This is a genomic window from Deltaproteobacteria bacterium (genome assembly GCA_009692615.1).
In the GTDB taxonomy this organism is placed as follows: domain Bacteria; phylum Desulfobacterota; class Binatia; order UBA9968; family UBA9968; genus DP-20.
This window is the reverse complement of record SHYW01000010.1, coordinates 1-56,601: the sequence shown is the minus strand read 5'-3', so window position 1 is coordinate 56,601 and position 56,601 is coordinate 1. Positions and strand designations below refer to the sequence as shown.

Genomic DNA, 56,601 nt, shown 5'->3' with positions numbered 1-56,601 from the left:
AATTTTTTCCGCGCTGGCGATTTCCGCGCTGGCGAGCGACGCCGCGATGGCTGCGATCAAGGCAAGGCGATGGACGAGTTTCATATTGTGGTTTCCGAAGGGAATTGCTGGTCAGTATAGCGACATGGAAAAATGACGCAACTGTTCGATCACGATGGCATGCGCGGCATGGCGAGTTTAAAATGATGGCGTCGATGGGGAGGCGAATATGATTCTTGGCCGAGTGTTGGTGGAAGAGTTTCAAGCCGAAGTGCTCCAGTGGCTGCGCGAGCGGGTCGAATTGATCGTCGTCAATCCGTGGGTCGAGCCCGAGCGTTGGGAATTGGAAGCGTCGCGGGTCGACGCGGTGATCAGCCGCAAAGGTAAAATCAGCCGCGAGCAGATGGAAAAAAGCGCTGGCCGGCTAAAGATCATCGCCCGCACCGGTGTCGGCGTCGATCCGTCGCGGGTCGATTTGGAAGCGGCGGCGGCATTAAAAATCTGGGTGACCAATCAGCCCGGCAGCAACGCCGTGTCGGTGTCCGAATTGGTCTTCGGTCAGATGATCGCCCTGGTGCGCCACACCCACGAAGCGAACCGCGCGGTCAAAGAGAATCGTTGGAGCGATTATCTGCAATTCATCGGCACGGAGCTCGCCGGCAAGACCCTCGGCATCGTCGGCATGGGCAACATCGGCGCGCGCATGGCGCTGCGCGCCCGGGCGTTTGAAATGGATTTCCTCGTCTACGATCCTTACATTCCGGAGTCTCATGTCACGTCATTGGCCGGCAAGTGGGTGGGCTTGAACGAGTTGCTCGCAGAATCCGACTTCGTCACCCTTCACTGTCCACTCAACCGCGAGACCCGCGCCATGATCGGCGCGAAAGATCTCGTGTTGATGAAGCCGTCGGCATTTCTGATCAACGCCGCGCGCGGCGGCATCGTCGACGAAGACGCACTCGGTCAGATATTGCAGCAGAAAAAAATCGCCGGCGCGGCGTTGGACGTCATCGCTGAGGAACCGCCGGCCAAAGATCCTCCGCTATTTAAACTCGACAACGTGCTGTGGACGCCGCATCTCGGTGCTGTGACATTGGAAGCGTCAGAGCGCGGCGAGTGGGGCGCGGCGCAGGAAGTCATCCGCGTACTAGAACATAAGCGGCCCAAGAATCCGGTGGTCGATGCTGATGAAGCGCGGCTGTTGTTGACGGCGTGAGACAAACCGTAAGGGGTGAAGGGTCAGGGGTGAGGCGTTGGGATTCCGCAGACGCTTTACCCTTCACCCCTTACGGCTTGTCATTTTCTGAGAGCTTTTTCCAATCGTGACTTGATCGCCGGCGGCATCGTGAGAAACTCGCTGACGATGCGCTGGATCGCCGCGCCGTAGATCGGGGTGATCTCAAGCTTGCCTTTTTCCGCGTCGGCTAAGAAAGATTTGTCGGCGAGCGTTTTCGCAAAGGCCGATTCCAAAACCGCGGCGCGCTCGGCGGGGACCGCCGCCGGTAACATATACACTTTGCCGAATTGATTGGGCGCGCTGGTGCCGTAGCGCAACAGCGCGCGCTGGTTTTCGTCCTTGGCGATGTCGTTGATCGTCGGAATATTAGTCGCAGGCAAGTCGCGCAGCGGTTGATCGGTGAGTTGCAGCAGCACGGACCATTCGCCGCTTTTGAATTTGTCCGTCGAACTCGGCTTGACCGTGCTCCAGGGATTGAAAAAGCCGCCGATCTCACCGGAGTCGACGGCGAGTCGAATGTCGGCGCTGCCTTTGTAGCCGGAGACGACTTTCAAGTTGGCGTCCAACGCTTCGCGCAGCAAGATCGGCGCATGCTCCAAGGTCGAGTTGGGAATCGCGCCAAGGATCGCCTGCTTGGCGTTGGCGCCGATCAGTTCGCTAAATTTGCCGATGGCCGACTGGCGGGCGACGATCATCACGTAGGTCTCGTTGACTGGCACGGCGAGATAGCGAAACTTGGCCATGTCGAAGTGGACGCCAGGATGGCCGAACAGCTGCTCCAAGATCACCGCGCCGTTGAGCATGCCGATCTCGCTGCCGTCTTTGGCGGCGCTATTGTAAATATAATTGCCGGCGATCATGCTGCCGGCGCCGGCCATGTTGGTGACCGCTAAGGTGGGATTTCCCGGAATGAAGCGGCCGAGGTGGCGCGCGATCAAGCGGGAGTAGACATCGGCGCCGCCGCCGGGCGGGAAGCCGACGACGATGCGCAGAACCTTGCCGCGATAGAAATTCGCGACCGAAAGTGCATCGAAGTTTTCGCGATTGGTTGCCGCGGCCGCGTGACACACCGAGGCATAGCCCAGCCACAGCGCGGCGAGAAAGAAATATCTCTTCACGATGATTTGAAATGGTTCGGCGCCGCCGGGAAACCGCCGGCGGGCAAAGCGGCTCGTCGGTTATCCGCCGAGTTATCGCAGCGCGGTTTTGCCGACTTCGACGCTACCGTCTTTTTTGAAGCGAATGACATTCACAGTACCGGTGTATTCCGGCGAGCCGGAGTAGTGGGCGGCGACTTCGCCGTTGCCTACCGGCGTGCGCTGGTTCCAATGGCCGAGCGCGACATAATCGGCGTCGATGGCCATCAGCTCTTCGCGGTGAATCAACCAGGAGCCGATCATGCGATTGGGATCGCGCGCTTCATCGACGTAGTGGCCGTGGGCCGCGGCGAGTTGCCACCGGGTTGTGCGTGGGCGCGGATTGGCCAGCGGTGACATGTCGGTGTAGTCGAGATGGGCGCGGCCCCAAATCTCCAACTCCAATTCAGGAAACAGCACGGCGTCACCGGCGTTCAAGCCGAGAATGCTGACGTTGGCGACTTCGCCTAAACCGCCGCGGCGGTACACCGAGTCGGGCGTGAGCGGGTCGTGATTGCCGGGCAGGATCACCACCGGCTTGTTGTAGTCGCGCAGGATTTGCGCGGCGCGCTCGAGCAGCTCCACCGGTTGGCGGTGGTTGTCGAAGGAATCGCCGGCGAGCAGGACGACATTGGCGTCGACGTCGTTGGCGGCGGCGAGCACTCTGGGTAAATTGGCCAAGCGATCGCGATCGCTAAAGCTATCGTCGGTGCCGAGATGGAGGTCGGAGCTATGGACGATGGTGACTTCCGGATGTGGGGTCATAATCACTTTTCCCGTTCGCAAAATTACCGAAACCCTAGCAAAAGCCCGGTGAAAAGAAAAGCCGGGCTAAAAATGCAACGGGCCGCATGAAGCGGCCCGTTGGTTGGTTTTTGGAGGGTGAGTTAAGCGAAAGTTACTTGGTTTTAGCTTTGGCGTCGCCCTTCATCTTGTCGTCGGCCTTGGTCTTGGTTTCGGCTTTGGCCTTGGGCGCTTCTTTACCTTCGATGCTGGTGGCGATCATTTTATATTTGATCGTAACTTTGTCGCCTTTTTTGAACTCGCCGGTGGCTTTGGTGTCCTTGTCGCGGGCGAGTTCCCAGTTGTCGGCGCCTTTTTTGACGACGATGACATCGTCTTTGACGTCAACCACGGGACCGGTGACTTGATAGTCTTTGGCTGCGACTAATCCAACCGAGCTGAAGAAGATGACGGCGATCAAGAGTGCGAGTTTGTTTTTCATGGCGAAGTTCTCCTTGTTTGGCTAATTGTTGATTTGTCGTGATCAACCAACCGCCCTCCGTTCGGTTGGCGTGATTCTAAATAATTAGACGGAGCGAATGAGTTTCGCTTCAAGTTAGGATGCACTGTTTATAGCTCAGTTGAATTTCCGGCTCAAGGAAAAGTTAGTGAACGGCGTCGGCGCGCTACTTGCGCGACGTGTATCGTGAATTGAAACTAGCGGGCAAAAAAAAGCGAGCAAAGTAGGGAGGGCTACCTTGCTCGCTAGATTCGAATCGGGAAGATTACTTGCTGGGCTTGTCGCTCTTCTCGGCTTTCTTTTCTTCCTTCATTGCCTTGGCATCGGCTTTGGCGTCGGCCTTTTTCTCTTCCTTGGTAGCCTTGGCATCAGACTTCTTCTCTTCCTTCATTGCCTTGGCATCGGCCTTCTTTTCTTCCTTCATTGCCGTGGCATCGGCTTTGGCGTCGGCCTTTTTCTCTTCCTTGGTGGCCTTCACATCAGCCTTCTTCTCTTCTTTGGTCGCTTTGGCATCGGCCTTCTTCTCTTCTTTCATTGCCTTGGCATCAGCTTTGGCATCGGCCTTCTTCTCTTCTTTCATGGCATCCGCCGCAAAAGCCGCCGAGGCGAGAAACATCGAAGCAACTAATACGCCTAGAAAACGTTTCATTAAGTAATCCCCTTTCATGGAATCAGTTTCTAAATTTTTTGGAACCCACTCGATGACCGTGCGGCCCTCCGTTCGTCACGGCTTCATTTTGTTGGTTCTGGTGACTTGGACGCGTGACTGAGAGTTTTCATTCACGCTAGGAGGTATTTATATCCGAATCGGCGCTGTTTCTCAAGCGTAATCATGCTAGAAAAGCTCTATAAATCGCTGAAATGAGAGGGTTCCACGGATGATTGTAGGTTTGCCGATCGGCAAAGGAAAAGCGCTTCATTTACTCCTGCCACGTCTGGCCAATCGCCATGGGCTGATCGCCGGCGCCACCGGCACGGGCAAGACGGTGACCCTGCGGGTGATCGCCGAACACTTCAGTGCCATCGGCGTGCCGGTGTTCATGGCGGATGTCAAAGGCGATTTGTCGGGCATCGCCCGGCCGGGCGTCGACAACCCTAAGATCGCCGAGCGCGCCGCTCAGATCGGTTTGAAAGATTTCAGCTTCGCCGGTTACCCGACGGTGTTTTGGGATCTCTACGGCGAGCAGGGCCATCCGGTGCGCACGACCATCTCTGACATGGGGCCGCTACTGTTGGCGCGCTTGCTCAACCTCAATGAAACCCAGAGCGGCGTGCTGACGCTGGTTTTCAAAATCGCCGACGACAACGGCATGCTGCTGCTCGATTTGAAGGACCTGCGCGCCATGCTCCAGTATGTCGGCGACAACGCGGCGCAGTTCAAAACCCAATATGGCAACGTTTCGGCGGCGAGCATCGGCGCGATCCAACGCGGCTTGCTCGGTTTGGAAGAGCAGGGCGCCGACAAATTTTTTGGCGAACCGGCCCTCGATCTCGACGACCTGATGCAAACTGATGGCGCCGGCCGTGGCGTGATCAATATTCTTAACGCCGACAAATTGATCGCCGCGCCGAAGCTTTACGCGACGTTTTTGCTCTGGCTGCTCTCGGAACTGTTCGAGCGCTTGCCCGAGGTCGGCGATCCGGAGAAACCCAAGCTGGTATTTTTTTTCGATGAAGCTCATTTACTATTCACCGACGCGCCCGACGCGCTCTTGGAAAAAATCGAACAGGTGATCCGCTTGATTCGCTCCAAGGGCGTCGGGGTTTACTTCGTCACGCAAAATCCCCTCGACGTTCCCGATGTCGTGCTCGGCCAGTTGGGCAACCGCGTGCAACATGCTTTGCGCGCCTTCACGCCGCGGGATCAGAAGGCGGTGAAAGCGGCGGCGCAAACTTTTCGCCAGAATCCCGATATCGACGTCGAAAGCGCGATCACCGAACTGGCCGTCGGCGAAGCGCTGGTGTCGTTTCTCAACGACAAAGGCCAACCCAACGTGGTCGACCGCGCGCAGATCTTTCCGCCGCAAAGCCAACTGCCGCCCTTGAGCGCCGGCGAGCGGGACACCTTGATCAAACAATCGTCGCTCTTCGGCCACTACGAAAAAGTTGTCGACCGCGAATCGGCCTACGAACTGCTCAAAGCCCGCGCGCCGCAAGCGGAAACCGGAACGGCCGCGGCGCCAAGTGAATGGCAATCCACCGCCGGCAAGTTGCTCGGCGCCATGGCGACCAGCGCGGTGCGTGCCATCGGCAGCCAGGTGGGACGGGAAATCATTCGCGGCGCCTTAGGCTCGATATTCGGATCGACGACGCGCCGGCGGCGCTGACTTAGGCCTGCTCTTGGCTGCCATCGATTGTTCTTCGCGCTTGATTGCCGCTGTCGCCGGCTGGCTCAATTCGCGCCGGATAAAAATTTATACTCGAGCGCTGCCGCTAGTTGCCCTGGCGATTGCGTTGAGCACGTTATTCCATCCGTCGGCGCGTTCGTTGTTTCACGACGGCGATTTTATTTAATTCTTCACCGGCGGGCGATTTTTTTTGGATGGACGGTTGAGTGAGTTATACGATTTCGCCGCCCAGCAAACCTTTCAGATGGCGACGCTCAAACTGAGCGCCGATCAGTTCACGCCCTTCAACCATCCGCCTCATACAGTTTTGCTCTACGCGCCGTTCGCGCTGGCGAGTTTCGAAATCGGCCTCATGCTGTGGACTGTCGCCGGCTTGGCGGCGTTGGCGTTCGCGTGGAACATGCTGCGTTGGGAATTGGCGCCGCTGGCTAGTTACTCGACGGCGGCGCTTATGCTGCTGAGTTTTTGTTTTTATCCGACGATCGCTTGGTTCCTCGCGAACCAGAACTCAGCGCTGTCGTTTCTTTTGTTGACGATTCTCTTTGTTCGCTTGCGCCGCGGCGCGGACTTGAGCGCCGGCGTTGCGCTCGGCTGTCTGCTCTACAAACCGCAGCTCATGATCGTGCCTGGGTTTCTACTTTTGCTCAACGGGCGTTGGCGCGCGCTTAGCGGTTGTCTGTTAACCTCGGCGCTGTGGATCGCTGTCGGTTGCTTGCTCAGTCTGACCGCCACATTGGATTACTTGCGCGTCATACCGCAGATCGCGCAGCTGCCGTTTCTGCCAAGCTATCCGATCGCCAAGCTGCATAATCTCTACGGCTTTTGCATTTTGCTGTTCAGCGGTTTCTTGCCGGTTGAAGTCGTCAAATTACTTTCCGTGTTGTTAACGCTCGCCGGCTTGGCGCTGGTTTATTGCTGCTGGCGTTCGTCGCCATGGCAGCCGGCAACGCGCTCTTGGGATTTCCGCATGGCGGCGACTTTGGCGTTGGCACTGGTGATCAGTCCGCACCTGATGTTTTACGATCTGATGATTTTGCTCTTGCCGCTGACCATCGTCTGGTCGCATTACGCGCAAGGTACCAACAGCCGCGCGCTGGATGGCGGTCGATTGCTGGTCTGGTCCGCTTTGGTCTACGTCGCGGTTTTCGTCGGCTCCTACTTAAGTTTGGGGATGTTGCAAATCGGTCCGGCGTTGGGCTGGCCGCGCTTTGCCGTGCAAATCAGCGTGCCGATCCTCATCGCTTGGGCGTTGCTGGTTCGCCGGCTGGCAACCGAGAGTGAATTAGCTTAGCGTAACGTGTCACGGTCGCTCGACCGGCAACGGCTCGTAGATCGCGTCGCCGCGGATGGCGTAGACGGGCGTGATAGTTTGGTGGGCGGGGATCGAGTCTTTTTGCGAGTCGAGCGCTTACCATAGTCAACTTAGCTGGGATTCATTCTGAACCCGACTCAAAAGAAAGCAGCCCACGATCCGAAGTCAGCGTGCCAACCATTGCGATTGACGGCGTACCGATATTGGTACAACATGAAGGTGTGCAAGGATCGATGCCGATTAAGCGTGTCGTGGCTCGTTTCTATCTCACGGCAGCTGGAGCCAATCCGGTTCGTGACTGGTTGATGCGCTTGCCGGTTACCGACCGTAAACATGTCGGGCATGACATCCGTGATGTTGAATTTGGTTGGCCGATTGGCATGCCGTTATGCAAATCGCTCGGCGACGGGCTTTGGGAAATACGCAGCGATTTACCAAGCCGGCGCATCGTCCGAGTGCTGTTTTGTGTGATCGACGGCGAGTTGCTATTGCTGCATGGCTTCATCAAGAAGACGCAAAAGACTCCAAAGGGCGATCTGGCGCTGGCCATAAAACGAATGGGAGAGGCAAAACGATGAAGAAGCGCAAAAACCGCCATATCGGTGGACGGTTCGAGGATTGGCTCAAAGAGGAAGGCATCTACGAAGAAGCCACCAACGCCTCCATCAAGAAAGTCGTGGCGTGGCAAATCGAACAAGCCATGCAAAAACAAAATCTCACTCGCACCGAAATGGCGCGGCGTATGGCTACCAGCCGCGTACAGCTTAACCGCTTGCTCGATCCAAACAATGACGGCGTCACTTTGGCTACCTTGAGCCGAGCGGCGTCAGCAATCGGCCGCCGACTGCGCCTTGAGTTGGTGTGACCATCAATGACAGCTATGCGATGCGTAGCGCGTAAAACAGAATGACTACTATTGTTCCAAACCCGTCGATTGCGAGGCTTTGTTTGTGCTGGTTCTACGAGATAGGGAACTGAAAAGTGCCGATTTTGAGAATCCTTGCAGGCCGGATCTCCCGATGACTTCATCTCTCCAACAATAATCTTGTTTCTCGTACTTACGATTCCACTCACATTCGCTTTTTCTTCAAACGCCGCGCAGCCAGTGGACCCCGGTCCCTCCATGCCCCGAAAAAATATTGTGACACCAAAGCTAATTCAGGTCAGTTCCATTTACGGCCGCTCGACCGGCAGTGGCTCGTAAATCGACGCGCCGCGGATGGCGTAGACCGGAGTGATGGTTTGATGCGCGGGAATCGTGCCTTTTTGCGAGTCCAGCGCTTTCCACTCTCTGTCTTCGATCTTCAGCACTGATATTTCCGCCGGTGCGCCAACTTTCAGTGTGCCGAGGTCGCCGCTTCTGCCAAGCAGTCTCGCCGCGTTGGCAGTCGCCATCTCGATCACTTGATTCAGGGAAAATCCCAGCGCCATTAACTTCCCCATGGTCGTCGGCAGATCGTATACGGGCCCGGCGCGGTTGCCGCGGTGGCCGTCGGTGGAAACGCCGTCGGGATGGAGGCCTTGGTCGAGGACTTTGCGGGCGACGTCGAAGTTCAAATTATGCAAACCGTGGCCGACGTCCATCAATACACCGGATGCCTTTGCATCTCGAACTTGCGGCCAGAGTTTGCCATTGCCGTCGAGCAAGCCGCCGGGATGGACGGTGAACATATGCGTGACAATATCGCCGGCACGCAAATATTTGAGCACGTCGCCGACGGCGACCGGCTCGGTACCCTGGGTCCAGCTCTCACCGATGTGAACCAGCAGCGGAATTTTTAGTTCGTCGCCGAGTTTGCGCGCGCGCTCCAACGGCTTCAGCCCCTGCGCGCCCAGCGCGCCGCCGGTGGCCATGATCTTGATGCCGACGATCATGTCGCGGTTGGCCTCGACCGCCTGCTCGATCTTCGCTTCATCAATCAAGCGCGGATCGGCGAGAATGCTGAATCCCGGTCCGGCGACGCCGCCGAGCGTGGACAGGTTGATGTAATTCAGCACTCGCGTCTTGGCGTTGTCGGTGACGTAGTTGCGAAAGACGTTGAGCATGGTGTGGCCGGCGCTGCCGGCGTCGACGACGGTGGTGACGCCGGAACCGACGCCGAAAATATCCGGATCGACGCCGAAGGCGCCGAGACCTTTCATTAAATGGAGATGGACATCGATCAATCCCGGCGTGACGATCTGGCCTTTAACGTCGACGACCGTCGCGCCGTCGGCATTGAGATTGGCGCCGATGGCGTCAACCTTGCCGTCGCGCACACGGATGTCGAGCACGCCGTCGGTGCCAATTGCCGGATCGATGAGGCGTCCGCCTTTGAGTAGAAAGTTCGATAAATTTCGTGCGGTCATAAAATCAAACCACGAAACACACGACAATCACGAAAAAAAGAAATCGATCTTCTCAATCATTTCGTGTGTTTCGTGCTTTTCGTGGTGAATCTCTTCTCCGAATCTTGCGTGAGGAATTCCGATCACGTTGTGTAGTACGCGTTCTCTTTCACATAACCTTCGGTCAAGTCGCAGCCCCAGACGCGCGCCTTGGCTTTGCCGATGCCGAGATCGACGCCGATGCTGACTTCGCCCTGGCTCAAATATTTACGCAGCGCTTCGAGGTCGCAGTCGACGGGTGAACCCTTCTTGAATACCGCGGTGGCGCCGAAGCGGATGGTGACTTTCGCCGGTTCGATGCTTGGATCGAAACTTTTGCCGACCGCCATGATGACTCGGCCCCAATTGGGATCGGCGCCATAGACGGCGGTTTTGACCAGCGGCGAATTTACCACCAACTTGCCGACGCGTTTCGCCTGCGCTGAAGTCTTTGCGCCGCTGACGTCGACCGTGATGAGTTTAGTCACGCCTTCGCCGTTGCGGGCGATCTCGCGGGTGAGATATTCGCAGACTTGCAGCAAGCCTTTTTCAAACTGCGGCAACTTCACTTTGCCGGCGAAGCCGTTGGCCATCAGCACCACCGTGTCGCTGGTGCTGGTGTCGGTATCGATGCTCATGGCGTTAAACGTACGGTCAACAATGCGCTTGAGCATCGGCTTGAGCGCCGTCTTTGGCAATTCGGCGTCGGTCATGAGATAGACAAGCATCGTCGCCATGTTCGGTTCGATCATGCCGGCGCCTTTGGCGATGCCGGCGATGATCGCCTTGCCGACGCGCACGGAAATATATTTGGGATACATGTCGGTGGTCATGATCGCTTCGGCGGCGAGCTTCAGGTTATCCGGCTTCAGCTCACTGCGAATGCCTTTGAGTCCAGCGCGGATTTTATCCATCGGCAACGGCCGGCCGATGACGCCGGTGGAAAACGGCAGGACATCGTAGGGATCGATGCCGAGCTCGGTTCCGACGATGCGGCAAGTTTCCACCGCGTTGTCGATGCCGAGTTTTCCCATCGCCACGTTGGCATTCTTGCTGTTGATGACAAGCGCTTGTGCGAAACCGTTGGCGATATGCTTGCGTCCAACGATCACCGGCGCGCCAGGAAAGCGGTTGCGCGTAAACATCGCCGCCGCGCGGGCGCGTACGGTCAAGTAAATGACCGTGAGATCGAGCGTGGCGTCTTTGATGCCGACGTTCTTGGCCAGCGATAGAAATCCCTGAGGCTGTTCGAAGTGAGTCGGGGGCTGATGTGACATATTCAACTTTCTAAATGGAATTTCCGGTCGGTGAACAATAGCACAATGTGTCGATCATGCGGAACAAAATGGCCGACCCTTTTGCCACCGATGCGCCGCAATTAATCATGCTTGCGCATTGGAAACCACGCCATGGCGATGTCGTCGATATAGTTTCCATCCGGCAAACGTAAGCGGTTTTTAAAGCGCCCTTCTTCGACAAAGCCGAGCTTGGAATATAAATGAATCGCACGCGCATTTGTAGCGCGAACCAGCAATTCAATTTTCCGCGCCTTGGTTGTTCGCTCCGCCCAATCCATGAGGTCGCGCATGAGGGCTTCGCCGATGCCGCGGCCGAGAAAACCTGGGTGCACGACGATCGTCAGACGAAGGACATGAGCGGTCGCCGTCAGTGGCATTGGATCTAACAGCGCATGGCCGACGATCTCGCCGTTGCTCTCCGCAACTATATAACGACCCGTGGTGGCGAGTTCGGCGATCTTGTGCTCGAACGCAGCGCGCTTCAGTTCATCGGGGCGGGAGACGAGCAAGCCCGCGGTGCGCGCGGTTTCTTGCTCCGCTGCGACCAAGTCGGCTGCGTCTGCGATTGTCGCTTGGCGGATTATCATGCGAATTTAGATCTGCGTCATTTCGCTTTTGCTTTGCAGACGAAGTACAGCCGCTCCGAGCGATCCGATGGCCGCCCGCCTTCGGGATCGAACACTTTGACTGCCGTAAATTTACTTCGTAAGCAAGTCAAAATGCGGGTCATTGGAACGGCAATCTCTTCAATGGTCTCGTGAATGAGTTTATAGCTATCGCCTTTCCGATGCGCAAAGATTTTTACATCCCAGGTGAAAATTGCTCTGCGTCCTTGGTTAACTTTGATCACCACGAGATCGCGGCCGAACGGTTTGATCCACGCCGACCCTTCGACAAGACGCTGAAGTTTGCCGTTGGTATTGACGTCAAAAACGAAAACGCCGCCGCTGTTGAGATGGCGAGCAACGCAACGAAAGGTTTTCCGCCAGTCAGCGAATCGATGCAAATGATTGATCGAGTCGAAGGCGCAGACGATAGCGTCGAAGCGCCGGTTGACGCGAAAGCTGGTGATGTCTTGGCGGTGAAAATGGATGTGCGGCAACCGTTGGCGCGCGATAGCCAACATTTTCCGCGAGCGGTCGAGGCCGGTGACATCGTAGGATTCGGACAGCCGGCCCGTTATGCCGCCGGTGCCGCAGGCGATTTCCAAAACTGTCTTCGCCTCTGGGTGGTAGCGCTCGATGAGATCGCCAATGTAATCCGCCGCCGCCGAGCGATCGCCCATGACCCGGTCGTAGTATTTTGCAAATCGGTCGTAGGCGGTCATCGAATCGGTCATCCTTCAGTGCTGAATCTGACTGACCATGCTTTTGCCGGGGCAGTAAACATAGGTCTGGCGATCGTAATAGCGTTTCTCGTCGCGATCGGTGGCGGTCCAATAGAATTCTACGCAGTGGGAGCTTTGGAAAAATTTAAAATCGATTTGCTTGATCGTGATCGTCTCGGCGCGGTCGCTGACCCGCGCGCCTTCAAAATGTTTGTAGACAAACTTGCGCGTCTCGCCCTCTTTCCAAACTCCCAAGGGAAACTTGAGGCCGTCGGAAAACATTCGCGTGCCCAGCTCCGATCGGTCGTCGTAGACGCGGCCCAGGCCGTTTCTTTCTTGGTTGATCGTGAATCTCTGAGTTTTCATTCCGCCGCGGCCTGGGTTCAATCGTTCGTAAACCGTAAACGTTTGGCGCATCACCGGATGTTCCCACTCCACCGGGCCTTTGATGCGGTATTCGGATCGATGACGGAAGGTGAAATCGGACTTCGGCATCTTCAACTCGCGATTGCCATCCCATTCGACGCCAGCCCAGAGTTCGACCGGGAAATAGCGCTCTTTGGTTTGGGCGTTGAACGAATCTTCCCAAACATTCGGTTCAGCGGCGGCAGAACTGCCAACCAGCAAAAGCAATAATGTAAAGTACAATCTGCGGGGGAGTCGACTCATGGTTTCCTTCAGAGACCGGTCCTGTATTCAGTTCACGCCAAGCGTCGCCCAACAATTACCAGATCGCGCTCCACGCCGTCGAGCTCGGCAACCCTCGGCAAAACTCCCCAGCGTTGAAAGCCGAACGTTTCGAACAGCCGCAGGCTCGGTTCATTGTGCGCGAATATGAAGCCGACGAGAGTTTTTAGTGTCAAGCGCGGCGCCCGTGCGATCGCTTCGGTGAGAAGCGCGCTGCCTATTCCTTTGCGCCGATGTTGGGAGGCTACGTAAACGCTCAACTCAGCCGTCGCATGATAAGCAGGGCGGCCGTAGAACGATTGAAAGCTTAGCCAGCCGACGATGACATCATTCTCTAGAGCGATCCAAAGTGGCCGCGTGTTTGGATCATGTTCATGGAACCAGTTGCGCCGGCTTTCGACTGTTACCGTTTGCGTATCCGCGGTAGCCATGCGGCCGGGGATTGCCGCGTTGTATATTTCTAAGATGGCTGGCAGATCGGTTTCAGTGGCGTCGCGAATCGTCATACTGCTTAGTTTTCACAATCTGCGCTCGTTGCCGACGATGACCAATACTTCAGACAACGTCGAAATATTTGTCCCTTGCCACTCTCTTGCTTCCTGGCGCAATTCGCCGCGAGGCTCATGCGAAGTGGGTCGGATCAACACTGGGCTCATGCCAAAATCGGCGGCAGCTTTCAGCTCGTGATTTTCTCCGTCGGCGATGTAGAGACAATCTTTCGGCGCGACGCCCAGGCGCTCGCAGGCGATTCGGTAGATGCGCGGGTCGGGTTTCTTCAGCCGCTCGCGAGAAGAGAAGATAGGGCTTTCGATTAAGTCGGCGAATTCGGTTTCCGGCCACAAGATCGGAATCTCGATGGAGCAGTTGCTCAGCAGGCTGACTTGGAAACCTGTTTGTTTCAATTGCGTTAATGTTGAGACGGCATCCAATTTGGGCACGAGCGCACGCCGGGTGTACGCCAAGCGAAACTCGACGGCTTGGACCATTTGATCGGCATTCACCATCACACCGAGCGCAGCGCAGACGTGGTCGATGCTGGCTTCGACAGTCTGAAACTCTCCCATCGTGCGTCGTCCGGTTATCTCGCGCCACTGTTTCATGAACGGTTCATAAGGCACGCGGAGAATCGCCGCGAGTTCATCGTGGGTTTGGCCAGTGACCGACATAAAGTCGTTCACCAAGGTGCCGAAGAGATCGAAAATGATTGCGCGGTAGGTCATGGCTATTTATTGTTTAAGCTGTGCGTTATTTCAGCAAGTTTGCACACGCCGTGAGAGCGGAAAGTGTCAGGATACTTGCTCTCGTTCTGCGCGGGTCCAAAAACGGTGTGAGTTTGGGTCCGATGGCCCAACCGAGGAGAACTCCAGGAGTAAGAATAACCGACAATGCAAGATCCGTCGAACCGAAAACGCCTATCCAAACCAGAGCTAGTACAGTGATCAAATACCCCACCGTAAAAAATGCTCCCAGGGTCGCGCGTGCGCGCGCTGGCGCGACGTTCTGATATACCAAAGCTATCGCCGGTCCGTGAATTCCGATCATGGTTCCCATAATGCCGGACGCGGTGCCACCTAAAACCAGCGCGAGCAAAGTGGGCTGAAGCGAAAATCCAGAAACGCTGATTGCCACTGCAATGAGAACGAACACGCCGAAAACTTTCGGGAGAATGTCGGGAGTAATGATAGTGAGTGCGCTCGCTCCAATCCCAGTGCCAATCACCAGCCCCAGCAACGATGTGTTAAGTTGATCCTGCGCTATGGCTGTTCTCTCGCGCCATGCGGTTGCCAGCGCTAGGACTATTGAAGCACAGAGCATCGGTCCCGGTACGAATCGTGGCTCAAGAAGCGTCAGTAGCGGAGCCGCAGCGAGCGCTAATCCGATTCCAACCGCTGATTGAATGGCGGCGCCAAGCATCATGATGGCCGTTGCCATGATGAGCGTCGTCGGAGATAGTGAATCTATACCAGGCATAACTTTGTCGGTTTAAAGATTTTCGATCTGCACCGTTTCCACTTCCGACGCGTTCGAGGATGGTCGTCATTGTGACACAATGGCAAGGACAATCTCGCGAACCTGTTCGGCGAGAGCCAGAGCGTCAGCAGCCGTGTCCCGATCCGGCCAAAACTCCAAGTCGTACCGGGCGGGGACAGCGTAATCTGAAAGCACCGTCAGATCCATTTCAGCTAGCTTTTGGTTTTTCGCAAGGGGGAGGCAGAGTCGCTGGAGCTCCTCGATGTCATGGGTCTTGGGGATCGGCTCGTCGAAGTGCGCTAGCAGACCCTTCAAATATTTTTCCGCCGCCTGCTGGGCGTGAAAACACGCGGTGTCGAAAGGGCCTTCACTGATCACCGTGCGCCGCACATCCGCGAAGTCGCTGTCCCCTTTCAGGAACCAGCCGCGGGCGTGGGCGACCTTATCCTTCATAAAGAACTTTGCCTTCTCTTAGCGCCATACTGATGAAAGCATGGGGCACTTCGCTCCACTCGTGAATTTCTGCCGGCGTCCAAACCACAATGTCCTTGGCTGGAAACAAACCCAAGAGCGCGCGGCGATAACGTGTAGCTCGCTGGTACCGAGGTAGGTTTGAGTCTTCAATAATGAGCACATCGAGATCGCTGTCAGGACGGGCATCGCCACGAGCCCGGGAACCGAAGAGAACGATCTTGTGAGGGCTTCCTGCTTCACAAATACGGCGAACTACTCCCTTGAGAAGTTCTTCGTCAACTTCCGGATAGATGCTTTTCCGATCCGCGGCTGTATCCATAAATATTAACGTTTAAAGGGCGTCAGTAACGTAATTCTACCAGCGCACCCGGCAAAAAACCACCGATCATCGGCGCGAGAAAAAGCGCCAGCGAGTTTCTATAGATTTTCGATTTCCACCGGCTCAACCGGGTCAGCCAGTACGAATCCAAACACTTTCGAGTAGAAATATAGCTCCACTTCAAGCACGCGCTTGATGTTCTCCGCTTCGCGGAAACCGTGTTGTTCGCCTTCGAACGTCAGATAGGCCACCGGGAGTTTTTTCGCGCGCACGGCTTGGATCATTTTCTCGGCCTGGCAACGGATCTCGGTGTTGAGCCACAACCTGCTACGAAACTTTCAGCTCCAGACGCTGGCGACAACAAAGCCCAGATCGCGCAAACGGACTTGCGGTTACTTGCTACACAGGTTGAAAACGATCCGATTCAAGCGGATTCACCATTCGGCATGTCTTATCTGGCCTCAAGGCTACTCAGTGCGGCGCTTCTCGGTGACTCCTGCGGCGCAAGAACGGATCGAACCCATCGAGGACAAACTCAAATTGGCTGCCTGACGCCAATTTTATTGTCGGTTTAAGGCTAACCGATCGGCGCCTCAAGATTGAAGAACTCTTTGCCCCGATCGACTAAATGGATTGGGCGAGCGACCCCGATGCCAAACGGTTAGCGCCGCGTCGGTCGATGGCGCGTTCAATCACAAGCCCACTTGCTTTGTGCGCTGAACCAGGAAAATGCCGTTTAGTTTATGTGCTGGGGTTGGCGCTACGGATGGAGTTGCCGAACGTATAGAATCAGAAAATACTATCTGCCCCAGTGGGCGAGACCAGCTAGCGATCCTGCTGGACCTGACGTATGAAACTATTATCTACCATCCGAGCGACATCGAAATCTCGAAGCTTGGCATTTTCTTGGGCGAGATCTTCGATGTTTGTCCTTAGGTCATTGATGTCGGTATACGGTAAAGGTATTAGCGGTTCTATGTAGAGGCGATAATTAAGACTCAATACCGCCGGGTCCGAGGTTCTGAGCCTCTGGCTCACTATCTTGAGCGCACTCTCTCGGTTCTTTGGATCCTTGAGCCAGTAACTCGCGTCGACCAAGGCTCTGATAAATCGCGTGAGAATATCTCGATTCTGATCGCGAAAGACACGCGGCGTGATAAACGAATTGCCGAACACCCGAATACCCATGCTGACAGCATCTGCCAAAACATGATACGGAATCTTCGCGCGCTCGAACCGTTCAACAGTGGAGACAACCGCTTCGAGATTGCCCGAGCTGAAAGCCGCTGCTCTTTGATTCCCACCGCCGGGGACCGGCAAGAATTTCATGTCTTGCGCTTTTAGCCCAAGCTTCTCTAGCATCCTTTTGGTCGCGTAATAGCTCGAGCTGCCGATACGATCGACGCCGATTCTTTGTCCCCTCAATTCATTCACGCTCCTAATATGGGGCTGGACGATAAGCTTATATTGAGTCGGTTCATTGCTCGCAAATATGACCAGTTCAAAGCCCCGCGCCGCCGCTAGGGCTGCGGTGTCCGCCGATCCTAAGTATATCGGCACCTCCCCAGCCAGAAGAGCCGGCATTCCCTGTGCAGACGTAGGAAAAAAAATAAGCTCGCTTTGAATGCCATGACGGGAAAAAAAACCGGCATCTTGCGTCGCCCATAGCGAGATCCGGTTGCCGCTGATCGAAGCATAGCCGATCTTCAGGCGATCGAGTTTTTGCGGCTCGGCGCTAAACCCCTGCCCAAACGTTAATATCAAGGCGAGACATGTACCCAAAAGTTGGAGAAGGAAGAGGATCGACATATTCAGGGTTTGTTCTTCTCGGTTAAAATCGTCGCGGAGCCTATTGTTTAGATTTAATTATTATTGATGTCAAGTAAGTTTTTCTCCTTGTAGATTAAGAACGGCGCGGACACGCGCAGGGCTGGAAATCTTTGTTTTGGGGCGGTTGACGAGCAGTGTGGCGTATCGCCCACAAGGCTCCGACAAATCCAAACCAGGATTGAGTGCCTAAAGACGAATGCAAATATGACGCAGGTGTTGAGGCGATAATGATCACGCTCCGCAGGGTTATTCTCAATCGCCGCGGCGAATAACTAGACACGCTGCCGGCGCGATACTGAGATAGACGACGGCGCCGACGGGGAAATGGGTGGTACTATCTGTTTTGGCCTGGATTCTCTGTTCTCCAACCGTTATCCTAAATTCGCTTGAGTCCCCAAGGTAGGTCGATCCCTGGACAATTCCTTGGAAAACATTATGCTGACCCTCGGCGCAAGTCGCTTGGCTCACTAGTGACACATCCTCGGGTCTGAAAGCGATCAGCACATCCTTCGACGCCTTATTCAGCTCTCCCTTTTGCGTCGCCATCAGCACCCCAAAGGATGTCGTGATGCGCGCAAAGCTACGATGGTCTATCTCCTCGCTCAGCTCCCCACTGATGATATTCGCGGCGCCGATAAAGTCAGCGGCAAACTCGTTCACCGGGTTGGCATAGATCTCCCGCGGAGTCCCGATCTGCGCGATTTGACCTTTATTCATCAGCGCGATGCGATCCGAAATCGCCAGCGCTTCGACTTGATCGTGGGTCACGTAAATCGTCGTGGTTCCGAGCCGCCGCTGCAGGTCCTTGAGTTCCCAGCGCATCTGGTTACGCAGCTTGGCGTCGAGGTTGCTGAGTGGCTCATCCAAGAGAAGGACGCTCGGCTCCGCAACCAACGCGCGCGCGAGCGCGACGCGTTGCTGCTGCCCACCGGAAAGCCGCGGCGCCAGCCGGTCGTGGAAATCCTCTAATCCCACCAGCTTGAGCGCGGCATGAACTTTTTCTTCAATCTCGGCTCGCGGCCGCCCCCTGGCCCGCAAAGGATAGGCAACGTTCCCGTATACGGTCATGTGCGGCCAGATCGCATAGGACTGGAAAACCATTCCGATATCGCGCTTATTTCCGGGAATAAAAATGCGCTGCGAAGAGGAGAAGACGGTCCTGTCGCCGATCGCGATCTCTCCTTCATCGGGCCTCTCCAGTCCCGCGATACAGCGAAGGGTGGTGGTCTTGCCGCATCCCGAAGGCCCCAAGAGAGTAAAGAAGCTGCCGGACTCGACGTCAAAGCCGATCCCATTTAAAGCGGAAACTTTTTCCTCCTGGGTGGCAAACGCTTTCTTCAAATTGTGAGCGCGGATCATCATCTCTATCGGATCTCCGCCACGCTGAACCGCTGGCTTACGCGCCGTGCTAGCAAAGTCAGAGCGGTAACCAGAGCCACTACGGCGACGCCAAGCGCGTTGAGCTGGGTGTACTGCCCGCCTTCGTAAAGGTCGAAGATAAGAACCGGGATGACCTCCGTGCCCGCGTGCCCGAGAAGGACGGGCAGAGACAGGACTTTAAAACTCATGGTCAGCACGTAGACCCAGCCGACAAACATTCCCGGAAGGATCAACGGCACGAGTACGCGGGAAAAAGTATACCACCAGGAGGCGCCGCTCATCAGCGAAGCGTCTTCGAGCTCTTTATGCACCTGCGTGAGAGCGGTGCTGCAGGCGCGCATGCAGATCGGCATATACTTGCTCACGTAGGCAATCACCAGAATCCATAGCGTGCCATAGACTGGGATCGGAACGGTCAGATACAGCCAAAGGAGTGAAAGGCCGAAGACCATGCCCGGAAAGGCGATGGGTGAGAAGGCGAGCGCATCGAGGAGCTTGCGTCCGGGGATGTTCGTGCGGATGACGATCCAAGCGACGATCGAGGTGAGAAATACGCAGATGCTGGCGCTGCCGAGACCGACGATCAAATTATTGCCCAGCGCGTTTAGAATCGCGTTGTAGGTGATCAGCCAACGGTAGTTGTCCAGGGAGAATAGCCGAAACATGCTCGCGGACGGGGACCCGTACCAAGGAAGAAAAGACGCATAGAGAATCACCAGGACAGGGAGGCCGAGAACCAAGCTCAAGATAGACAGAGCGAGAGAACCGCACAGATAGCGCGCTCGGCCGAGATTCATGACGTAAGGGCGGAAGCCTTTGCCGGTAATGACCGCGTATTTCTCGGCGTGGCGCGTCGCGCGAAAGTAGAGCAACAGTCCCGCTCCGGCGATGACTAGATAAATCATCGCGAACGTGGCACCGAGGTTGTAATTGGTCGGCACCTCGCGGACGCTCAAGTATACTTCGGTCGCGAGCAGGGTGATTCCCGCGGGAAGCCCCAGGATCACCGCCTCTTCGAAGGTCTCTACCGCACGAATAAACAGCAACAACCAAGTCGCCAGGAGGGCGGGAGAAATCAGTCGCAAGGTGACCTGATGAAGCGTTTGGAGGATGCCGCTACCGGACATGATTGCCGCTTCTTCCAGCGATGGGTCCATGGAACGGAAAGCCGCCGCGATGAGGAGAAATGCCGTAGTAAAGCTTCCCGTGCCGAACGCCCAGATCATTCCTCCCATGCTGTATACGTTGAACGGCGGATCTGGTAGCGCGAACAGGTTCATGAGAGCGAGGTTCACGAGGCCGATCTTGGGGCTGAAAAGCAGCACGAGTGAAATGCTCTCGATAATGCCGGGGATCATGATCTCCGTGAAAACGGCGCCATAGATCAACCCGCGGAAAGGGATGTTGGTTCGCTCCGTCAGCCACGCGAGCAAGCAGCCGATGAAAAACGCCAGGCTGCCGCCGCCGAGCGCAAAGATCAGAGAGTTCCAGGTGGCCCGGCCGAGATTTGAATTGGCAAAGGCCTGGGCATAATTCTGCAGGGTGAAATGGGTCTTGGTTCCGGGCGGGCCGTCCTGGAAACTTCCGTAAATGACCATGATGACGGGGATCAAGGTGAGATAGACCACGATCCCGGCGGTCCCGAGAAGAATGAGCGACCTCCAGTCCAGTCGGCTTGTCTCCGCTTGCATTATGGCTTGAGGCGAATCATCGCGCGTGTGCGCGCTGATGGAATCCGGTCAGGCGGTCATTGCGGCCGTCAGATCGAATCGGCCACGGTTACAAAATCACTTGCGAACAAGAAGGATTTCTTTGATCCAGCGTTTCGCTTCGTTGCTCTTTTTGCCGGCCATCAACGGGTCCAAAGGGAGGAACGCGTCGGATTCCTGCACTTTGACGAATTCGGGATTGCGCGCGGGAATACCCTTGCGCACCGGGGTTCTGCCGATGTCCGTTCCAATTATAGTCTGGCCCTCTTCCGAGAGGAGGAAATCATAAAAGAGCGCCGCGGCATGCGGGTGAGGCGGCAACGCGGCCGTCATGATCGGTGACAGACTAAAAATGGCCGGGTTAGGATATGACATCCGCAAGGGCGCCTTTTTTGCAATCAGCTCGGCCACCCGGTAGCCGTACAACTCCGCTCCAACTGGAAGCTCGCCGGCAGCCACCAGCTGGGCGAGGAGCGTGTGGCCGCTGCGGATCTGCGGTTGGTTTCGCGCCAGCGCGCGGATAAATTCCAGAGTCTTTTCATCGCCCCAAGCCTGAACCATCCCCAAAATCATGATGTCAGGCTCCGTATCGAGTCCTATTTTCCCTTTCCACTTAGGGTCGAGCAGGTCGCGCCACTCTTTGGGAGTTTCCTGAGGAGCAACGAGATTGGTGTTCGCCCCGATCACCGTCGGACTCATGGCCAAGCTCACCCACCAACCGTCTCTATCGTAAAGTTTGGGCTGCAGAGCGCGCACTTGGGGCGACAGATAGCGACCGATGATTCCACCTTCGCGAAAAAGCGCCATCTTCGACGTGCCGGCGAGAACTACATCGGCAAGGTGCTTCCCCGCCCGGTACTCGGTGGTAATTTTGTCTTCAACTTTACCGCTGACACCGCGAAAGACGAGAACGTTGATGAGTGGATATTTTTTCTTGAATCCCTGCGAGATCTTCTCGACCTCGTCGCCCGCCCAGTTCGCGTACCACATGACCGCGCCTTCTTTTTTTGCCCCCTCCACCAACAAGTTTTCTCGCTCCGGTGCGGCGAGATTGTTTATTCGCTCGGGAAGCCGACTGGCCATTTCCGCCCCCTGAACGCTGAGCCAAAACGAGGAGAGCAGGAAAACCGCGCAAACCGGTACGAAGTACCACCAGCGAGGGCGCGTTCTTCGTAGCATGGTATCTTTCTTTGTCGAATTATTTGACTAGTAAGATAGGAGTTGGCCGGACGACGTTCTTGCCATCTGCGATAGCGAATTCGTTTTCGCAAAACGGACACTTGGCTGCGATCCTTAGCTTTTCGAACTGGGGAGAAACCAAGAACTCCTGATTACAACCGGGACATGTAATTCTGATTGAGCTGGCCATAATGCGACTTTCTCCCATTAAGCGTCAGATGGGATTCGTGCCAAATTAGCGCTGCCGACGCATTTCTCCAAATCAACCTTGCGCATGGTTTCCTCTGGCACCTGAATCTTGATTTCGAAGGGCTCCGGCGCCGCCGGTTTGGTTGCGTCGATGCCGCCCTTGGCGACAGTATAGGCCTGGTAACTAAGATCTTCAGGGCCAACCGCGTAGGCCGTCGGGTCGCGAGTGGTTGAAACCATATTGGGAATAACCACCAGATCTCGATCCCAGCGGCTGCGCGTCGCTACCGCCCAAAGCACATCCGCGTCATCGAAAACATCGATGTCTTCGTCTACCACCACGATATGTTTTAAGCGCCGATCAACGGCAAGGGCGGCGACGATCGCCTCTCTTCCTTGGCCCGGAGCGGTTTTCATGATTTGCACGTAGGCGTGAAAGCGGCTGCAGCCCGATGAGGGAAGATGAACGTTTCTTACCGTGGGCACGGCCTGTTTGACGGCACGATACACCGCCCCTTCGAGGGGAATTCCTCCCAAGTGGTCTTGGTCCCGTCCGCCCAGGTGGATGTCGTGATATATGGCGCCGCGGCGGTGGGTGATCGCGTGGATCTCCACAATGGGCCGAAGCGTTTCCGGCGAATAATAGCGCGCGAAATCGGCGCGGAGCCCGTGGCGGCCTTTCTCGTTTGGCAGGATCACTCCCTCGATGACAATTTCCGCGTCGGCCGGCACAAGAAAATCCTCGCCCCAGGTTTCCGATGCAACCAGCCGAAGCGGTTGATCGAGGATGCCGCCGATGACCGAATACTCGTCGACATCGATGGAGGCGCGTGTTAGGGAGCCTAGACACGCGGCGGGATGGTGGCCGATCCAAGCTGCAAAGGGTGTAGGCTCGCCGTGGATTCGCCGTTCGCGGAAACGTTCCCAATTATGACTACCCTCTCCTAAACCCATCGTCGCTCGTCTCGGTCCCAAAACCCTCAGGGTCTGGTACGCGCAGTTGTAAATTTTCCGGGTGTCCTTATCCACCGTCGTGATGATAGAACCCAGGATCGTGCGGCCTCCCTCCATGTGATAGGGCAGCGGGACAGGAAAGTCATAAAGGTTGGCCTGATCGCCGACGAGAATGCACTGCTTGACCGGCGCTTGCTCTTTGGCGATCACCAGTGGCGGTCTTGTGTTCTGGCTTTTCAAGTCGAAGTCTAGGCCCACTCTCTCGACGGTGGAGTCCAGCGCCAGCGCGCAGAGCCGGCGACTGGCAAAGAGATTGGAAAGGAGCGGAAAGCGGGACGGATTTCCCTGAACATCTTTCGCCCGGCGAAACATCACAATGGGGAATTTGCGCGCGTGGTCCAACTTTACCAGTAAGGCGGAAATTTCGAACCGGGGATCCAGCTCTTCTTCCACGTTCAGCAAGTATCCCGGGTCCAAAGCACGGACATCGTCGAGAAAACTGTGGAGGCTCTTTACGGTATGCTCGGATTCCATAGGCAGGTCATCTTCGTTTCATTGTTCTCAGCCGCCGCTTTGCTCGACCGGGTTGAGTCGGTGCGGGATGTTATTTTTTTCCAGCTCTTTGTAATAGTCCTCTCGGATCGCGGGATCTTCCCGCTCATAGGAGATCTTGAAGCCGTACTTGGAGTACGGATCTTTATCCTGCGCGGTGAGCGCCGGGTTGTAGCTTCTGCCACTCCCGTAACGCAAACCGCTACCCCGAAAGGCCAACATTTTATAGTCACCCTTCCCGGTGTTGTGGTGTTGATGGAACTCGTTGGTCCGAGGGGCCACCACCCCGTAAGGACGAGTCCGCACCTTGCGGCGGTTCTTTTCTTCCCCGGGCATGAAGAGCAGCTCATAGCCTTGGCCCTCGATGACAATCACGTGCGCGCGCGCATCATGCCGGTGCGCGGTGACGTAGGTTCCTTCGGAAGCGCTCATTACGTGCATGCCGATGGAGGTGTTGGACATCGCAAGGCGCATGATCGATGTTCGGTTGCCCCGTTCAGGATAAGGGTCGAGATTCAACTTGCGGATGTCTGCAATGAAATTGGTTTCGTGGAGTCGTAAATTCCAGTGTTTGCCGTTCCCTGAAAAGTAATCCTGCATCGCAAACGAGTACCGATCGCGGAAACAAAAGTCGTTGTTAAAGACAAATTCCAGATTGTGGTACAGGTTAATAACCTGAGCCATGTTGGTGCCGAAAAGTATTCTGCAGGGTTCAGTGCCCGAGCTATTGAATTCCTGATGCCACGCGTTCAGAGGGATCGCTAGCAGCGCTCCCTCTTCCCATTCGATGGTGTGTTTGGGCTCACCCGGCTGCCAAACCGCCGTGGCTCCTCTCCCTTGCATGACGTACATGACCGAGTCGTACATGTGGCGCTCGGGTTTCAATTCGCCTTTGGCCGGGATCTCCACGATTTGAAGGTTGTAGATTTCCTGGTCGCCCAGGCGGGTATACGCGGCCTTTCCCCCTCTTCTCTCCCAATCGCTCAGGGGCAGCGCGGCGAGATCCTCGATCGCGCTGCCTTCGTATAGAGGGACTCCTTCTTGCTTAACAAAATCCTGATAAGAGCTTTTTACGTACCAATCGTCGAAAGTCTGTGATGGGTTGATCATCGGGGGACACTTCCAGTGTCAGGAGGTAGTTATAAACTATCTAAATCTGAACAGTCAATGGATAAGGAAATTTAGTTGCGCGTTGACGGGCAATTTGACAAGCCTTCACTCGTGCGTGCCTTACAGATTCTCGATCTCAACCGGCTCCACCGGCACGGCCAGCTCGAATCCGAACACCTTCGAGTAGAAATACAGCTCCGCTTCGAGCACGCGCTTGATGTTTTCGGCTTTGCGAAAGCCGTGTTGCTCGCCTTCAAAAGTCAGATAGGCTACCTGAAGTTTTTTCGTCCGCACGGCCTCGACCATTTTCTCAGCTTGATTGGGTGGGACAACTTTGTCTTCTAGGCCTTGGAAGATGATCATCGGGCAATTTAATTGGTCGGTGAAATGGATCGGCGAACGTTCGACGTAGAGATCGCGGCGTTCGGGATACGGACCGATCAGACGGTCGAGATAGCGCGACTCGAACTTGTGGGTGTCTTTGGCGAGCGCTTCGAGATCGCTGATGCCGTAGTGGCTGGCGCCGGCTTTGAATATATCGCGAAATGTCAGCGCGCACAGCGTCGTGTAGCCGCCGGCGCTACCGCCGCGTATCGCCAAGCGATTAGCGTCGACTTCGCCTCGCTCCGCGAGATAGCGCGCGCCGTTGGCGCAGTCGTCGACGTCGACGATACCCCACTGGCCGTTCAATCTTTCGCGATAGGCGCGGCCGTAGCCGGAGCTGCCGCCGTAGTTGACATCCAGCACTGCGACGCCTCTGCTGGTCCAATATTGAATCGAGTATTTCAATGAGCCGGAACTCGACGAGGTCGGTCCACCGTGGCTCAGCACCAATAGCGGCGGCTTTTCGTTTGCCGGCGCGGCGTAGTCGCGATTCCGCGGCGGATAAAAATATCCGTGCGCGGTTAAACCTTGTTCGGTTGGGAATTCGATCGCCCGCGCTTCGGAGAGATAACCGTCTTCGACGGCGGTGTCGCGCGACCTGCGCAACACTTCGAATCGTTTCGTCGAAAGATCCAAGGCGACAACCGCGCTTGTCTCGGTTGCGGACGCGCCGATGAAGACGACGCGGTTTCCAGTGACGCGGACTTGTGAAATGGCTGAATAGGGAAGTTCGATGTCGCGCAAGTTTTTCGTTTCTATGTCGAGCGTGGCGAGATAATCGTTGCCGTTCTTCGTGTAGCTACAAATAATTTGTTTGTCGGATGCGAAGCCGTAAAGCGAGCCGCCGAATGTCCATTGCGGTTGGCCGAACTCGGCGGCCATCGGGCACAGCGCTTCAATTTGATTTTCACGCCACCGATAGAGATTCCACCAGCCGGTACGATCGGAAGCGAAGTGGAGCACGCCGTCAGGCGACCATGCGGGCTGGTAGATCGATTCATCAACGCCGCCGGCGATCTTTATTTGCTCAATCACTGCGCCGTTGTCGCCTAGTTTGCCGAGCCAAAGCTCGGTGCCGTCCCACGGCATATTAGGATGATTCCAAGTCAGCCAAGCGAGTTGTGAGCCGTCGGGGTTCAGACGCGGCGAAGAATAGAAATGATTTCCCGAAACGACGATCTCGCCAGAGTTGTCGCCGTTAAGGTCGACGCGTGCGATCGCGTTGACGGCTTCGCCCGGAGCGGAATGATCTTCGCGCACGCAGTAAAATAAATTTCTGGGCCGGTCGATCTGGCCGTCGGCGTAACGATAGTTGCCTTGCTTCGTTAACGGCTGCGGTTCTCCAGCCAGGGTTTGCCGATACAGCCGCTGATCGGCGAAGTTTGAGAAGACGATGGCGTCATTCGAAATTGCATAGTCGGCGCCGCCGTACTCGTGCACGCGGTTACGGGCGTTGAATCCGGTTGGCGTCACATCCGTTATGTTGCCGTCTGCAGAACGGCGGACGATGACTTTTCTGCCGCCTTCTTGAGAGCGGCGTTCGATCCAATAGATGTCGTCGCCCCTGTTGAGATTGATGCGGATTTGCTCCAGACCGATTTCGCCGCCGGCGACGATGTCGGCGCTGATCGGCGACTTCCAGGAGCCATAGGGGGAAATGATTCGATTCATATGGACGCAGTGATTATTTCCACATCCTCGGGTCGAAACGAAACGGGATCGGTGTACCGATTCGAATGCGTCTAAAGTCTTTCTGTTTTGGGTTCAGCAGATAATTGCACTCCGTTGGGATTAGCGCGGACGGGACGGACATGATCGCAGTGGTGTTCCTGACTAACCAGGATGAGCCAATATCCTTGAGCGCTTCGGGAGCGGGGAAGTCCCGCCAGTTTCTCGGCAACATCGCAGTCTCGAGATGTTCGATCTTCACGTTGTCTGGAATTTCAGCGGGTATGGCGACCAAATCTTCGGGGGCAAGATCGGTGTCGAAGTGAACAAATAGTTCCAATGCGGCGAGCGACAATGACTCAGAGGTGTAGACGGCTGACCCGCCCGAGTGATTCCATCGGCCGCCATATTGCCGTGCGCCTTCGCCGTCGAAGCGGCGAAATTTTCTCAACGCAATGCGCCAGACTCGCACTAGCTTACGATGCCGTGCTCGATGCGACCTAGAACTTCTTCGATCTGCCGAATGCCGATGTCGGTGTCGAGCAGTTCTAGCGGCGGTACATTGCCCAAGGCGCGATTCGGGCGGCGCAACCACTCGGCGGCTTTGGCTTCGCTACCTAAAGTTTCCGCGGCCTGGGCGCCAACGCGCGCCATTCTCAGCACGCGATCGGACTCGTCGGCAAGCAATCTCCGCTGCTTTTTCCTTCTTGCATTGGTTCGATGAGGTAAATGTAGGGCGTTTGCTGCTTCTTCCCGTCCCAAGCCGAGTCGTGCCGACAATGCCTCGAAGGATGCATACGGGAGGCCTCCCTTAACCGTTTCTCTCAAGTCGGCCAAGTTCGCGATTCGCCGCTTCAAAACTTTGCGGCCACCAAGTGCGTCTACGAGTGATTCCATTGATTGCATTTGATTGCTCCTAAAATTTCTACTGGCAGCTAGTGTAGTGCCATCTGGCAGTAGTTGCAACGTTGTAAAGCGGACATCTGACTATCTTACGCGGCGGTCATCCTCAACAGCCTCCGGGCATTACCGTGCAGCATCGCTTCCCGTTCCGCGCTGGTGCATTCCATCGTCTGAAGTTTGTCCGCCGCCATCCAGTCGCCCAAGTCGAAGGGATAATCGGTGCCGACCATGATGTGATCGGCGCCGACCATGCGTTTCAAATATTCGAGAGTTTCAACGCGGTAGACCAAATTATCGAAGTAGAGGTTCTTCAGATATTTACTCGGCGGATATTTTGACGGGATCGCGGATGCTCCAGAGCCGCCGGTTTTGTCCTGGTCCAAGCGGCCCAGGTGGTAGGGGAAATATCCGCCGCCGTGCAGCAGGCAGAGTTTCAGACTGGGGAAGCGGTCGAAGATGCCGGTGTAAATCATGTAGGTGACCGAGAGCGTGGTGTCCGCCGGATTGCCGCAAATGCTGCGTAGGCTGAAAGGATCCATCTTGTCGGCGCCGGCGACCCATTCCGGATGCATGATCATCATCACGTCGAGATCTTCGGCTTTTTTCCAGAATGGATCGAAGCTCTTGTCGTTGAAATATTTGCCGACGACATTCGACGCGATGGTGACGCCGGACATTTTTAAACTGACGACGGCGTGTTCCAACACTTTGGCGGCGCGGGTGGGATCTTGCAACGGCACGGTGGCGATGCCGGCGAAGCGGTTGGGGTGGCGCTTGACCAAGTTCATGATCGCTTCGTTGTAGAGTTTCGACCAGGTTTCGCCGCGCTCGCCGTCGAGTTCGTAGCCGACGCAGGCGGTGTGGGCTTCCACCGTGGCGATGCCGATATTGCCCTTGGTCATCGCTTCGAGACGATTGGGCACTTCGGCCATGCGCGGATCGGGATTGAGCCGATTGCCTTTGGGAAATTGAATGCGTAGGGGATTGTCTTTAGCGTCCTTGGGCGGAAAATATTCGACGCCGAGCGCTTTGCCGTTCTTTTTGACCTCATCGATCAGCTCCATCGGAATATAGTGATGATGAACGTCGATGGCGCTCGCCGTAGTTCGAGTCGGTGTTGCCGTGGTCGCGCAACTGGCTAACAAGCCGGACGATATGATTGCGCTCTTGCCGGCGATCTTGAGAAAGTCGCGGCGGCTTAAATCGTTTGCTGGGTGTTTCACCATATCGCGTCTCCTATTTAATAAATTCTCGTATTGCGTTGTGCGCCGCTGCCGGATTCGTCGCCAAGTAGTGATGACCTTCGCCGGCGAGGACGACCAGCTTAGCGTTGGCAATCGCCTTTGCCAGTTGGTGCGCCGCGGCCCAGTGGGTGGTGTCGGTGGCGCCGTGGTTTTCGTCGTCGCCGACCAAGACCAGCGTCGGTACTTTGATTTCTTTCAAGCGCGCCGTGTGATCGTGTTCTTGGCGCGCTAAAACGAAATATAGATAGTTGTCGATCCCGGCGATGCCGGACATTCTCACTTGTAAAAACTTTTCGATCAGCGCGGGATTCTTGGCGACGAACTCTTTGGTCCAGCCGGTTTCGATGGTGTGCGCGCGGATATAACCTTCGAAGCCTTGCTTGACCATGTCGCGGCACATCGCCAATGGGATGCCGTGCGCTCCAGGATGCGCCGCGCCGCTGGAGGCGAGAATCAACTTTTTCACTTTGCTCGGATAGTCGAGGGCGAACAGTTGCGCGACCACACCGCCCATGGAGTGGCCGCAGACGACGGCTTGCTCGACATTCAAATGATTTAGAATCGCCGCGGCGTCGTCGGTGAACATCTTGATCGAATATTTCTGTATCGCCTTGGTCGATTTGCCGGTGCCGCGGTAGTCGAACAGGATGACTTTGTGATCGCGGGAAAACTCCGCCACCTGATGAAACTTCCAGGCTTGATGGTCGAGACCGGTGACGCTGCAGAAAAGAAACGGCGCGCCTTCGCCGTGCACTTCGTAGTAGACTTCGGCGTCGTTGATGTTGAGAAAGGGCATCTGACCTCCGTGGGATTTTGATAGCGTCGAACTTGAGCGGACTATAGCTGCGATCCGTCCGCTTCGGCAACCGAATTTTCGCGCCCCTGTGTTTTCATTCGTTGCGCGCCGGATGGGTTGGTGGCATATCTCTGTTTGAGCTGAGACTCGATGGGATCCACTAGATAGCTGTCGTGGTAGGCAGTTTCTGGCAGCGCCGCCGCCGCAGGTATGCGATTTGAATCACGAAGGGATGGGCCAATGAAAAATAATTTATTAGTCGCGCTGGCGCTATCTTGGTTGTTCAGTTCCAGTGCCCAGGCGCAGCCGCTCAACATTGATGCCGCTAAGAAAGAGGGCAAGGTGATTGCCTACGGCACCATTCTGCCCCAAGTCATGGACCCGATTCACCGCGGCTTTGAAAAAAAGTACGGTATCAAAGTCGACTACTGGCGTGCTTCGGCGACCCAAGTGATGGAGCGCGCCGTCGCCGAGTGGCAAACCGGCAAGCCGGGCTTCGACGTGATCTTCGCGGCGCAGAGCGCCCAGGATCTGGTCAAGCAGGCCGGCGCGTTGGCCAAATACACGCCGCCGTCGGCGGAAAAGTTCCCCGCCAAGTTCAAAGACAAAGACGGTATCCTCACCTCGTGGCGGCACACGCCCATCGGCGTTCTGTACAACACCGATATGATCAAAAGCACCGACGCGCCCAAGAGTCTCGACGATTTGCTGCAAGCGAAGTGGAAAGGCAAGATCGCGATTCCCGATCCGACGCGCCACACCACCACGGCACAGTTTCTTTATAGTTTGAAAAAAATCAAAGGCGACGGTTGGCTCGACTACGTCAAGGCGCTGGCCAAACAAGAGCCGCTGCTACGAGAGTCCTTCGCGCCGGTACCCAACGATATTTTGCGCGGCGAGGTGACGCTGGGCTTTACTTACATTCAATATGTCCAGCAATTTGCCAAGGCGCCGTTCGCCTTTGTCTTAATGGATAAAATACTCACGGACACTAACGATCTCGGTCTGGGCGCCAAGGCGGCCAATGCCAACGCGGGCAAGTTATACATCGAATATCTCTGCTCCCAGGAAGGTCAAAAGATCGCCGCCGAGCACGGCGAGTTCGTGCTCTATCCCGGTGTCTACCCAGCGATCAAGGACGCCGACAAAGTGAGCGCCAATAGCATCTTCATGGATAGCCCGACGGCGGAGGAGTATAAGAAACTCAGCGCGGAGTTTCGGCAGATTTTTTTCGCTAAGTAGTTTTGAATTTAACTTCCGAAATCCGTTTTCCCGAGTCGCGCGCAGCGCGTATCGAGGGACCCCTCGCTACGCCACGCGACGTGGCTACTCGGGGAATCGGTTGTGAGTGTTCGTGCTCACGAGCTTGGTGTTCTTCGCGCCTTCGTGGTGAATTAGAATTCGACCTTGTTGTCGCTGCCGAATTGAGACCGGGCGCAGCATCAGCCAAGGCTGATCCGTCCTCTGGCGGATGCTGCGCCCCGGCAACCTATTTCAGGCTGACGCCGTAGCTTGCGTAGAGCTTGTCGATGAAACCGCTGTCGTCGAGTTTTTTCATCAAGCGGTTGTCGATAACGTCTTCGGCTTTGACTTCGCCGACTTTTGGGTTTCGCGTTCTCAACAGGCGTTGGGCGTTGCGTAATCCTTCGAGGACGGCGAAGGGTTTTCGATCGACGCCGTGGATGAGATCCAGGTAGGCGTCCTCGGCGCCGGCGGCGTCGACCTTGAGCCACTTCGACAAAGTCTTGAGCACCACCGGTTTGTTTCTCGGCGCCAAGGAAAAGACCAGAGCTTCAATCTCACCCTTCAAATACGCTTCGGCGGCGTCCGGGCGCTGTTGCAGCATCGCACTCGGCACCACCATGGATTGACCGATCAATAGAGATTTGAGTTGGGTGTATTCGCCCAGCACATTCATGCCGCGGGCTTTGGCTTGCTTGGTGTAGACGCCGTCGACAGCGATGGCGTCGCACAGACCGCTTTCCATGCACTGCACCTGGACGCTCTGGTCGCCGATCACTTGGAGACGAATGTTGTCGCGCTTTTCATCCAAACCCAGATGCTCCAACCAGAGGATGACGCCCATCCAGCTGGTGCCGCCGATACTGGTGATGCCAAAGGTCTTGCCGCGCAAATCTTCGGCGCGCTTGATGTTGGGACGGACGACTAGATCGTAGGTGTTGCGTGTGTTGAAAGCGGCGACGACTTTGAAATCGTGGCCGGCGGCCACCGCGGCCAACATGGCGCTGCCGCCGGTGCGGCCGATGTGCATGCTGCCGGCGGCTAATCCGGCCACCAATGTCGGCGCGCCGCGGATAAACACCGGTTCGACCTCGATACCGTACTTGGTGAAGAAGCCTTGTTCCTGGGCGAGCCAGAGCGGCACGATGCGCGCCGTGAAGGTGGCGTAGCCGACGACATATTTGGCCGGCGCCGCGGCGGCGCGCGCGTCATAAACGCCGGACGTGAGCAAGAAAATAGAAGTGACAACGACTAGAGCGAGTTGTTTTGAACGCTTCATGGACATCGACCTCCGTGAGCCGTCAGTATTCAGTTATCGGTTACCAGCGCAAGCCCAAAATTAATAAATGACCGTTGATCGCTAATAGTTATTTAAAACTCGCTCCGTGCAGCGCGAAGACTTTATCGATAAAGCCGGACTCATCCAGTTTGCGCATGATCCGGTTGTCGACCACGTCTTCGACTTTCACCTCGCTGATCTTGGGATTTCGCGGTCTCAACAATCGATGGAGATTGCGCATGCCTTCCATCGACGCGAACGGTTTTCTGTCGACGCCGCGCAGCATATCATTATAGCCTTCTTCGGCGGTGACGGCGTCGACCCGCAGCCGGCGCATGAGCATTTTGATGACCGCCGGTTTGTTCTTGGGCGCGGTGGCAAACGCGATGCCTTCGATCTCGCCTTTGATATAGTTTTCGGCGACATCGGGATATTGACGAAGAAAGTTATTCGGCATGATCGTCGATTGACTGACCAACGGCTGTTTCAGCTCGTTGGATTCGGCGATGATGTTCATGCCTTTCTGTTTCAGCAGCTTACTGTAAACGCTGTCGACGAAGACGCAGTCGACGGTGCCGGACTCCAAAGCCTGAGATTGCGTGCCCTGATCGCCGATGGATTGGAGCAGGATCTGATCGCGCTGCACGTCGAGGCCAAAGTGTTCGATCCACAACATGGCGCCGATCCAGGTGCCGCCGCCGACGCTGTTGATGGCGAGCTTTTTGCCGCGCAGCTCTTCGGCTCGTTTAATGTTCGGCCGGGTGACGACGTCGTAGGAATTGCGGCTGGAAAAAGTCGCCAACATCTTGATGTCATGGCCGGCAGCCACGGCGGACAAGACCGCAGCGCCGGCGGTGCGGCCAATCTGGATGTCGCCCGACGCCATGCCGGTCACCAGCGTCGCGCCGCTGCGCAACAGCACCGGCTCGGACTCAATGCCATACTTGGCGAAGAAGCCTTGATCGCGCGCCATCCACAGCGGCATTAAGCGCGGCGTCGTCGAGGCATAACCGATGACCAGCCGCGTTGGGGCGGTTGCGGCATGAAGGATCGTTGAAACAAGCAGGAGTATAAATCCAAATATTGCAGTTCCGAGAATATTGGCTGTGATTCGTAGATTATGCTCAATAGGCATCAACCCGGCTCTCCTTAAAATACTGAAGACTTCTCAATGTGTCCGACTTAGAACTTTTGAACCTTGAACGAATGATTATGGTTTCAACCCCTGTGCCGCGTAAACCCGGTCGATGAAGCCGCTGTCGTCGAGTTTTTGCATGATACGGCCGTCGATGACATCTTCGGCGCGCAGTTCGCCGACCTTTGGGCTGCGGAGTTTCATCAAGCGCTGAATATTGCGCATGCCTTCGACGGAAGGAAACGGTCGCCGGTCGATGCCGCGGATCAAATCCGCGTAGCCTTCCTCCGCGCCAGCCGCATCGGTTTTTAGGCGCCGCATGAGCAGCTTGATCATCGCGGATTTATTTCTCGGCGCGAAACAAAACGCCAGGGCTTCGATCTCGCCTTTCAAGTAATTTTCCACCAGGTCGCCACGTTGTTGCAGATACTGCCGCGGCACGGCGACGGCTTGGCCGAGCACGGGCTTGGTCAGATTGGCGTATTCGCCAAGAATCGTGAAGCCCTTTTGCTTGAGCCGCCGGCTATAGGCGCCGTCGAGCACGGCGGCGTCGACGATGCCGCTTTCCACCGATTGGGTTTGGGTGTTTTGATCGCCGATCGCCTGCAAATGAATTTGATCGCGCTGTGGATCGAGGCCCAACTGTTCCAGCCACAGTAGCGCGCCCATCCAAGTGGTGCCGCCGATGCTGGTGACGGCCATTTTTTTGCCGCGCAAGTCCTCCGGCCGTTTGATGTTGGGGCGGGCGACCAAGTCGTAGGGGTTGCGTGAAGAAAAGTTGGCGATGATTTTGAAATCATGGCCGGCCGCGATGGCCGATAAGGTCGCGCTGCCGCCGCTGCGGCCGATCTGGATCTCGCCCGAGGTCATGCCAGCGACCAGGATCGGAGCACCGCGCACGTACACTTGCTCGGTGTCGATGTCATACTTGTTGAAGAAGCCTTGTTCCTGGGCGACCCAGACCGGCGCGATGCGGGCGTTGTGGGTGGCGTAGCCGACGATCAGCTTGGTGGCCGCGAAAACGTTGGACGCGAGCGGGTGCTGCAGTGCAATTAGAATAATAAGGCTGATGACGAAATTTGTCGGATGCCGCCTGATGGTTATGCTCGCGCCGTGTAACATGGGGTTCTCCGAAGTAATCCTTCCAGAGCCTTGCTCGATTATTTCAGACTGATCCCCTGTGCCGCGTAGGCCTTGTCGATGAAGCCGCTGTCGTCGAGCTTTTTGACCAAACGCGCGTCGTTCAGCTCTTCGAGATTGACCGCGCCGATCTTGGGGTTCTGGGCTTTCATCAAACGCTGCACATGGACCAGGCTCTCGACGGTGGGGAAGGGTTTGCGGTCCATGCCGCGCAGCAGATCGAGGTAGCCTTCCTCGGCGGGGCCGGCGGCGGTTTTCATTCGGCGCATGAGAGTTTTGATGACCGCGGCTTTATTCTTCGGCGCCAATACGTAAGCCAGCCCTTCGATCTCCGCTTTCAACAGATTCTCCAACATGTCGCCGCGCTGTTGCAGCAGGCTCTTCTGCACCACTAGCGCCTGGCTGATGAACTGGTATTTTAGATCGGAATATTCGCCCAAGACGGTGAAGCCCTTGGGCTTGACGCGGCTCGAATAGATGCCGTCGAGGATCGCCGCGTTGACCACGCCGGCGTCGAGGGCTTGGACGGTCAGCGCCTGCTCGCCGGTGGGCTGCAATTGCATTTTATCGCGCTGGACATCGAGGCCGAAGTGTTCGAGCCAGAGCAGGAGCGCCATCCAGGTGGTGCCGCCGATGCTGGTGAGGCCGATGCGCTTGCCGCGCAAGTCTTCGGGCCGCTTGATGTTAGGCTGGGAGATCAGATCGAAAGTGTTGCGGCTGCCGAAGGTGGCGATGATTTTCAAATCCTGGCCGGCGGCGACCGCCGCCAAGGTGGCGCTGCCGCCGGTGCTGCCGATATGGATGTCGCCCGAGGCCAGGCCCGAGACTAACAGCGGCGCGCCGCGAATGAATACCGGCTCGACATCGAGGCCGTATTTGTTGAATAGGCCGAGTTCCTGGGCGATCCAAAAGGGCAGTGCCCGAGCGCCGGGCGCGGCGTATCCGAGGATGATTTTCCCCGGCGCGGCGGCGAAGGAATACACCGCAAGACTAAACGAAGCCGATATGATTAACGCAACGGCGAATAATTTGGCGCACAACCGATCGAGTTTCACCTTGCCTCCAACATTTTCTAATTCCAGCGCGGGTTCCGTTCTAACCGCCGGCGGTTACGGTTTGGTCCCCTGGGCTGCATAGGCTTTATCAATAAATCCGCTGTCGTCCAACCGCTTGACGATGCGGTTGTCGATCACGTTGTCGATTTTGACCTCGCCGATCTTGGGATTACGCAGCGCCATGAGCCGCTGCACGTTGCGCATGCCTTCGGCGGAGGCGTAGGGCTTGCGGTCGACGGCGCGGTGCAGGTCGAGGTAGCCTTCCTCGGCGGTGGCGGCGTCGATGCGCAGCCGGCGCATGAATGTTTTAATCACCGTCGGTTTATTTTTCGGCGCCAGCGAGAAGGCGATGGCTTCGACTTGGGCCTTCAAGAGATTCTCCAGCATATCGGGCCGTTGCTGCACGTACTTGCCCTGCACGACGATGGCCTGGCTGGTGTATTGCTGCTTAAGATCGGCAAATTCGCCGGTGATGTTGAAGCCTTGTTGCTTTAAGCGCCGGCTGAAGACGCCGTCGAGCACCGCGGCGTCGATGATGCCGTTTTGCAAAGCTTGCATTTGCACGGTCTGGTCGCCGATGACTTGGATCTGGATTTTGTCGCGCTGGTCGTCGAGGCCGAAGTGCTCGAGCCAGAGCATGATCCCCATCCACACGGTGCCGCCGATGCTGGTGACGCCAAAGTGTTTGCCGCGCAGGTCTTCGGCTCGCTTGATCGACGGCCGGGTGACCAGATCGTAGGTGTTACGACTGGAAAAGGCCGCGAGCATTTTCAAATCATGGCCGGCGGCGATGGCGGCGAGCGTTGCGCTCCCGCCGGTGCTGGCAATTTGAATATCGCCCGACGCCAGTCCGGCGACCAGAGTTGGCGCGCCGCGGATGAAAATCTGCTGCGAGTCGATGCCGTACTTGGCGAAGATACCTTGCTCCTCGGCGATCCACAGCGGCATCACCCGCGCGCTCATGGCGGCGTAGCCGATGACGAGTTTCGACGGCGCGGCGGCGAAGGCACTAGGGAATTGGCAGAGAGATAGGATGAGGAAGATCACGGCGCAATGTTGGTGTCGATAATTCATGGCCTGTCCTCCGTCGAAAAGAAGTTCGGATTTAACCACGAAAAACACGAAACACACGAAAGGTTCGGAGGATTCGGAGGGCGGGTCGTGACCCGCCCGACTTGTGAATCTTTTGCTCTGTGATCTCTGTGTGCTCTGTGGTGAATAGTCTTCATTTCAAGCTCGCGCCCTGGGCGGCGTAGGCGCGGTCGATGAAGCCGGACTCGTCGAGCTTGCGCATGATTCTATCGTCGACGACGTTTTCGACTTTGATATCGGCGAGTTTGGGATTGCGCGGTCTTAAAATTCTCTGAATGTTGCGCATGCCTTCAAGGGACGGAAACGGTTTGCGGTCGACGCCGCGCAGAAGATCCTGGTAGCCTTCCTCGGCGCCGGCGGCTTCGGTCTTGAGCCGTTTCATCAGCAGCTTCAACACCGCCGGTTTGTTTTTCGGCGCCACGGCGAACGCCAATGCTTCGACCTCGGACTTCAAGTAGTTCTCGGCGATGTCGGCATGGCGGTTGAGAAACGCTTGGGGCACCACCATCGCTTGGCCGACGATGGCGGCTTTCAAATCGGAATATTCGCCGAGCATGTTGAAGCCCTTGGCGCGCAGCTGCTTGCTGAACACGCCGTCCAAGCCGGCGGCATCGGCGATGCCGGTCTCCACCGCTTGCATCTGCACCAACTGATCGCCGACGACTAACAGCTGAATGTTGTCGCGCTGGGCATCGAGGCCGAAATGTTCGAGCCACAACATCACGCCCATCCAGGAGCTGCCGCCGATGCTGGTGACGGCGATTTTTTTGCCGCGCAGCTCTTCGGCGCGTTTGATATTGGGCCGTGCCATCAGGTCGTAGCTGTTGCGGCTCGAGAAGCTGGCGATGACTTTAAAATCATGACCGGCGCCCACCGCGGCAAGCGTCGCGCTGCCGCCGCTGCGGCCGAAATGAATATCGCCCGACGCCATGCCGGCTACCAAAGTCGGCGCGCCGCGCAGATAAACTTGCTGAGATTGAAGCCCATATTTCGCCAAGATGCCTTGTTCCTCGGTGATCCACAGGGGCGCCACGCGCGCGTTCATCGCAGCGAAGCCGATGACTACCTTGGTCAGAGCCGCGGCTGCCATGGCGGGTGGACGCGAGTGTATGAATAGCAATGCAATGATGACGAAGGTTCTGAGCACGAGCATGGGAATTCATCTCCAGTCGGAAATTATTTTACGCCGTAGTCGCCGAGCACGCGGTCGTTGAAGCCGCTCTTTTCCAGTTCTCTGACCAAGGAGTCGTCGATGACCTCTTGGAGTTTGATCTGGCCGATCTTCGAATTGCGCGTTTGCAGGAGGCGTTGAATGTTGCGCAGGCCGTCGAGGGAGGGAAACAGTTTCTTGTCGATACGTTTGAGCAGATCCTGTAGGCCGTCTTCGGCGGCCGTGGGGTCGGTGATGTTGAGCCGTTTGCTGATCACGCGCAGCACGGCGCCATGTTTGCTCGGGCTTAATACAAAGGCATGGGCTTCGGTTAGGGCGCGGATGACATTGCGCAGCAGCTCGGTTTGCGTCGTCATCATGCTCTGCTTCACGACCACTGCCGAGCCTAACATTTGCACCTTTTCGAGTTCGCTCAAGACGTTGTAGCCGGCGCGTTTGAATTGCGAGATTAGATTGCCGGTGACCAGCGCGCCGTCGAGATTGCCGGCTTCGAACGCCTTGGCGATGATGCGCATATCGCCGAAGGCGGAGACGATTAACTTATCTTTGTCGGGATTGATCCCCAACTGTTCGAAGGCCAACATCGCCGCCATCCAGCCGGAACCGCCGATGCTGGTGACGCCGACGCGCTTGCCGCGTAGGTCTTCGGCTTTCTTGATGTCGTGGCGCACCACCAGATCGTGCAGCACGCGCCCCTGGCTGGCGGCGATGATTTTCAAGTCCGTGCCGCCGGCCACCGCGCCGAGGATCGCCGTGCCGCCGGTGTAACCGATTGCCAACGCGCCGGAATTGATCGCCGCGATCAGCGTCGGTGCTCCCGGCATGAAAACTAAATCGGCATCGATGCCGTACTTGGTGAAAAACTTTTCGTCCTGAGCAACCCAAAGCGTCGTCGACGCGCTGCTGATGGTGGCGTAGCCGACGGCGATTTTGGTCGGCGCCGCCGCGGCTAGGACGGAGAGAGACGGCAAAGAATTTAGGATTCCGAAGAGAAACGCGGCGAATCGGATGCGGTGATACCGTTTCATTGTCGTGAAAGTTCCTTTCGGATCGATCTAACCACAAAGAGCGCAAAGTTCACATAGGAAAAAAGCGGAAGAGGGCGCGATGAATCGCGACCCTACGTGATTAAATTTTCTAATCCTGAAATTGTTTTAGCCACTGGGCGATGACTTCGACCATCTGCGGCGTGTGGCGGTTGTAGAAGTGGTTGGCGCCGTCGACCCTTTGATACTTCGAGCGGCCGCCGGCGGCGGCGACGATTTCTTGGGCGTACTCGTGAAAGAACGGCGGCTCGGCGCCGCCGGCGATGGCAAGCACTGGGCAACCGACGTTTTTCGCGTGGGGCCGGCAGTCGTTGCGATCGTCTTTGGCATACTTGTTCAAGTGCGTGCGCGCGGTGAAGATCCCTGGATTGACGCCCACCGGCACCATCATCAGTTCCTCGCTCTTTCCTTCCGCTACCATCTGCTCGGCGTTGGCGATTAACTCGCGAAACTCAGGATAGCGTTCGACGCGCTCCGAGTAGAACTGCTTCGGCGCCGAGCAGGCAACGATGCTCGCGATGTCAGCGCGCTGTTGCGTGCCCTGATAAATAATCGACTTGATGGCACCCAGGCTGTGGCCGATGAGAATGAAGCGCCGGTAGCCGCGCGCTTTGAGAAAGTCGATGGCCGCGTCGAGATCCGCAACGCAGTCTTCGAGATTCTCATAGGCCGAGCCGCCGAACTTCTGCAAATTCCCCGCCCGCGCGATCCAATCATGGCCGCGCGTGTTGATGACGAAACTGTGATGGCCGCGCGCTGCAAGTTCTTGACCGAAACTAAACAGCGGCGGCAAATAAAAATTCATCGCCACGCCGTGGACTAAGATTAGCGCCAGATCGGATTGCTGATCCGGCGGCGTCAACAGCGCGCCGTGGAGCCGCTCATTGTCGGCGGTTTTGAAACTGTGGATATGGGTTTGGTAGTTCATAAATAATTTTAACGTTTATGATATGATGCTTGGCTGCTGTCAAGGTGATCAAAATTGACAACGACAATGAAAATGCGTCAATGACTAGCGTTCGAATCTTGCATAAACATCGATGAATTACTGTAAATACCGCAAAGCTAACGAAGCGTGTGTCGGTGAGCTTGAGTCGTAAACAGGACTACGATGCGTTATCTCCGATTCGTAATTCCTAACCGAAGCGAGGAGTCTGGGTATCGCTACGGATTTCTGCGCGGTGCCGAGGTCATTCAGAAGCGCGGGGTATTGCCGGATTATGAGGACGAGCGACTCGAAGAGATTTTCAAATGGTTCAATAAAAATCTACCCGTGCCAGCCCGCGTCTCCCGGAAAAGAAATAACTCTCACAAGAACCATCGTGGACTAGCGTGGTTCAAAGACACAGCGGTAGATCACATTCGTCTGGCTAGAGAAGTTGTTGAACTCATGCGCCTTCATGGTGTCGTCGTGGAAACGGTAACAACCGATCGGCCGGGGTTCATTGTCTACGAAGATGATTTTCAAGTTGTCGCCGAGCCGTTTTCGGATTCGGGCGCGTGACGTAATGTCGGGGGACTAAGGACCTCGAACAAGATTTCCGATACCGCTTGCCGGACGCGCGGAGTTGGCTTCTAGGCGAGAAATTCAAAGCTACTTCCCTCCGTATTCCGCAGTCATCCTCTCAAAAAACCCGCTGTCCTCAATTTTCTTGACGATGCTGGAGTCGATCAGGGTTTCTATTTTTAAGCTGCCGATTTTCGGATTCCCCGGCGCCAGCAATCGTTGCAGGATGCGCATGCCTTCTAACGAGACATCGGGTTTGCGCGCTTCTTCTAAACGCACGAGCGTGGACACGTCTTGGTAGGCGCCTTCGGCGATGGCGGGATCGGTCATGCGGAATTGTTTGGTCAGGGTTTCCATGACGACGGCTTTGTTTCTCGGGTGGCCGGTGTAGAGCATGCCTTCGATGAGCGCCATCATGACGTTTTGCAAGGTCTCGGCGTTTTGCTGCAAATAGGGGCGCTCGACTAAGACCGTCATGCCGACCGATGAAAGCCGGGTTTCTTCGCAGCGGCCGAGGACGGTGAAGCCTTTAGCGCCGAGGCGGCGGCTTAAAAACGGCGGCACCACCGTGGCGTCGATGAGGCCGGATTCCAGCGATTGGGCGAGCACGGTGACGTCGCCGATGACGAGCATCTGAATATTGTCGCGCCGCTCGTCCATGCCGAGGTGTTCCAACCATACGGGCGCGGTTTTCCACACGCCGCCGCCGACGCTTTGTACGCCGAAGCGTTTGCCGGCCAACTCTTTGGCGCTCTTGATGTTGGGCCGGGCGACGATGTCGAGGCTCTCGCGGCTGCTCAAGCTGGCGATGATCTTCATGTCGCGGCCGCCGAGGGTTGCGGCGATGGCGGTGGGTGCGCCGCCGTAGGCGATCTGCGTGTCGCCGGAAACCAGCGTAGCGATTTGCGCGGGATTGCCGCGCACCCAGACGACTTTCGAATTGACGCCGTATTTGCCGAAAAAGTTTCGCCGCTGGGTGACCCAAAGCGGGATCGAGGTTGTGCTCATGCTGGCGTGGGAAATGATCACCTCGCCCGGTGCAGCGTGGAGATTGGTTTGAGATATAGCGATAACGATCAAGACGAATATGACGGATAAGACCGATCGGCCTAAACATTTCATTAGAGTGGCCTCCAAAACTGCTGTGAACGACTTGTCTGGGATTAGTTGTTCCAAATATAGCTTTAATCGAATGAGCCAAGCAAATTAAAAAGAGGCGCGCCCGCGCCCGCTGGGATTTTGGTGGTTGCGTTGGTTCGTTAGGTCGGAAAGGGCGAGCCAAATCTATTCTTGACTTAGTTAGTTGAATTACTTAGTTTGAACCTTCCTTGGAGCATGCAATATGAAAGTCGGTTCTAAAGCGTATTACGGATTCCTCGCTTTGGTTGAGTTGGCGAACAATTATAAAATCCGCCGCACCACTCAAGTCAAAGAGATCGCCAAGGATCAAGATATCCCTTCCGAATACCTCGGTCAGATCATGGTGCTACTCAATCGCGCGCGCTTGGTGCATGGTTCGCGCGGGCCCGGCGGCGGCTACATCTTGGCGCGGCCGCCGGAGACGATTTCTGTCAAGGAAGTGATCGAGGTTTTGGAAGGGCCGTTCGTCAGCCCAGATGTCCGACCGAAGAAAAAAAACGGCAGCGGCGCGCTGGCGACGGAGCGCTTGATGCAGGCGTGGGGCAAGGGTGTGGCGGCGATGGAGGCGGTCTTGGAAGACACGACCCTCGCCGATCTGTGTAAGCCGGAGCAGGAATCGTACATGTATTATATCTAGTTTGTGCTGCGGATTTTTTTTGAGACAATAACTGACTAACTCAATCAACTTACTTTTGTAATGGTGCCGTTTGCCAATCGCGCTGGAGGTCATAGACCATGGACAAGCTAACTTGGAAAGACAAACTCGCGGAGAAAATCCCCGCCGAGCTCGGCCGCGAGATCGATATCTTCGAGCAGCAGATGGAGCTGCGCAAGCAGGGTAAGATCGACGAGAAAGTTTTCGCCGAGACCCGTCTGCGCCGCGGCATCTACGGCCAGCGCTACGACAACGGCCAGCGCCACGACGGCAAGCGCGTGCAAAAGTTAAATCTCTCCGCCGATCTGGTCAAAGGGCCGGATACCATGTGGGACGCGCCGGGGATGATGCGGATCAAGATTCCCTTCGGCGGCGTCACGCCCGAACAGTTGTATACGCTCGCCGACCTGTCCGAAGAGTATGCCGACGGCGTGACGCACGTGACCACGCGGCAGGATTTTCAGTTTCACTTCGTTCATATCGACGACACACCCGACCTGATGCGGCGGTTGGCTGCGGTTGGCGTGACGACTCAAGAAGCTTGCGGCAACGTCGTGCGCAATGTCACGGCTTGCCCTCTGGCGGGCATCTGCCACGAAGAAACTTTTGATACGACTGCTTACGCCAAAGCTTGCGCGAAATTTCTCATGGGCCATCCCGATACCCAAGATTTTGGCCGCAAAGTTAAAATCGCCTTTTCTGGCTGCGAGCAAAATCCCTGCGGCCTGGTGACGATGCACGACATGGGCGCCATCGCCAAGACTCGCGTGGTCGACGGCAAAAAACAGCGCGGCTTTGCTTTTTACGTCGGCGGCGGTTTGGGTTCGGTGCCTACAAAGCTAAATTGTTCGACGAGTTTCTGCCCGAAGCGGAATTACTGCCGACCATGCAGGCGATCTCGCGGGTGTTCGCGCGCTTGGGTGAGAAACGCAATCGTGCGCGCGCGCGAATCAAATTTCTGATCGCCCACTTGGGCATCGACGAATTCAAAAAACTGGTGGTGGAGGAGCGGCAAAAACTTTCTCCCGATCGGCGCTGGACCGATTTCCTCGCCTGCGTAGACGATCGCTCCGAGGCGCAACTCAAGCCCGGCGTGAATCTCAACGGCCAGCAACGGCCGGAGGGTTTCGCTGCTTGGTACGCGACCAACGTTTACAAACAAAGACAGCCCGGCTACGTCGCGGCGACGGTGACGCTGCCGTTGGGCGATGCCAGCGCTGATCAGATGCGCGCGCTGGCCGACATCGCGCGCCGCTTCGTCAAAGACACGCTGCGCACGACGGTGGAGCAGAACATACTTTTTCGCTGGGTCAGCGAAGCGGATTTGCCGGAATTTTATCAAGCGATCAAGGCGATCGGTTTGGGCGCGGCGGACGCGGCGACGATCGTTGACGTGACCTCTTGCCCCGGCACCGACACTTGCAAGTTGGGCATTGCGTCGTCGCGCGGTTTGGCGCGGGAGCTGCGCCAGCGTTTGGGCGAGAAGAGTTTGCAGTTGGACGAAGCGGTGAAAAATCTCCGCATCAAAGTCAGCGGCTGTTTCAACTCCTGCGGCCAGCATCACATCGCCGACATCGGCTTCTACGGCATCAATCGCAATATCAAAGGCTTCGCCGTGCCGCATTTCCAAGTGATTCTCGGCGGCAAGTTTCACGATAACGCCGGCGAGTACGGCCTCGCCATCGGCGCGGTGCCGTCGAAGCGGATTCCCGAAGCGGTTTCGTCTATCACAGAATATTACGTGCGCCAGCGGCTGAAGGACGAGCGGTTTCAAGACTTCGTCGCGCGGGTGGGTAAAAAAGCCGTAAAAGATTTGCTCGACGATTTGACCAAGATTCCCGCCCACGACGTGGACCGCAGTTATTACAGCGACTGGGGCGATCCGCGCGAGTTTACCCTCGCCGACATGGGCGTCGGCGAATGCGCCGGCGAAGTGGTGAGCCAAGCGGAATTCACGCTGGCCGCCAGCGAACGCGAGCTGTTCGAGGCTCAATTATTATTAGATGCGGGCCACGCCCAACCGGCAGTCAAGGCGGCTTACGCTTCCATGGTGCGCGCGGCGCAGGGTTTAGTGAAGGATTACAACCCGGCGATTTCGGAACATGACGATCAGATTATCGCCGAGTTCACCCAGCGCTTCTACGACACCCAGCTTTTCTGGGACAAATACGCCGGCGGAAAATTCGCCGAGTATTTATTTAAAGCCAAGGAGTTTGTCGGCGCGGGCAAAAGCGCCGACGCTGACCGCGCCGTGCAGTTGCTCCAAGAAGCGCAGTTGTTCATCGACGCGGCGCATGATTGCCATATCAAGACGCGCGGCGTCGCGCCGGGCGCGGCGACGATCGCACCGACGGCGCAGGCGAGCGCGTGATGGACTTAGGTACGAAGTGAACGTGAAGAAAATCCCCCTTGGTCTCCCTTTTTCAAAGGGGGAAAAACCGAGATCGATTCCCCTCTTTGAAAAAGAGGGGTTAGGGGAGATTTTCTTTTCTCGCGCGGCACCAGATATCGATCGCAGCAAAGACCGGGAGTGAAAATGGAACTGCAAAAAATGAACGTCAAATTATTCGTCGAACAGCCTGATAGGATTGCCCTGACGGATTTCATCGATATCTTTCACGGTTGGATTCAGGCCACCGACGGCGTCTATCACGACGTTGCCGATTACAGCCACATGCAGGCCGGGCCAGGAATCGTTCTGGTCGCCAATGATTCGCACGTCAGTATTGACGAAAGCGGCAATCGGCGCGGTTTGGTGTTCGCACAGAAGGCGCAGCTGGCCGGTTCCAAACAAGCGAAACTACGGGCGGTGTTACGCGGCGCGCTGGAAAATTGCCGCAAGCTCGAAGCCGAGCCGGCGTTACGCGGCAAGCTGCGCTTCGCGGCCAACGAAGCGGTGATTTCGCTCAATGACCGGCGGCGCGGCGAGAATTCGCAAGCAGCGTTCGACGCCATCAAAGGCGATGTTCAAGTGGTGGCGTCACAGTTGTTCGGCGGCGCGGCGGTGAACGTGGCGCGCGACGATGATTCGCGCCAACGGCTGAACGTTCACATCAAAACTGCCGCGGCTCTCGATCTGAGTAAGGCATTGGCGAATTTGCCGCGGGATTGAGAGTGACTTGACTGACATGGCTACTGGCAAAGTTTATCTCGTCGGCGCTGGACCGGGCGATCCAGGGTTGATGACCGTGTGCGGGATGCAATTGCTTCATGCGGCGCAAGTCGTCGTTTACGATCAACTGGTCAATCCGGTGCTGCTTGAAGAAGTCTCGCTTGATGCAGAACGAATCTTCGTCGGCAAGCAGGCGGGGCGCCACTGCATCGCCCAAGGCGAAATCAATTCGGTTTTAATCAACTACGCCCAGCGCGGCTGTGAAGTCGTGCGCTTGAAGGGCGGCGATCCGTTTGTCTTTGGCCGGGGCGGCGAAGAAGCGGAAGCGTTGGCCGATGCCGGCATAGCTTTCGAAATAGTTCCGGGCGTGAGTTCGGCGGTCGCGGTTCCGGCCTACGCCGGCATTTCTCTGACTCATCGAGATTACGCTTCGTCTTTCGCTGTGGTCACTGGACATGAGGCGATCAAATCCAAGTCTTCCGTCGATTGGGCCAAGCTCGCCACCGCAGTCGACACGCTGGTGATTCTCATGGGGTTGCACAATCTGCCGGCGATCGTCGCCGCGCTGGTCGCTCATGGCCGGTCGCCGCAAACTCCAGCGGCGGTGATTCAGCAGGGCACCACGGTGCAGCAGCAAAAAGCGATCGGCACGTTGGTCGACATCGTCGAGAAGAGTGCGGCACTCAAAGCGCCGGCGCTGATCGTCGTCGGCGAGGTGGTGCGGTTGGCGGATAAATTGGATTGGTTCGCCCACGACTTCGTGCCGTCCTGCGACGAATTGTCGGATCGACGGGAAGATTTGTCGTTGCGACCGTAGACGCAGCGCCACACTGTCCCGCTCGCCCCGCGTCAAGACCTGCTTTACAAGATCGTAAAAAATTCACCCACGAAAAACACGAACCACACGAAATAAGAGAGTCTTCAAATCCGATCTTCGTGCTTTTCGTAGTTCTCCCGTGTGGGATTCTCTTGTTGGCGTGTTTCCCATAGCGCGCGGATTTTATCTTCCGTTCGGCTTGTCTATCTTGGCGTCCAAGAGTTAGATTGTGCGCAACGAACATGAGCTACTTTCCGATCTACCTCGAAATGACCGGTCGGCGCTGTTTGGTGATCGGCGGCGGCGCGGTGGCGGAGCGCAAGGTTGCCGGCTTACTGGAAGCGGGGGCGGATGTGGTCGTGATCAGTCCTGAAGTGAGCGGCAATATTTTGCGCTGGTCCAAAGAGAAGTCCGTTGACTGGATCGCGCGTCAGTATCGGTCCGGCGATTTGACTGAATACGAGATTGCCTTCGTCGCCACCGACGATGGCGGCGTGAACCGGCAGGTTTTCACCGAGGGGCGCAAGCTCGGCGTCTGGGTCAACGCGGCGGACGATGCGGCGCACTGCGATTTCATTTTGCCCTCGGTGCTGCGCCGCGGCGATCTCACGGTTGCGGTTTCCACCGGCGGTAAGAGTCCGGCGTTGGCGCGGACCATCCGCGAAGAGCTGGAAGTTTATTTCACCGACGAATACGCCTTGCTGGCGAATCTCGCCGCGCAAGTGCGCGATGAATTGCATGCGCGGGCAATTACAGCGCCGTTCGAAGCTTGGCAGCGCGCCTTGAGCGGCGAGGTGCGCCAACTGCTCATGCGCGGCGACTTGGTGCGGGCGAAGAGTCTGTTGCTCAGAGAATTGGGCGTGGCCGCATAGTTCGATATTCAATCTCATGGAATCCAACCCGCGAAATAACTTGCAAGGCTTGAAAGTTGTCTCCTTTGAGAGCCGGCGCGCTAAGGAGATGGCGGAGCTGATTCGCCGCTATGGCGGCGAGCCGATCGTCGCGCCGTCCATGCGCGAAATTCCTTTGACCGAGAACCGCGCCGCGCTCGATCTCTTGCCGGCCATCGAAGCGGGCAACTTCGACATTGTCATTCTCATGACCGGCGTCGGCACCAAGACGCTCAACGAAATTCTATTGAGTGAATTTTCTCAAGATAGAATTGTCGCGGCATTGAAAATTGTGCAGCTTGTCGCGCGCGGGCCCAAGCCGGCCGCGGCGTTGAAAGAGTTGGGACTCCAAGCAGGGCTGATCGTGCCGGAGCCCAATACTTGGCGCGAAGTTATCTCGACGTTGGCGGCAACGCTGGATCTGCGCGGCAAGCGCATCGCGATTCAAGAATACGGCGTCACCAATGCGGAATTGATTTCTGCGCTGCAAGTTCACGGCGCAACGGTGGTGTCGATTCCGATCTATCGCTGGGCGTTGCCGGAAGATCTCGCGCCGCTACGTGGGGCGATGGAAAAGATTCTCGACGGCGCAGTCGACATTGCGTTGTTCACCAACGGCGCTCAGGTGGAGCATCTGTTCAAGATCGGCGCCTATGACAAAGCGGAGGAGGGCTTGCGACAGGCTTGTAAGAAAATCGTCGTCGGTTCGGTGGGCCCGGTATGCACGCAAGTGCTTGGGCAATTCGGTCTCACGCCGGATATTGAACCGGTGCATCCGAAGATGGGCGCGCTCATTGCCGAGGTCGCTGCGCGGGCGCCCTCTGTACTCTCCAGCAAAAAAACAACTTAACGCTTGGTCTTCAGCTTTCCTAATTCTTACCCTCGCCCGCTTCAGCCGAAGGCTGATCCGCCTCAGGCGGCTGCGGGAGAGGGAAGGGTGAGGGCAAGCGAAATCAACTTGACTGCTTAGTGAATTGCCAATATGTCTTCGTCTGTTCGCCGCAATGATGATGCCGATGATGCCAAATTTTGCTCGACTGTTTTTGGCAATGCTCGCGGTTTGCGTGTTCGCCTCTACGCCATTGCACGCGGCTCAAGCGAAGAAGCTGCGCCTGGCGTTTAGCGCTTTTGCTTACGCGAACCCGCCGTTCTGGATTGCTCACGAGTTAAAACTGTTTGAGAAATATGGCGGCTACGAAACCGAGTTGATCTACGTCGGCGGGTCGCGGCCGATTCAAGCGATGCTCGGCGGCTCCATCGACGTTTCACAAGTCGGCGGCGCGGCGGCGGTAGCGGCCGCGGCCAGTGGCGCGGAGATCGCGCTGCTCGGCACGGTTTTCACGCGGCTGACCTTCGCGATTCACGCCAGTCCGCAGATCAAGCAGATCGGCGATCTCAAAGGTAAGACGCTCGCCGCCGGCGCGGTGGGAGGCAACAGCTATTTCGCTGCGTTGGCGTTCTTGCGCCATTTCAATTGGGCGGCCAATCGCGATGTCGGCGTGTTGCCGGCCGGCGGTTCTCCCGAAGTGCTCGCCGGACTGTTGCAGGGAAAATTTCAAGCCGGTGTGTTGACGCCGCCGTCTTCGCTCGCCGCGGCGAAAGCGGGTTATCGCGAAGTTTTCGATCTTGCCGGTTTGGATTTTCCGTTTCCGGTGATCTCCGTGGTCGCGACGCGCAAATTCATCGACGCCAATGCCGAAGTGATTCTCAACGTGTTGTGCGCGACTTCGGAAGCGATTTATCTCTACAAGACGCGGCCCGATCTGACTTTGCCGGTAGTGGCGAAATACATGCGCGTGCCCAAGGACGATCCGGCGGTGGCACAGGCGCAGGAAACACTGGGCAAATTTTTAAATCAGTATCTGACGCCGTCGCCCGAGGGCATCAAGTTCGTCTTGGATGTGCTCGCCGAGCGGCAGCCGGCGTTGAAGAACAAGAACCCCTACGATTTTATCGATGGCCGATTTGTCCGCAAGCTTGAGGAGGAAGGCTTCTTCAAAAAGCTTGCGACCAAATAGAAAGAAGTGACTATGCGTGGCGCGGATGCTCTTGTCGATATTCTTCAAACCGAAGGCGTGAAATTCGTCTCGACGTTTCCCGGCGACGATATTTTACCGATCTTCGATGCCTTGCATGAAAACGGCACGATCCCTTTGATCCTCACGCGTCACGAGCAAGCGACGGTGTACATCGCCGACGGCTACGCGCGCAGCACCGGTGAAGTCGGCGTGGCGATGGTGACCAAAGGGCCGGGGCGCTGCAATGCCTTCACCGCCATCGTCAATGCGTTTACCGACTGCGTTCCTCTCGTGGTCATCTTCGGCCACAGCTCGCGCAAGTAGTTGGCCAAGGGCATGCTGCAAGAAGTGCCTTATCTCGACGTGTTTCAATCGATGGCCAAGTGGACCTTCAGCGTGCCGTCTGCGGAGCGCATCCCTGAAGTGTTTCGCCGCGCGTTTACGCTGGCGCGCTCGGGACGGCCGGGGCCGGTGATCATCGATATGCCGCAGGACATCAGCATGGCGCAGGCGGAGATGCCGCCCTATTTCAAAACGCGGCGCGTGCGTTTCGGTCCCGATCCTGACGATGTCGAAAAGTTGATCGAACTTTTGCAGCAGTCGAAAAAGCTGCTGATCTACGTCGGCCGCGGCGCGCTCTGGTCGGGCGCGACCGAGGCGCTGGTTAAACTCGCCGAATCCTACGCGCTGCCGGTGATGGCGACGCTGCCGGCGAAGGGCGCGATGCCGGAGGATCATCCATTGTGTTTAGGCCTCGGTGGTTTTCCGCGCGCGGTTTACAGCACTGGGCAGTCGCGCAAGTTTGCCGAGGAAGCGGATTTGGTGATTGCGCTTGGATGCAGTTTTCGCCAGCACGCGACTTCAGGTTGGCTGCCCAAGCCGGCGCACGCGAAACTGGTTCAAGTCGACATCGACGCCGCGGAGCTGCACAAAAATTATCCCGCCGATCTGGTGATTCTTTCCGACATTCAACTTTTTCTGCGCGCGATGCTGTTACAGGGAAAAGAAAAGCTCGCGGCTTATCGCAAGGGCATGGCGGCGGATGTCGCGGCGGAAATTCAAGATCTCAAAAACAAGTGGCTCGATTCCTGGAATCCGCGGCTCACATCCGACGAAGTCCCGATCAATCCGTATCGCGCCTGTTGGGACATTACCCATCAGCTCGATGCCAAGAAAACGATCTTGCTGCACGACGCCGGCGTGACCCGGGCCTACGTTTCGCATCATTATGAAGCACTCAATCCGTTGGGCTTCATCGGCTTCGGCGGCACCAGCGCCATGGGCTGGTCGACGCCGGCGGCGATGGGCGCTAAGCTTGGCAATCCCGACAAGACCGTGGTGAATTTTACCGGCGACGGATCGTTTGGCATGACCGGCATGGAGATCGAAACCGCGGCGCGCAATGACATCCGCACGTTGACCGTGATTCTCAACAACGAAAGTTTAGGCGCCAGCCGGGAAACTTTGCACGAGCGCTTCAAAGGCCATGAGATCGGCATCTCGTTGCGCGGCGACTACGCCGGCGTGGCGCGGGCGCTCGGCGCTTACGGCGAGCGCGTCGAGAAACCGGATGAACTGAAACCGGCGTTAGCTCGCGCGCTAGCGCATCAAGGCCCATCCGTGTTGGAAGTTGCCGTGAAGCCGTTGGAGCCACGGCCGTGGCGGTCGGAAGGCGGAGTGTGAGGGAGAATTCAAGATTCCAAATTTCAAATTCAAAATTATTTAGGAGATTTTGATGCTTTATAACAAAGAACGGTTGCTGGCGTTGATGGACAAACATGATCTCGCCGGCGTGGTCGCGGCGACGCCGGAGAATATTTTTTACTTGAGCGGTCATGCGTCGTGGAGCCAAAACGGTTATCGCTACGGCGGCTCGCAAGTCTACGTCGTTTATCCGCGCGATCCGGCGCACAAGCCGGCGCTGCTGATTCCCGGCGGCGACGTCGGTTACGCGTCGCTGGAAGACGTGCGCATCGAAGAAAAATATATCTACGGCCGGCCACGCAATCCGCATGTCGCCGATATGAATAAGCTCACCGCCGTCGAGCAGCGCACGGTGAAGTTGGCCGGGAGCGATTCGAAAGGACTGACGCCGGAAAAAGCGTTGGCGCAATTGATTCAAGATAAAGGCATGGCCAACGGGCGCATCGGCATGGATCACTTCGCGATTCCGATCACGCAGTACGAAAAGATTCGCGCCAATTTGCCCCAGGCGACGCTCTTGCCCGCGTCGATGTTTTTTCGCTACGTGCGCATGATCAAGACGCCGGATGAAATTCAGCGGCTGCGCGAGGCCGCCGAGGTCAACGAAGAGGCGATCAATTCAATGCTGCGCGCCTGCCGTCCGCGCGTGACCGAGAATGAGCTGGCGAGCATTTACAAAGGTGAGATCGCCAAGGCTGGCGGGCAAGTTTATTGGATGCACATGGCGGTGACCCGCGGCGGCAACTTTCCGGCGATCAAAGATAACGTTTTGCAGAAGGGCGATATCTTTCGTGTCGACATGGGCTGCTCGATCAACGGCTATCATGCCGATGTGTGCAAATCTGGCTCGGTCGGCGCCGCGCCGACGGCGGAACATCGCAAACGCTACGACGCGATCCAAGCGGGCGTGTTGAAGTCGGTGGAAACGCTCAAGCCCGGCGTTCGTCCGCAAGAACTTTATGAAACTATGATCGCCGGCGTGCGCGCCAACGGCTTGCCGAATTATTCGAACTTCTTTCTCGGCCACACGATAGGTTTGGAAGCGCGCGAGTTTCCGTTCCTGCTCGGTCCTGCTGAAGAAGTCGACGATCCGTTTCTCCCCAACACCACCAACATTCCGGTCGAGCCCGGCATGACGATGAATCTCGAAGCCTCGAACCACGAAGCCGGCTGGGGCACGGTGCAAGTGGAATACACCTGCGTTGTGACGCAGACCGGCCACGAACATCTGATTCATCCGGAGCAGAAGTTGCTAACGTTGCCGTTGGAGTGAGCACTCGATGAGACTTCACGGAGTCGTCGTGTTTCAATGATTGATGTACGCGCCTAGGCGTTGTTGCTCGTTGCGATTGGCATCGCAGCTATAGTGTGGCTGAACCGAATGATAGATGGCGCTCAACCTCAAAGCGCATTCTGGGCGTCGGTGATGGCTGCGCTCCCTGGCGGAGGCTTTTTGTTAGAAATATGGCTTTTACGCGGTCGCCAAGAACTGTTTGAGCTGTTTTTTGTTGGTCCAACGCTCGTCTGGATTGTTGTCGGGTGCATAGCACTGACCAAGAGCTTCAAAGTGTGGCCTTTGTCTCGCCAATTTAGTTCATATCAAATACTCCGCATTCTGAATGCGAGCGTGTGGGTCGTATCGTCTTTTTTTGCTTGGCTAGGAATGATTTATGTCTAGGATGTGATTGTGATCCGGAGTGTTCTAAGAACGTCTGCCGCGACCGAGACCGGACATGGTATTTGATATTCCCGGAGCACGAATTCGAGACTTGCCAACCTAGTTGCGGGCCGATACAATTCACACACTACGTTCGGGTATCGATGGAGAAATTATGGAGACTATAACGGTGTCGCCCAAGTTCCAAGTTGTTATCCCTAAAGAAATGCGCGAGACGCTCAAGCTTACGCCAGGTCAGAAAGTCCAGGCGTTGCTCTACGAAAACCGCATCGAGCTCATACCCGTGCGATCGATAAAAAAGATGCGAGGCTTTCTCAAAGGTATCGATACCGACGTGCCACGAAACACAGACCGCGTGTGAATGTTGTCGACTCCTCCGGCTGGCTTGAATATTTGGCCGATGGGCCGAACGCGGATTTTTTGCTCCTCCCATTACAAATAGGACAGAATTGATTGTACCGACCCTGATTCTATTCGAAGTCTTTAAGCGGGTTCTACAGCAACGCGGTGAGAGCGACGCCCTGCAGGCGGTAGCTCTCATGCACCAAGGAACGATCGTTGAGTTGACCGCGCCACTTGCTCTAACCGCCGCTCGCGTTAGCCTCGACGAAAGAATCCCGATGGCCGATAGCATCATATTGGCAACAGCGCGCGCCTATCGAGCGACACTGTGGAGCCAAGACAGCGATTTCGCCGGCATCTCCGACGTTAGATACCGCGCCAAGAAATAGCGTAGCTCGGAAATGGAAATGCGAAACGCGGGGCATGCGATCGTTCCGAGGAATTCACGTTGTCATCTTCAAGTGAACATCTCTCTATTGTTCAACTCAGATCACTACCGCTAGGCTTTCTCTGGTTGACTTCGCCGCACTGAATTAGTAGGTTACACAGTTAGTATAATGCTCAATGACTCCAGCTGTTTGGCAGGTATTCACCGCCCATTTTACGGAATTTTTGGCAGCGCCGATGGCATGCGGGGTTTACGACAATTCGGATTTCGGAAAGGACATCGTCGCCGCTCATGAGTAATTCCTCTGGCACCATTCCCAATAACCAACATATCCTAAAATGGGTCAACCAAATGGCGGCGATGTGCCGGCCGGACAATGTCTACTGGTGCGACGGTTCTGAGGCCGAGCGGGAAAAGTTGACACAAGTCGCGGTGCAGTGCGGTGATCTCATGCCGCTCAACCAGAAAGAGCAGCCGGGAAGTTACCTCCATCGCAGCGCGCTGAACGATGTCGCGCGCACGGAAAATCTAACCTTCGTTTGCACCGAGCAGCAAGAAGAAGCTGGGCCGAACAATAATTGGATGGCGCCGTCGGAGGCCTACGATAAGCTGTCGAAGATTTTCACTGGCTCGATGCAGGGCCGCACGTTGTATGTGATTCCGTTTCTGATGGGACCGCTGGGTTCGACGTTTAGCAAGGTCGGCATTCAAGTCACCGACAGCGTCTACGTCGTGCTCAACATGCGGCTCATGACTCGCATGGGCAAAGTGGCGCTCGATCATCTCGGCGATTCGGACGACTTCACGCGCTGTCTGCATTCCAAGGCCGACCTCGACATGGAGCGGCGCTTCATCTGTCACTTCCCGCAAGACAACACCATCTGGAGCGTCGGCTCCGGTTACGGCGGCAATGCTTTGCTGGCGAAAAAATGTTTGGCGCTGCGCATCGCCAGCAAGCTCGGCCAAAAAGAAGGCTGGCTGGCTGAGCATATGTTGATCGTCGGCATCGAGAGCCCCGACGGCGAGATCACTTACATCTGCGGCGCCTTCCCAAGCGCCTGCGGCAAAACTAATTTGGCCATGCTCGTGCCGCCGGCACCGATGAAAGGCTGGAAGATTCACACCGTCGGTGACGATATTTCTTGGCTGCGCGTCGGTTCGGATGGAAGACTTTGGGCGATCAATCCGGAAGCGGGCTTCTTCGGCGTCGCGCCGGGCACTGGTTCGAAAACCAACCCCAGCGCCATGGCGACGGTTAGGAAAGATACCATCTTCACCAACGTCGCGCTCCGATCGGACGGCACGGTATGGTGGGAAGGCCACGACGATCCGACGCCCAACAACGCCGTCGATTGGCGCAGCAAAGCCTGGGATCCCAACAGCGGCCAGCCGGCAGCCCATCCTAATTCGCGCTTCACGGTTTCCCTCAAGCAATGTCCGACCTATTCACCGGAATGGGAAAAACCCGAAGGCGTGCCGATCAGCGCGATTCTGTTCGGCGCCCGGCGCAATAAATTAGTTCCGCTGGTCTATCAATCGTTCAATTGGCAGCATGGCACCTTCCTCGGCGCGACATTGGCTTCGGAAACTACTGCGGCGGCGACCGGCGCGGTGGGCGTGGTGCGGCGCGATCCGATGGCGATGCTGCCGTTCTGCGGTTACAACATGGGCGACTACTGGGGCCATTGGTTGTCGATGGCCAAGCGCGCCAGCAATCCGCCGAAAATTTTTCGCGTCAACTGGTTCCAACGCAACGATCAAGGCAAATTCATTTGGCCGGGCTTCGGCGAAAATTTACGCGTGCTCCGTTGGGTCATCGATCGTTCCAAGGGCGCGGGTGAAGCGGACGAGACCGCCATCGGTTATGTGCCCAAGGCCGCGGCGCTCAACGGCGACGGCTTGGATGTTTCCAAAGCCGATTTGAATCAATTGGTCAGCATCGACCGCGAAGGTTGGAAGAACAATCTCAAGAGTCAGGGCGAATATTTCGACTCCTACGGCGATCACTTGCCGAATGGCATCAAGGAAGAGCACAAAGCTCTAGCCGGAAGGCTCAAAGGTTAAGTGGAGGTTCTTATGGCGCGCGGACATCATGACGTAGGCGGACTGCCGGGTGCGGGAGCCATCGAAGTTGCCGACCATCCGCTTTCGGACTGGGAAATCCTCGCCGACGCGGTCAATCAAGCTCTCGGTGCCCGCGGTATCAAGCGCACCGACGAGATGCGCCGGGCGCGCGAAGAGATGGATTCCGCCGCCTACCGCGACATGAGTTACTACGAGCGCTGGATCGCCAGCATCGAAGCGATTCTCATCGAAAAAAATATTCTCAGCAAAGCGGAAATCGATGAAAAGCTCGCCGAGTTTGAATCGAAGTGGGGCGAGCCGTGAGTCCGGCGACGGGCAGGTTCAAGACCGGCGACCGGGTTCACGTCAAATTCGAAGACCGCCCCGGCCATCTGCGCACGCCCTGGTATATTCGCGGCAAATCGGGCTGGGTTGAAAAAGTCTACGGCGATTTTTTAAATCCCGAACTGCTCGCTTTCGGTAAAGATGGCTTACCGAAAAAGACACTTTATCTCGTCGCTTTCAATTTCACCGATGTCTTTGCCAAGCCGGGCGGCGCAAAGGACAAAGTGCTCGTCGATATCTACGATCATTGGTTGGAACCGTTGGCTTGAGGGAGGATCGCAAGATGGCTGATACGGTTATCGATGCCCACGGGCATGAACATCCCAAACATGAGCTGAGTCATTATGCCAAGCGCATTTATGCGATCCGCGAGCTGTTGGTCGCGAAAGGCGTGATCAGCGAAAAAGACATTCAGTGCCAGATCGAATATCAGGAAGCGCGCACGCCGGCCAACGGTGCTAAGTTAGTCGCCCGCGCCTGGACCGATGCGGATTTCAAAGCGCGCTTGATCGCCGATCCCAAAGCGGCCTGCGCCGAGATGGGCATTGACGCTACGGCGATCAATGAGTTCGTGGTTTTAGAAAATACCGAAACACTTCGCCACATGGTGGTTTGTACGCTTTGCTCCTGCTATCCCCGGCCGATTCTCGGTCGGCCGCCCGATTGGTATAAAAGTTTTAACTACCGCCAGCGTTCGGTGGCCGATCCGCGCGGCGTCATGCGCGAGTTCGGTTTGGCATTGACCGACGACATTGAAGTGCGGGTGCACGATAGCACCGCGGATATCCGTTACATCGTCTTGCCCATGCGCCCCGCTGGAACTGAAGGTTGGAGCCTCGCCGATTTAGAAAAACTGGTGACCCGCGATAGCATGATCGGCGTCATGGATGCGCTGCCGGCGCTGCCTGAATAGGTTTTTCCGGTTCCATTTCCGCTCTTAAAGCCGCCACCTTGTTTGGCTGATCATGGTTTTGCCCGCAAAGCGCTGGCGCAAACATTTCGGTTGATTTTTCTTGCTAGTCGCCATACCATTTAGGGAACCTCTGAACAACTGCCCTGGAAGCAGGGCAGCGGAAGATAGATCGTTTTTTTCGTAATGAGTTACAGTTTTTGCGAAGTTATATCAGATTACATTTTGCTCTCGTGGTTAATAGGGTCCTTAGTTTTGCCTCGATTTGCCCCCGT

At 56.5% G+C, this 56,601-nt stretch carries 58 protein-coding genes and 2 pseudogenes (1 of these 60 only partly in view); 24 read left to right on the top strand and 36 right to left on the bottom strand.

Going from position 1 to position 56,601, the window contains the following annotated elements; translation table 11 throughout:
* Nucleotides 1-84 carry the 5' portion of an ABC transporter substrate-binding protein gene (locus tag EXR70_04065; protein MSP37647.1) on the bottom strand. It extends 876 nt beyond the left edge of the window, so only the first 84 of its 960 coding nucleotides appear in the window; it begins with the start codon at nt 82-84; its stop codon lies off the left edge, out of view.
* 124 nt (nt 85-208) lie between these two features.
* Between EXR70_04065 and EXR70_04060 the strand changes: the two genes are divergently transcribed.
* Nucleotides 209-1,195, top strand: coding sequence for a hydroxyacid dehydrogenase (locus EXR70_04060; protein ID MSP37646.1), 987 nt, complete (start codon nt 209-211; stop codon nt 1,193-1,195).
* 80 nt (nt 1,196-1,275) lie between these two features.
* Here the strand turns inward: EXR70_04060 and EXR70_04055 are convergent, their stop codons facing one another.
* The 4 genes from EXR70_04055 to EXR70_04040 form a co-directional block, all read right to left on the bottom strand.
* A complete protein-coding gene (locus tag EXR70_04055; GenBank protein ID MSP37645.1) occupies nt 1,276-2,334 on the bottom strand; it encodes a hypothetical protein in 1,059 nt (352 codons plus the stop codon).
* Between the two features lie 72 nt (nt 2,335-2,406).
* Entirely contained in the window at nt 2,407-3,117 is a 711-nt protein-coding gene (locus tag EXR70_04050) for a hypothetical protein (GenBank protein MSP37644.1), read from the bottom strand.
* 133 nt (nt 3,118-3,250) lie between these two features.
* Nucleotides 3,251-3,577 carry a hypothetical protein gene (locus tag EXR70_04045; protein MSP37643.1) on the bottom strand — a complete coding sequence of 109 codons (327 nt, stop codon included), beginning with the start codon at nt 3,575-3,577 and terminating at the stop codon, nt 3,251-3,253.
* Nucleotides 3,578-3,860: 283 nt separating this feature from the next.
* The gene (locus tag EXR70_04040; protein MSP37642.1) at nt 3,861-4,262 is read right to left on the bottom strand and encodes a hypothetical protein; all 402 of its coding nucleotides are present in this window, start codon (nt 4,260-4,262) and stop codon (nt 3,861-3,863) included.
* A 211-nt stretch (nt 4,263-4,473) separates the two neighbouring features.
* Here EXR70_04040 and EXR70_04035 point away from each other — a divergent pair, with 211 nt between their 5' ends.
* The 4 genes from EXR70_04035 (at nt 4,474) to EXR70_04020 (ending at nt 8,120) form a co-directional block, all read left to right on the top strand.
* On the top strand, nt 4,474-5,922 hold the full coding sequence (locus tag EXR70_04035) for a DUF853 family protein (protein MSP37641.1): 1,449 nt from the start codon (nt 4,474-4,476) through the stop codon (nt 5,920-5,922).
* 223 nt (nt 5,923-6,145) lie between these two features.
* A complete protein-coding gene (locus EXR70_04030; GenBank protein MSP37640.1) occupies nt 6,146-7,234 on the top strand; it encodes a DUF2029 domain-containing protein in 1,089 nt (362 codons plus the stop codon).
* Nucleotides 7,235-7,488: 254 nt separating this feature from the next.
* Nucleotides 7,489-7,833, top strand: coding sequence for a type II toxin-antitoxin system RelE/ParE family toxin (locus EXR70_04025; protein MSP37639.1), 345 nt, complete (start codon nt 7,489-7,491; stop codon nt 7,831-7,833).
* Complete coding sequence (locus tag EXR70_04020) at nt 7,830-8,120, top strand: Fis family transcriptional regulator (GenBank protein MSP37638.1); 291 nt, start codon at nt 7,830-7,832, stop codon at nt 8,118-8,120. Before EXR70_04025 ends, EXR70_04020 begins: the two co-directional genes overlap by 4 nt.
* Before the next feature lie 308 nt (nt 8,121-8,428).
* On the opposite strand, the gene EXR70_04015 is transcribed toward EXR70_04020, so the two are convergent.
* From EXR70_04015 to EXR70_03910, 22 genes and pseudogenes are all read right to left on the bottom strand, one after another.
* On the bottom strand, nt 8,429-9,604 hold the full coding sequence (locus tag EXR70_04015) for an amidohydrolase/deacetylase family metallohydrolase (GenBank protein MSP37637.1): 1,176 nt from the start codon (nt 9,602-9,604) through the stop codon (nt 8,429-8,431).
* A gap of 122 nt (nt 9,605-9,726) precedes the next feature.
* A complete protein-coding gene (gene argJ, locus EXR70_04010; protein ID MSP37636.1) occupies nt 9,727-10,899 on the bottom strand; it encodes a bifunctional glutamate N-acetyltransferase/amino-acid acetyltransferase ArgJ in 1,173 nt (390 codons plus the stop codon).
* 101 nt (nt 10,900-11,000) lie between these two features.
* On the bottom strand, nt 11,001-11,507 hold the full coding sequence (locus EXR70_04005; protein MSP37635.1) for a GNAT family N-acetyltransferase: 507 nt from the start codon (nt 11,505-11,507) through the stop codon (nt 11,001-11,003).
* Between the two features lie 17 nt (nt 11,508-11,524).
* Nucleotides 11,525-12,259: a class I SAM-dependent methyltransferase gene (locus EXR70_04000; GenBank protein MSP37634.1), complete on the bottom strand. Its 735-nt coding sequence runs from the start codon at nt 12,257-12,259 to the stop codon at nt 11,525-11,527.
* Nucleotides 12,260-12,262: 3 nt separating this feature from the next.
* The gene (locus tag EXR70_03995) at nt 12,263-12,916 is read right to left on the bottom strand and encodes a hypothetical protein (protein ID MSP37633.1); all 654 of its coding nucleotides are present in this window, start codon (nt 12,914-12,916) and stop codon (nt 12,263-12,265) included.
* A 32-nt stretch (nt 12,917-12,948) separates the two neighbouring features.
* On the bottom strand, nt 12,949-13,440 hold the full coding sequence (locus EXR70_03990; GenBank protein ID MSP37632.1) for an N-acetyltransferase family protein: 492 nt from the start codon (nt 13,438-13,440) through the stop codon (nt 12,949-12,951).
* 12 nt (nt 13,441-13,452) lie between these two features.
* A complete protein-coding gene (locus tag EXR70_03985; GenBank protein MSP37631.1) occupies nt 13,453-14,154 on the bottom strand; it encodes an HAD family hydrolase in 702 nt (233 codons plus the stop codon).
* 25 nt (nt 14,155-14,179) lie between these two features.
* A complete protein-coding gene (locus EXR70_03980; GenBank protein ID MSP37630.1) occupies nt 14,180-14,905 on the bottom strand; it encodes a sulfite exporter TauE/SafE family protein in 726 nt (241 codons plus the stop codon).
* 66 nt (nt 14,906-14,971) lie between these two features.
* Nucleotides 14,972-15,358: a HEPN domain-containing protein gene (locus tag EXR70_03975; GenBank protein MSP37629.1), complete on the bottom strand. Its 387-nt coding sequence runs from the start codon at nt 15,356-15,358 to the stop codon at nt 14,972-14,974.
* The gene (locus EXR70_03970) at nt 15,348-15,698 is read right to left on the bottom strand and encodes a nucleotidyltransferase domain-containing protein (protein MSP37628.1); all 351 of its coding nucleotides are present in this window, start codon (nt 15,696-15,698) and stop codon (nt 15,348-15,350) included. Before EXR70_03970 ends, EXR70_03975 begins: the two co-directional genes overlap by 11 nt.
* 98 nt (nt 15,699-15,796) lie before the next feature.
* Nucleotides 15,797-15,994: pseudogene (locus EXR70_03965) on the bottom strand (S9 family peptidase).
* Between the two features lie 529 nt (nt 15,995-16,523).
* Nucleotides 16,524-17,507 (bottom strand): ABC transporter substrate-binding protein, encoded by a 984-nt coding sequence (locus EXR70_03960; protein MSP37627.1) that lies wholly within the window; start codon nt 17,505-17,507, stop codon nt 16,524-16,526.
* 273 nt (nt 17,508-17,780) lie between these two features.
* Entirely contained in the window at nt 17,781-18,887 is a 1,107-nt protein-coding gene (locus EXR70_03955) for an ABC transporter ATP-binding protein (protein MSP37626.1), read from the bottom strand.
* A 5-nt stretch (nt 18,888-18,892) separates the two neighbouring features.
* Nucleotides 18,893-20,599 carry an iron ABC transporter permease gene (locus tag EXR70_03950; protein ID MSP37625.1) on the bottom strand — a complete coding sequence of 569 codons (1,707 nt, stop codon included), beginning with the start codon at nt 20,597-20,599 and terminating at the stop codon, nt 18,893-18,895.
* A 96-nt stretch (nt 20,600-20,695) separates the two neighbouring features.
* Nucleotides 20,696-21,796 (bottom strand): extracellular solute-binding protein, encoded by a 1,101-nt coding sequence (locus EXR70_03945; GenBank protein ID MSP37624.1) that lies wholly within the window; start codon nt 21,794-21,796, stop codon nt 20,696-20,698.
* A gap of 207 nt (nt 21,797-22,003) precedes the next feature.
* Complete coding sequence (locus EXR70_03940) at nt 22,004-23,473, bottom strand: UbiD family decarboxylase (GenBank protein ID MSP37623.1); 1,470 nt, start codon at nt 23,471-23,473, stop codon at nt 22,004-22,006.
* 27 nt (nt 23,474-23,500) lie between these two features.
* Entirely contained in the window at nt 23,501-24,601 is a 1,101-nt protein-coding gene (locus tag EXR70_03935; protein MSP37622.1) for a hypothetical protein, read from the bottom strand.
* Between the two features lie 120 nt (nt 24,602-24,721).
* A complete protein-coding gene (locus tag EXR70_03930; GenBank protein ID MSP37621.1) occupies nt 24,722-26,656 on the bottom strand; it encodes a S9 family peptidase in 1,935 nt (644 codons plus the stop codon).
* A 13-nt stretch (nt 26,657-26,669) separates the two neighbouring features.
* Nucleotides 26,670-27,125 carry an RES domain-containing protein gene (locus tag EXR70_03925; protein ID MSP37620.1) on the bottom strand — a complete coding sequence of 152 codons (456 nt, stop codon included), beginning with the start codon at nt 27,123-27,125 and terminating at the stop codon, nt 26,670-26,672.
* Nucleotides 27,125-27,559, bottom strand: a complete 435-nt coding sequence (locus tag EXR70_03920) for a DUF2384 domain-containing protein (protein ID MSP37619.1) — start codon at nt 27,557-27,559, stop codon at nt 27,125-27,127. The genes EXR70_03925 and EXR70_03920 overlap by 1 nt, the downstream gene beginning before the upstream one ends.
* Before the next feature lie 86 nt (nt 27,560-27,645).
* Complete coding sequence (locus tag EXR70_03915; protein MSP37618.1) at nt 27,646-28,782, bottom strand: amidohydrolase; 1,137 nt, start codon at nt 28,780-28,782, stop codon at nt 27,646-27,648.
* Between the two features lie 10 nt (nt 28,783-28,792).
* A complete protein-coding gene (locus tag EXR70_03910; GenBank protein MSP37617.1) occupies nt 28,793-29,596 on the bottom strand; it encodes an alpha/beta hydrolase in 804 nt (267 codons plus the stop codon).
* Nucleotides 29,597-29,806: 210 nt separating this feature from the next.
* Here EXR70_03910 and EXR70_03905 point away from each other — a divergent pair, with 210 nt between their 5' ends.
* Complete coding sequence (locus tag EXR70_03905) at nt 29,807-30,838, top strand: extracellular solute-binding protein (protein ID MSP37616.1); 1,032 nt, start codon at nt 29,807-29,809, stop codon at nt 30,836-30,838.
* A gap of 247 nt (nt 30,839-31,085) precedes the next feature.
* Here the strand turns inward: EXR70_03905 and EXR70_03900 are convergent, their stop codons facing one another.
* The 8 genes from EXR70_03900 to EXR70_03865 form a co-directional block, all read right to left on the bottom strand.
* Nucleotides 31,086-32,123 (bottom strand): ABC transporter substrate-binding protein, encoded by a 1,038-nt coding sequence (locus tag EXR70_03900; protein MSP37615.1) that lies wholly within the window; start codon nt 32,121-32,123, stop codon nt 31,086-31,088.
* Nucleotides 32,124-32,205: 82 nt separating this feature from the next.
* Nucleotides 32,206-33,252: an ABC transporter substrate-binding protein gene (locus EXR70_03895; GenBank protein ID MSP37614.1), complete on the bottom strand. Its 1,047-nt coding sequence runs from the start codon at nt 33,250-33,252 to the stop codon at nt 32,206-32,208.
* Nucleotides 33,253-33,327: 75 nt separating this feature from the next.
* Nucleotides 33,328-34,374, bottom strand: a complete 1,047-nt coding sequence (locus EXR70_03890; protein MSP37613.1) for a hypothetical protein — start codon at nt 34,372-34,374, stop codon at nt 33,328-33,330.
* 38 nt (nt 34,375-34,412) lie between these two features.
* The gene (locus tag EXR70_03885) at nt 34,413-35,474 is read right to left on the bottom strand and encodes an ABC transporter substrate-binding protein (protein MSP37612.1); all 1,062 of its coding nucleotides are present in this window, start codon (nt 35,472-35,474) and stop codon (nt 34,413-34,415) included.
* 27 nt (nt 35,475-35,501) lie between these two features.
* Nucleotides 35,502-36,521, bottom strand: a complete 1,020-nt coding sequence (locus EXR70_03880) for an ABC transporter substrate-binding protein (protein MSP37611.1) — start codon at nt 36,519-36,521, stop codon at nt 35,502-35,504.
* A 151-nt stretch (nt 36,522-36,672) separates the two neighbouring features.
* Nucleotides 36,673-37,692 (bottom strand): ABC transporter substrate-binding protein, encoded by a 1,020-nt coding sequence (locus EXR70_03875; GenBank protein MSP37610.1) that lies wholly within the window; start codon nt 37,690-37,692, stop codon nt 36,673-36,675.
* A gap of 23 nt (nt 37,693-37,715) precedes the next feature.
* Nucleotides 37,716-38,738: an ABC transporter substrate-binding protein gene (locus EXR70_03870; GenBank protein MSP37609.1), complete on the bottom strand. Its 1,023-nt coding sequence runs from the start codon at nt 38,736-38,738 to the stop codon at nt 37,716-37,718.
* Nucleotides 38,739-38,847: 109 nt separating this feature from the next.
* The gene (locus tag EXR70_03865; GenBank protein MSP37608.1) at nt 38,848-39,684 is read right to left on the bottom strand and encodes an alpha/beta fold hydrolase; all 837 of its coding nucleotides are present in this window, start codon (nt 39,682-39,684) and stop codon (nt 38,848-38,850) included.
* A 183-nt stretch (nt 39,685-39,867) separates the two neighbouring features.
* On the opposite strand from EXR70_03865, the gene EXR70_03860 reads away from it, so the two are divergent.
* Nucleotides 39,868-40,260, top strand: coding sequence for a hypothetical protein (locus EXR70_03860; protein ID MSP37607.1), 393 nt, complete (start codon nt 39,868-39,870; stop codon nt 40,258-40,260).
* A 90-nt stretch (nt 40,261-40,350) separates the two neighbouring features.
* Here the strand turns inward: EXR70_03860 and EXR70_03855 are convergent, their stop codons facing one another.
* Nucleotides 40,351-41,385 (bottom strand): ABC transporter substrate-binding protein, encoded by a 1,035-nt coding sequence (locus EXR70_03855; GenBank protein MSP37606.1) that lies wholly within the window; start codon nt 41,383-41,385, stop codon nt 40,351-40,353.
* Nucleotides 41,386-41,605: 220 nt separating this feature from the next.
* Here EXR70_03855 and EXR70_03850 point away from each other — a divergent pair, with 220 nt between their 5' ends.
* The 17 genes and pseudogenes from EXR70_03850 to nthA all read left to right on the top strand — a co-directional run bounded on the left by EXR70_03850 (nt 41,606) and on the right by nthA (nt 56,329).
* Nucleotides 41,606-42,040 (top strand): Rrf2 family transcriptional regulator, encoded by a 435-nt coding sequence (locus EXR70_03850; protein ID MSP37605.1) that lies wholly within the window; start codon nt 41,606-41,608, stop codon nt 42,038-42,040.
* A gap of 98 nt (nt 42,041-42,138) precedes the next feature.
* A complete protein-coding gene (locus EXR70_03845; protein ID MSP37604.1) occupies nt 42,139-43,020 on the top strand; it encodes a nitrite/sulfite reductase in 882 nt (293 codons plus the stop codon).
* A complete protein-coding gene (locus EXR70_03840; GenBank protein MSP37603.1) occupies nt 42,945-44,429 on the top strand; it encodes a nitrite/sulfite reductase in 1,485 nt (494 codons plus the stop codon). The genes EXR70_03845 and EXR70_03840 overlap by 76 nt, the downstream gene beginning before the upstream one ends.
* Before the next feature lie 165 nt (nt 44,430-44,594).
* On the top strand, nt 44,595-45,170 hold the full coding sequence (locus EXR70_03835) for a hypothetical protein (protein MSP37602.1): 576 nt from the start codon (nt 44,595-44,597) through the stop codon (nt 45,168-45,170).
* A 16-nt stretch (nt 45,171-45,186) separates the two neighbouring features.
* A complete protein-coding gene (gene cobA / locus EXR70_03830) occupies nt 45,187-45,987 on the top strand; it encodes a uroporphyrinogen-III C-methyltransferase (GenBank protein ID MSP37601.1) in 801 nt (266 codons plus the stop codon).
* 242 nt (nt 45,988-46,229) lie between these two features.
* Nucleotides 46,230-46,859, top strand: a complete 630-nt coding sequence (locus EXR70_03825; GenBank protein MSP37600.1) for a bifunctional precorrin-2 dehydrogenase/sirohydrochlorin ferrochelatase — start codon at nt 46,230-46,232, stop codon at nt 46,857-46,859.
* Between the two features lie 16 nt (nt 46,860-46,875).
* Nucleotides 46,876-47,727: a uroporphyrinogen-III synthase gene (locus EXR70_03820; protein ID MSP37599.1), complete on the top strand. Its 852-nt coding sequence runs from the start codon at nt 46,876-46,878 to the stop codon at nt 47,725-47,727.
* 154 nt (nt 47,728-47,881) lie between these two features.
* Nucleotides 47,882-48,895 (top strand): ABC transporter substrate-binding protein, encoded by a 1,014-nt coding sequence (locus tag EXR70_03815; protein ID MSP37598.1) that lies wholly within the window; start codon nt 47,882-47,884, stop codon nt 48,893-48,895.
* 12 nt (nt 48,896-48,907) lie between these two features.
* Nucleotides 48,908-49,219, top strand: a complete 312-nt coding sequence (locus EXR70_03810; protein MSP37597.1) for a hypothetical protein — start codon at nt 48,908-48,910, stop codon at nt 49,217-49,219.
* 12 nt (nt 49,220-49,231) lie between these two features.
* Complete coding sequence (locus tag EXR70_03805) at nt 49,232-50,578, top strand: hypothetical protein (GenBank protein ID MSP37596.1); 1,347 nt, start codon at nt 49,232-49,234, stop codon at nt 50,576-50,578.
* Nucleotides 50,579-50,630: 52 nt separating this feature from the next.
* Nucleotides 50,631-51,872, top strand: coding sequence for an aminopeptidase P family protein (locus EXR70_03800; GenBank protein ID MSP37595.1), 1,242 nt, complete (start codon nt 50,631-50,633; stop codon nt 51,870-51,872).
* 559 nt (nt 51,873-52,431) lie between these two features.
* Nucleotides 52,432-52,638, top strand: a complete 207-nt coding sequence (locus EXR70_03795) for an AbrB/MazE/SpoVT family DNA-binding domain-containing protein (protein MSP37594.1) — start codon at nt 52,432-52,434, stop codon at nt 52,636-52,638.
* A pseudogene (locus tag EXR70_03790) lies at nt 52,635-53,008 on the top strand (type II toxin-antitoxin system VapC family toxin). The gene EXR70_03795 and the pseudogene EXR70_03790 overlap by 4 nt, the downstream one beginning before the upstream one ends.
* 290 nt (nt 53,009-53,298) lie before the next feature.
* A complete protein-coding gene (locus EXR70_03785; protein ID MSP37593.1) occupies nt 53,299-55,071 on the top strand; it encodes a phosphoenolpyruvate carboxykinase (GTP) in 1,773 nt (590 codons plus the stop codon).
* 12 nt (nt 55,072-55,083) lie between these two features.
* Nucleotides 55,084-55,395, top strand: coding sequence for a nitrile hydratase subunit beta (locus EXR70_03780; protein ID MSP37592.1), 312 nt, complete (start codon nt 55,084-55,086; stop codon nt 55,393-55,395).
* The gene (locus tag EXR70_03775; protein ID MSP37591.1) at nt 55,392-55,685 is read left to right on the top strand and encodes a nitrile hydratase subunit beta; all 294 of its coding nucleotides are present in this window, start codon (nt 55,392-55,394) and stop codon (nt 55,683-55,685) included. Before EXR70_03780 ends, EXR70_03775 begins: the two co-directional genes overlap by 4 nt.
* A 14-nt stretch (nt 55,686-55,699) precedes the next feature.
* Nucleotides 55,700-56,329, top strand: a complete 630-nt coding sequence (nthA, locus tag EXR70_03770; protein ID MSP37590.1) for a nitrile hydratase subunit alpha — start codon at nt 55,700-55,702, stop codon at nt 56,327-56,329.
* Nucleotides 56,330-56,601: the final 272 nt, after the last annotated feature.

Excerpts from the sequence above, each read along its gene's own strand:
- EXR70_04060 (MSP37646.1), top strand. The coding sequence starts at position 209 with ATGATTCTTGGCCGAGTGTTGGTGGAAGAGTTTCAAGCCGAAGTGCTC.
- EXR70_04050 (MSP37644.1), bottom strand. The coding sequence starts at position 3,117 with ATGACCCCACATCCGGAAGTCACCATCGTCCATAGCTCCGACCTCCAT.
- EXR70_04045 (MSP37643.1), bottom strand. The coding sequence starts at position 3,577 with ATGAAAAACAAACTCGCACTCTTGATCGCCGTCATCTTCTTCAGCTCG.
- EXR70_04040 (MSP37642.1), bottom strand. The coding sequence starts at position 4,262 with ATGAAAGGGGATTACTTAATGAAACGTTTTCTAGGCGTATTAGTTGCT.
- EXR70_04035 (MSP37641.1), top strand. The coding sequence starts at position 4,474 with ATGATTGTAGGTTTGCCGATCGGCAAAGGAAAAGCGCTTCATTTACTC.
- EXR70_04025 (MSP37639.1), top strand. The coding sequence starts at position 7,489 with ATGCCGATTAAGCGTGTCGTGGCTCGTTTCTATCTCACGGCAGCTGGA.
- EXR70_04020 (MSP37638.1), top strand. The coding sequence starts at position 7,830 with ATGAAGAAGCGCAAAAACCGCCATATCGGTGGACGGTTCGAGGATTGG.
- EXR70_04015 (MSP37637.1), bottom strand. The coding sequence starts at position 9,604 with ATGACCGCACGAAATTTATCGAACTTTCTACTCAAAGGCGGACGCCTC.
- argJ (MSP37636.1), bottom strand. The coding sequence starts at position 10,899 with ATGTCACATCAGCCCCCGACTCACTTCGAACAGCCTCAGGGATTTCTA.
- EXR70_04005 (MSP37635.1), bottom strand. The coding sequence starts at position 11,507 with ATGATAATCCGCCAAGCGACAATCGCAGACGCAGCCGACTTGGTCGCA.
- EXR70_04000 (MSP37634.1), bottom strand. The coding sequence starts at position 12,259 with ATGACCGATTCGATGACCGCCTACGACCGATTTGCAAAATACTACGAC.
- EXR70_03995 (MSP37633.1), bottom strand. The coding sequence starts at position 12,916 with ATGAGTCGACTCCCCCGCAGATTGTACTTTACATTATTGCTTTTGCTG.
- EXR70_03990 (MSP37632.1), bottom strand. The coding sequence starts at position 13,440 with ATGACGATTCGCGACGCCACTGAAACCGATCTGCCAGCCATCTTAGAA.
- EXR70_03985 (MSP37631.1), bottom strand. The coding sequence starts at position 14,154 with ATGACCTACCGCGCAATCATTTTCGATCTCTTCGGCACCTTGGTGAAC.
- EXR70_03980 (MSP37630.1), bottom strand. The coding sequence starts at position 14,905 with ATGCCTGGTATAGATTCACTATCTCCGACGACGCTCATCATGGCAACG.
- EXR70_03975 (MSP37629.1), bottom strand. The coding sequence starts at position 15,358 with ATGAAGGATAAGGTCGCCCACGCCCGCGGCTGGTTCCTGAAAGGGGAC.
- EXR70_03970 (MSP37628.1), bottom strand. The coding sequence starts at position 15,698 with ATGGATACAGCCGCGGATCGGAAAAGCATCTATCCGGAAGTTGACGAA.
- EXR70_03960 (MSP37627.1), bottom strand. The coding sequence starts at position 17,507 with ATGTCGATCCTCTTCCTTCTCCAACTTTTGGGTACATGTCTCGCCTTG.
- EXR70_03955 (MSP37626.1), bottom strand. The coding sequence starts at position 18,887 with ATGATCCGCGCTCACAATTTGAAGAAAGCGTTTGCCACCCAGGAGGAA.
- EXR70_03950 (MSP37625.1), bottom strand. The coding sequence starts at position 20,599 with ATGCAAGCGGAGACAAGCCGACTGGACTGGAGGTCGCTCATTCTTCTC.
- EXR70_03945 (MSP37624.1), bottom strand. The coding sequence starts at position 21,796 with ATGCTACGAAGAACGCGCCCTCGCTGGTGGTACTTCGTACCGGTTTGC.
- EXR70_03940 (MSP37623.1), bottom strand. The coding sequence starts at position 23,473 with ATGGAATCCGAGCATACCGTAAAGAGCCTCCACAGTTTTCTCGACGAT.
- EXR70_03935 (MSP37622.1), bottom strand. The coding sequence starts at position 24,601 with ATGATCAACCCATCACAGACTTTCGACGATTGGTACGTAAAAAGCTCT.
- EXR70_03930 (MSP37621.1), bottom strand. The coding sequence starts at position 26,656 with ATGAATCGAATCATTTCCCCCTATGGCTCCTGGAAGTCGCCGATCAGC.
- EXR70_03920 (MSP37619.1), bottom strand. The coding sequence starts at position 27,559 with ATGCAATCAATGGAATCACTCGTAGACGCACTTGGTGGCCGCAAAGTT.
- EXR70_03915 (MSP37618.1), bottom strand. The coding sequence starts at position 28,782 with ATGGTGAAACACCCAGCAAACGATTTAAGCCGCCGCGACTTTCTCAAG.
- EXR70_03910 (MSP37617.1), bottom strand. The coding sequence starts at position 29,596 with ATGCCCTTTCTCAACATCAACGACGCCGAAGTCTACTACGAAGTGCAC.
- EXR70_03905 (MSP37616.1), top strand. The coding sequence starts at position 29,807 with ATGCGATTTGAATCACGAAGGGATGGGCCAATGAAAAATAATTTATTA.
- EXR70_03900 (MSP37615.1), bottom strand. The coding sequence starts at position 32,123 with ATGTCCATGAAGCGTTCAAAACAACTCGCTCTAGTCGTTGTCACTTCT.
- EXR70_03895 (MSP37614.1), bottom strand. The coding sequence starts at position 33,252 with ATGCCTATTGAGCATAATCTACGAATCACAGCCAATATTCTCGGAACT.
- EXR70_03890 (MSP37613.1), bottom strand. The coding sequence starts at position 34,374 with ATGTTACACGGCGCGAGCATAACCATCAGGCGGCATCCGACAAATTTC.
- EXR70_03880 (MSP37611.1), bottom strand. The coding sequence starts at position 36,521 with ATGAATTATCGACACCAACATTGCGCCGTGATCTTCCTCATCCTATCT.
- EXR70_03875 (MSP37610.1), bottom strand. The coding sequence starts at position 37,692 with ATGCTCGTGCTCAGAACCTTCGTCATCATTGCATTGCTATTCATACAC.
- EXR70_03870 (MSP37609.1), bottom strand. The coding sequence starts at position 38,738 with ATGAAACGGTATCACCGCATCCGATTCGCCGCGTTTCTCTTCGGAATC.
- EXR70_03865 (MSP37608.1), bottom strand. The coding sequence starts at position 39,684 with ATGAACTACCAAACCCATATCCACAGTTTCAAAACCGCCGACAATGAG.
- EXR70_03860 (MSP37607.1), top strand. The coding sequence starts at position 39,868 with ATGCGTTATCTCCGATTCGTAATTCCTAACCGAAGCGAGGAGTCTGGG.
- EXR70_03855 (MSP37606.1), bottom strand. The coding sequence starts at position 41,385 with ATGAAATGTTTAGGCCGATCGGTCTTATCCGTCATATTCGTCTTGATC.
- EXR70_03850 (MSP37605.1), top strand. The coding sequence starts at position 41,606 with ATGAAAGTCGGTTCTAAAGCGTATTACGGATTCCTCGCTTTGGTTGAG.
- EXR70_03845 (MSP37604.1), top strand. The coding sequence starts at position 42,139 with ATGGACAAGCTAACTTGGAAAGACAAACTCGCGGAGAAAATCCCCGCC.
- EXR70_03840 (MSP37603.1), top strand. The coding sequence starts at position 42,945 with ATGCAGGCGATCTCGCGGGTGTTCGCGCGCTTGGGTGAGAAACGCAAT.
- EXR70_03835 (MSP37602.1), top strand. The coding sequence starts at position 44,595 with ATGGAACTGCAAAAAATGAACGTCAAATTATTCGTCGAACAGCCTGAT.
- cobA (MSP37601.1), top strand. The coding sequence starts at position 45,187 with ATGGCTACTGGCAAAGTTTATCTCGTCGGCGCTGGACCGGGCGATCCA.
- EXR70_03825 (MSP37600.1), top strand. The coding sequence starts at position 46,230 with ATGAGCTACTTTCCGATCTACCTCGAAATGACCGGTCGGCGCTGTTTG.
- EXR70_03820 (MSP37599.1), top strand. The coding sequence starts at position 46,876 with ATGGAATCCAACCCGCGAAATAACTTGCAAGGCTTGAAAGTTGTCTCC.
- EXR70_03815 (MSP37598.1), top strand. The coding sequence starts at position 47,882 with ATGATGATGCCGATGATGCCAAATTTTGCTCGACTGTTTTTGGCAATG.
- EXR70_03810 (MSP37597.1), top strand. The coding sequence starts at position 48,908 with ATGCGTGGCGCGGATGCTCTTGTCGATATTCTTCAAACCGAAGGCGTG.
- EXR70_03805 (MSP37596.1), top strand. The coding sequence starts at position 49,232 with ATGCTGCAAGAAGTGCCTTATCTCGACGTGTTTCAATCGATGGCCAAG.
- EXR70_03800 (MSP37595.1), top strand. The coding sequence starts at position 50,631 with ATGCTTTATAACAAAGAACGGTTGCTGGCGTTGATGGACAAACATGAT.
- EXR70_03795 (MSP37594.1), top strand. The coding sequence starts at position 52,432 with ATGGAGACTATAACGGTGTCGCCCAAGTTCCAAGTTGTTATCCCTAAA.
- EXR70_03785 (MSP37593.1), top strand. The coding sequence starts at position 53,299 with ATGAGTAATTCCTCTGGCACCATTCCCAATAACCAACATATCCTAAAA.
- EXR70_03780 (MSP37592.1), top strand. The coding sequence starts at position 55,084 with ATGGCGCGCGGACATCATGACGTAGGCGGACTGCCGGGTGCGGGAGCC.
- nthA (MSP37590.1), top strand. The coding sequence starts at position 55,700 with ATGGCTGATACGGTTATCGATGCCCACGGGCATGAACATCCCAAACAT.